Origin of the sequence: Candidatus Kosakonia sp. 282A-S69 (assembly GCF_029433855.1) — a bacterium.
GTDB lineage: Bacteria > Pseudomonadota > Gammaproteobacteria > Enterobacterales > Enterobacteriaceae > Kosakonia > Kosakonia cowanii_A.
In genome coordinates this window covers 856,072-913,742 of record NZ_JAROAU010000003.1, presented here as the reverse complement: position 1 = coordinate 913,742, position 57,671 = coordinate 856,072, and the positions used below count along the sequence as shown (strand labels likewise).

Sequence of the window (57,671 nt, the reverse complement as noted above, 5' to 3'; positions counted from 1 at the left end):
AGTTAATATGCACCGCCCCGCCCTGCAATGTGCCCAGCAGGTTATCAATCGTCGAGACCAGCCAGCGCGCCGGGATATCCTGTGACGGGCGCGGTAAGGCGATGGCCTGTGTCGGATGGGAAGCAAAGATGCCCGTCTGCCGAATCGCCTGGTTTGCACCGCAATCAATCAGCTCCGGCGGGCGATCCGCCGTCAACAGCACCAGTTTTTCGCCGGTCAGCCCTGCTTCAATCAGCGCCGGGTAGAGGTTCGCCACGGCGGTACCGGAGGTGACGATCACCGCCACCGGTTCACGGCTCGCTTTCGCCAGCCCGAGCGCAAGATGCCCCAGCCCGCGCTCATCAAAATGTGTGTGATGAATAAATGTGCGGTTTTCAGCGGCAGCGAGCGTTAGCGGCGTCGAACGCGAGCCTGGCGCGATGCAGATATGTCGTACACCGTGGCGCGTCAGGGCTTCCAGAATCACCTCAGCCCAGCGTCGGTTGAATGAGCTTATCGACATGAATTTGTCCGGTATCAATATTGGGACTAAGTATAATTTTTCTGAAATGATGAGTTTTTGATATAGGTCGTCTATGGGTGCGTCTGTAGCAACAATGATCGCAGCCCGGCGGCCTTATTATCGATCTCCTGCCACTCCTGTTCAGCGTCTGAACCGGGCACAATGCCCGCCCCGGCATAGAGGCGCACCGTCTCGCCGCTCACCTTCGCCGAGCGCAGCGCCACGCAAAACTCACTCTGCTTACGCGACAGATAACCTGCCGACCCGGCATACCACTCGCGGGCAAACGGTTCGTGACGCGCGATAAAACGCCGGGCTTCAGGGCGCGGTAAACCCGCCACTGCCGCTGTAGGCTGAAGCAGGTCTAAACAGAGCGCGTCATCCGCCACCCGCAGGTCGCTCCAGATACAGCGGCGTAAATGCTGCACTTTACGCAGCCGCACCACCTGCGGTGGCAGCACATCCAGCGCCCCGGTCTGCTGCTGCAACCGTTGGCAGATATCCTCTACCACCAGCATATTTTCACGCTGGTTTTTATCGTCACTCATCAACCATGCCGCCCGCTGCTGCGCCTGCGCGTCGTCATCATGGTTTGCCACCGTCCCGGCCAGCGCTTCGGTGCGCAGCGCCACGCCGCGTCGCCGCCACAGCCGTTCGGGGGTCGATCCGAGAAAGGCGGTCCGGGCGTCAAAGCGATAGAGAAAGTGGAAGCAGTGAAGGTTAAGGCGACGGCTGGCAGCCATCAGCGCACCGGCATTGACCGACGCGTCGAAGCGGTAGTCGGTGGCGCGGGCGAGCACGACTTTTTCCAGCTCGCCGCGCTGGAGCGTCTCAATTGCCTGGGTTATCAGCACTTCCCACCCCTTACGCGTCGGAAAGTGCTGCTGCTCAACACAGCGTGGTGGCGTTATTGTCAGCGGGGCGGCAGGGGACAGCGCGGTCAGAAAATCGGCCGCGTGTCGGGCATCATCACGTAGCGAGGTTGCGCTATAGAGACAGAGGCGCAGTATCGCTTTGCCCCCTTCGCGCCGCCATTCAAGGCGGGGTAAAAAGAGCGCGCCCTCGCTCGGCTCAAAGGCATTCAGCCCCCAGACGCGCACATCGTCGGGCAAGGTCTGCAACTGCTGTTGCGCTTCAGCAAGTGAAGTGAATGCGCGTAACGCGCCAAGTGCGGCCGCTTCGTCATTACCGCTGCGCTGCTGCCAGTAAAATTGTGGGAAAACAGGCTGAGCCGTAAGCCATGTCAGCGGATCGAATGCATCATTCAGTGGGAAGGGAACATCGAAAAAAGTAAAGCCAGGGGCGTCAGGAAGCGTGTCGGCAAGCCGCTGATGCAGGTAGCCAAGCGCAGAGGACAGAGAAGACATGCGAACCCCTCCCGGAAAAACGGCACGGTTTTAAAAACCACACAGTATACGGGGTACTACGATGAATAGCAGTACCCCCTTCCAGGGAGGGGATATAAAGTTTAGCGACGGGCCAACAGCAGACCGAGCACCAGACCTACAGCGGCACCCGCACCAACGCCCTGCCACGGTTTTTCGTGCACATAGTCATCGGCACGGTAAACCGCTTTTTTCGCACGATAGTAGTAGGTATCAGACGCGCTGCTGACGCGGTTTTTCACATCATGCAGAGCCTGCTCGGCACGTGCTTTCAGCTCAATGTATTTCTGGTCAGCGGGATCGCCCGATGAGCGGAGAACTTCTTCCAGCGTTTCGCTCAGCAGGGTCAGGTCGTCGTCAATGTGTGAATCGAATTGATTAGTCATCTCTTTTCTCCATGTTATGCACCTGTACGCTAACTATAGACAATAGCTGCTGTTTACGCCTGGCCGACCTCGCGCGCCATACCAATATGAGGAATGCCATCTTCGTCATAGATATCGGTGACAGGCTGGAAACCGAACTGCTGATAAAAAGGTTGCAGATGCGCCTGCGCACTCAGGTAGAGGGCGTGCTGCGGCCAGTGTTGCTGGCAGGAGGCCACCGCGCGTGACATCAGTTGATGGCCCACTTTTTCCCCGCGTACGCTGGCGCAGACAATCACCCTGCCGATAGCAACCGGCGAGAAATCATCGTTACTTTTCAGAATCCTCGCATACGCTACAAGCTCATCCCCCTGCCAGCCGAGCAGATGGCGGTTCTCCCCCACCAGATCGTCGCCATCAATATCGAGGTAGGGGCAGGTCTGTTCGACCACGAACACTTCGCAGCGCAGCTTCAACAGCGCATAAAGCACAGGCACGGTCAGTTCACTGTGGTGCAGGTCTTGCCAGCGGATCATCGTTATCTCCTCAAATTGACTCATGTGGTTATACTAGATTCTTTTCCTTTCAGGCAAAGCATGTGGAACTGATCTTCTTAGGTACTTCAGCAGGCGTCCCGACGCGGGCGCGTAACGTTACCGCCATCCTGCTCAATCTGCAGCACCCGACGAGCGCCGGGCTGTGGCTTTTCGACTGTGGTGAAGGTACACAGCATCAACTGCTGCACACCGCGTTTAACCCGGGCAAGCTGGACAAAATTTTCATCACCCATCTGCATGGCGATCATATTTTTGGCCTGCCGGGCCTGCTCTGCAGCCGGTCAATGGCGGGCAATACGCAGCCGCTGCAGATTTACGGCCCGCATGGCATCAGGGAGTTTGTTGAGACCGCGCTGCGCCTGAGCGGCTCATGGACCGACTATCCGCTGACCATTGAAGAGGTCAAGCCGGGGCTGGTGGTGGATGATGGGCTGCGCAAAGTGACGGCCTTTCCGCTGACGCATCCGCTGGAGTGCTACGGCTATCGCGTGGAGGAGCACGATAAACCCGGCGCGCTCAATGCCGCTGCGCTTGTCGCCGCGGGCGTTCCCGCCGGGCCGCTGTTCCAGACATTAAAGGCGGGTGGCACGGTGACGCTGGATGATGGGCGCGTTATTGATGGCGCAGATTACCTGGCACCGGCCGAGCCGGGCAAACGGGTCGCGATCTTTGGCGATACCTCTCCCTGCCCCCCCGCGCTGGAGCTGGCGAAAAATGTCGATGTTGTGGTGCATGAGGCGACACTTGAAAACGCCATGGAGGAGAAGGCGAACAGCCGCGGGCACAGCTCAGCACGGCAGGCTGCGCAGCTGGCTCAGCAAGCGGGCGCAGCCCGGCTGGTCATTACGCATATCAGTTCGCGTTATGACGCTGAAGGTAGCCAGGCACTGCTGAAAGAGTGTCGTGAAATCTTCCCGCAGACGACGTTAGCAGCAGATTTTGACGTAGTTCGCATTTGATTTTAATTTAAGCACTCTATTTTTTCGCCATCATGCCGATAATAAGTTATACGCAGGCATTTCTTCTTTGAGGGCATGATGGATAATTTCCAGAAAGACATCGATGACAGGGCGAATCTTACTCTGTCGAACCGGTTTGAGCTGTTGCTGTTTCGCCTTGGCACATCATTAGATGCGACGAAATCTGAGCTGTTTGGCATCAATGTGTTTAAGCTACGCGAAATCGTGCCGATGCCCACATTCACACGTCCTGCGGGAATGAAGCCGCCGTTGATGGGGATGGTGAATATCCGCGATCAGGTGATCCCGGTGATTGATCTCTCCGCGGTTGCTGGTTGCAAACCGGAGACCGGGCTTAACATTCTGCTGATCACTGAGTATGCCCGTAGCGTGCAGGCTTTTGCCGTCGAGTCCGTTGAGAACATCACGCGCCTGGACTGGAAACAGGTGCACACGGCGGAAAAAGCGATCAATGGCCGCTATATCACCAGTATTGCCTGCCTCGATGATGATAAGGACACCAACAACCTGGCGATGGTGCTGGACGTTGAACAGATCCTTTATGACATCGTTCCGGCGGATCATGACGTTCACGGCGATCACGTGCCGGATAAGAAATTCAACCTTAAACCGGGTTCTATCGCGATTGTGGCTGAAGACTCCAAAGTGGCGCGCGCCATGCTGGAAAAAGGCCTGAACGCCATGGAGATCCCGAGCATGATGCACATTACCGGCAAAGATGCGTGGGAGAAGATCCAGCTTATCGCCCAGCAGGCGGAGAAAGAGGGTGTGCCGGTGAGCGATAAGATCTCCATGGTTCTGACCGATCTGGAGATGCCGGAGATGGATGGCTTCACCCTGACCCGCCTGATCAAAACCGATCCGCGCCTGAAGAATATTCCGGTGGTGATCCACTCTTCCCTCTCGGGCAGCGCCAACGAAGATCACGTACGCAAAGTGCAGGCTGATGGCTATGTTGCGAAGTTTGAAATTAACGAACTTTCAGCAGTGATTCAGGAAGTGCTCGATCGCGCAGCGAACAATATTCGCGGCCCGCTGATCAGCCACCGCCAGATGGCCCCCACCCCGCTGCTGGCGAAGTAACGCTGGTAGAACGATTAAAGGCGCTACCGCTGGTCAAACGGTAGCGCCTTAGGTACGTTTCCGGTCATTACAAGAACGACAAGATCAGCTGTAAGACAGCAATGATGATCGTGATTACGCGTTTCGCGAATTCACGCTTATGCATCATCCGTTTTCCTCAACAGAGGAAGGAGCCGCCCGGACTGGCTCTCAAACTCCCCCAAATCAGGGCGAGCAGATGTTGAGTATTGCCTACGCCCCTTCCAGGCCTGAACCCTGCCACCACCACGTGTTACAGCGGGGGAAATCCTTTACCCGGCCCGGAAATAAGGTGCAGCAACCCCAACGAATGTGATTTTACACTTCGGCTAAGCAACTGAAACATAATTAAAAAATGTCAGGAAAAACGACCTGTTTTCAAGCGTTTTTCTTAAAGATGAAATAGCCCGCCTGTTTGCGCTTGAAATAAATCAACTTATATCGGAAGCTTCAACGCGTTGAGTATTGCATACGCTCTTCCCCCCTGACGGGCCGGAAAAGTAAGAAACGGCGTGGCGCATCCCTCACCAGGTTGCGCTATACCGTTAAAACCCCAGCCTCCCCGCTGGGGTTTTTTATGCGCAAAAAAAACCGCCAGGCTACAAACCCGGCGGTTTTTTCGTCTGCGCGAAGCGCGATTACATCATCGGCAGCGCCAGCTGAACGATGCTGATCAGCGGCTGCGGATAGATACCGAGCACCAGCACCAGCAGAGCGGAGATCAGTACCACAATACCGCCCGCGCTGTAGGCCCAGTTGGATGGGGCATCGCGGTTCAGCTGCTGCGGCGCGTTGAGATAGAGGCTCACCGCCACACGCAGGTAGTAGTAGAGACCAATTGCGGAACCCACGACCACAGCGGCAGTCAGCCACCACAGGTTCGCCTGCACACCGACAGCCAGAATGTAGAACTTACCGATAAAGCCCAGCGTCATCGGGATACCTGCCAGCGACAGCATCATCACCGTCATGACCGCCGACAGGATCGGACGGTGCCAGAAGAGGCCGCGATAGGAGTAGAGCGACTCGGCGTCCGGACCGCGATAGGGGCTGGACATCAGGCTTACCACGCCAAAGGCACCCAGGCTACTGAAGAGATAGCCCGCCAGGTAAACACCAACACTCTCCATCGACATCTGGCCGCCGTGCAGGGCAATCAGCGCCACCATCAGATACCCGAGGTGAGCGATAGAGGAGTAACCGAGCAGACGTTTAATGTTGGTCTGGCTCAGCGCCATCAGGTTACCGAAAATGATGGAGACAAAGGCGATAACGCCCAGCACCACGCGTACGGCTTCGCTGTTACCCACCGGCGCATAGAGGAACAGACGCATCAGCACACCAAAGATGGCGATTTTGCTGGCGGTCGCCAGGAAGGTGGAGACCGGCGCAGGCGCGCCCTGGTAAACGTCCGGCGTCCAGAGATGGAATGGCACCAGCGACAGTTTAAAGCCGAGGCCAACAATCATCAGACCAAGGCCCGCCAGCAGCAGCGGCTCATGCAGCACGCCTTCACCGAGGTGTTTACCAATCGCGACAAACGACAGATCGCCGCTCTGGGCATAGACCAGCGCAATCCCGAACAGCAGGAATGAGGAGGCCGCTGCCGACAGAATGGTGTACTTGATGCTGGCTTCCAGCGAGCGTTTCTGGCGGAAGGCGTAGCCCACCAGCCCGAACAGCGGCAGAGAGATCAGCTCAATACCGAGGAACAGCGACGCCATATGATTGGCGTTCGCCAGCAGAATCCCACCCAGCGCGGCAATCAGCACCAGCAGGTAGAACTCTTCCTTATTGTCGCTATAGCCTTCCAGCCACGGATAGGCGAAGGTGCAGGTGGCGAGGCTCGCCAGCAGCACCAGCCCGGTGTAGAGCATGGCGTAGCCGTCGACGCGCATCAGCGGCGTTACATCCATTGCCCCGGCGTGGCCAACGAACCACAGCGAGAGCAGTGCAACGTTCAGACCAACGACTGACAGCGTGGCATTAAAGAAATGGTTGCGTCGCCACGCAATGGAGAGCATCACAACCACCACCGTCAATCCGACGATTAGCAGCGGCAGCAGCGCAATCAGGTGTTGTGGAGTTATTGTCATGGCGAATTACGGCCTTGTAGTAATGGAGTTAACAAACCACTGCTGGATATTGCCCATCGCAGCGTGCGAGGTATCCAGAATCGGCTGCGGATAGAAGCCGAGCAGTACCAGAAGCACGACCAGGATAAGGATCATAAACAGCTCGCGCAGTGACAGACCCGGCAGCGTCTGGTTAGCAATTTCGCTTTTCGCTTTACCGAAGTAAGCGCGATGCAGCATCGCCAGCGAGTAAACCGAGGCGAAGACCAGACCGAAGGTGGAGATGACGGTGATCATCGGTACTACCTGATAGCTACCGAACAGGATCATAAATTCACCGACGAAGTTACCGGTACCCGGCATCCCCAGCGTCGCCACGGCGAAGAACATCGACAGCGCCGGCAGCCACTTAATTTTGCTCCACAGACCGCCCATCATACGCATATCGCGGGTATGCAGACGTTCGTAAAGCTGACCGCAGAGGATAAACAGACCCGCCGCCGAAAGACCGTGGGCAATCATCTGAATGACCGCGCCCTGGTAGGCCAGCTGGCTGCCGGTATAGATGGCAATCAGTACGAAGCCCATGTGGGAAACGGAGGTATAAGCGATAAGACGTTTGATATCGGTCTGTGTGAAGGCCATCCACGCGCCGTAGAAGATACCAATCACCCCCAGCCACATAGCAATCGGCGCGAACTCCGCCGAAGCGTTCGGGAAGAGCGGCAGCGAGAAGCGCAGCAGGCCGTAGGCAGCGGTTTTCAGCAGGATCCCCGCGAGGTCAACGGAACCGGCAGTCGGTGCCTGCGAGTGCGCATCCGGCAGCCAGCCATGCAGCGGCACCACCGGCATTTTTACCGCAAATGCGATAAAGAAGCCGAGCATCAGCAGGTATTCAACGTTGTGGGACATCGGCGTTTTCAGCAGCTCTTCATAGTTGAAGGTCCACACGCCGGTCGCGTTGTAGTGCACAAACACCAGGCCGAGGATGGCAATCAACATCACCAGGCCGCTTGCCTGGGTATAGATGAAGAACTTCGTCGCCGCGGTGATACGCGTCTTCCCGTCGGAGGCTTTATGGCCCCACAGCGCAATCAGGAAGTACATCGGCACCAGCATCATTTCCCAGAAGAAGAAGAACAGGAACATGTCGATGGCAAGGAACACGCCGATAACGCCGCCGAGGATCCACATCAGATTCAGGTGGAAGAAGCCCTGATATTTCTCGATTTCACGCCAGGAGCAGAGAACCGCCAGCACGCCAAGAAAGCCGGTCAGCACAACCATCAGCAGTGACAGACCATCCATCGCCAGATGGATAGTGATACCGAAGCGCGGGATCCAGTCGTGTTTAAAACTCTCCTGCCACTTCGGGAAATCAGCAGCCTGCGATAAAGAGTAGCCACCCTGCAACCAGAGTTGCAGAGAGAGCGCCAGCGTCAGTCCCATGGTGATCAGGGCGATCCAGCGCGGCACCTTCACGCCGAAGCGCTCGGTTTGCCAACACAGGAAACCACCGATAAAGGGAATCAATATTAGCCAGGGTAATAACATGGCGATTCATATTCCTTGTTTAAGTCCAGCTCAGGCTCTCTGGCTCGTCATCTGACTTCACCGTTACTGCCTGTCCTTTCGGACCTGATTTTCAACGAATTTTCACAAAATTCAGATTCTGCTCGCAGGCCGGAGAACAACTCTGCTCTCCGGCCCAGGAACTCAGCGCAACACCATCAGCAGACCGAGCACCACAACGGCACCGATACTCATGGAAGCAACATACCAGCGCAGATAACCGTTCTCGCTGAACAGCACTCCTTTTCCGGCAAAGCGGGAGAGGATCGCCGGAATGTTCATCAGCGCATTCAGCGGATCGCTCTTCAGCAGCCAGGCAATGCCCAGATACGGTTTAACGAAGATGCGATCGTAGAGCCAGTCGAAGCCCCAGGCATTGAACCACCAGGTGCCGAAGAAGCGGCCCGGCGCGCTGTTGGCAATGGAGGTCACCAGCGTGCGTTTACCCAGCCACAGCCAGGCGGCCAGCAGGATGCCGATCACCGCCACTGCGCCAGAGGCCACTTCCAGCATCACCACGCTGCTATGCGCCAGCTCAGCCGTTTCCGGCAGAACGCCGCGCAGCGGTGGCACAATCATCGCGCCAACGAAGGTGGAGAGGATCAGCAGCACAATCAGCGGCAGATGATGGGTAATCCCCTTCCCTGCATGGGCGTGAATCTGCTCTTTGCCATGGAAGACAATGAAAATCAGACGGAAGGTGTAGAGCGAGGTCATAAATGCCCCGACCAGACCCGCAATCATCAGGTTAACGTGACCATTCGCCACCGCACCTGCCAGGATCTCATCCTTACTGAAGAAGCCCGCGGTAATCAGCGGCAGCGCTGAAAGCGCCGCGCCACCGACCAGGAAGCAGGCATACACCAGCGGAATCGACTTACGCAGGCCGCCCATCTTGAAGATGTTCTGCTCGTGGTGGCAGGCGAGGATCACCGAACCGGAGGAGAGGAACAGCAGCGCTTTAAAGAAGGCGTGCGTCATCAGATGGAAAATCGCCGCGTCCCATGCCTGCACGCCGAGCGCCAGGAACATGTAACCAATCTGACTCATCGTCGAGTAGGCGAGTACGCGTTTGATATCGGTCTGCACCAGCGCGGCGAAACCGGCCATCAGCAGCGTAACCGCACCAACGATACCGACCAGATGCAGCACTTCCGGCGTCATCAGGAACAGACCGTGGGTACGGGCAATCAGGTAAACGCCTGCGGTAACCATCGTTGCGGCGTGGATCAGCGCAGAGACAGGCGTCGGGCCCGCCATCGCGTCTGCAAGCCAGGTCTGCAACGGCAGCTGCGCCGATTTACCGACCGCGCCACCCAGCAGCATCAGTGTCGCCCACATCAGCATGTTATTGCCGTTGGCGAAGTGCTGAGGAGCCAGCTCGACCATTTCGCGGAAGTTCAGCGTGCCCAGCTCGTTGTAGAGAATGAAGAGCGCAAACGCGAGGAAGACGTCACCGACGCGGGTGACGACAAACGCTTTCATCGCCGCTGCGCCATTCTTCGGATCGGTGTAGTAGAAACCAATCAGCAGATAGGAGCAGAGACCCACACCTTCCCAGCCGAGGTACATCAGCAGCAGGTTATCGCCCAGCACCAGAATCACCATACTGGCGATAAAGAGGTTGGTGTAGGCGAAGAAGCGGGAGTAACCCTCTTCCCCGCGCATATACCAGGAGGCGAACATGTGGATCAGGAAACCAACGCCGGTCACTACCGAGAGCATGGTCAGCGACAGGCCGTCCAGCACAAGGTTGAAACCGATATTGAAATCACCGACCGCCATCCACGTCCACAGCGGCTGGACAAAGGCCTGCTGACCGTTGTTGAAGAATTCAACGCCAACCAGCGCCGTCACCAGCGCCGAGAGACCAATCGAACCCATGCCAACGGCGGCAGAGAGGTTCTCCGACCAGCGACCGCGGGAGAAAGCCAGTAACACAAAGCCAATAAGAGGAAAAAGAATGGTTAAGGCGAGCATGTTCATCCACGCATCTCACTTACTGAATCGATATTCAGACTCTGGCGGCGACGATGAAGTTGCAGCAGCAGTGCCAGCCCAATGCTTGCTTCCGCAGCAGCAAGGGTAATGGCGAGAATATACATTACCTGACCGTCGGTCTGGCCCCAGTAGCTGCCGGCGACCACAAAGGCCAGCGCGGCAGCATTGATCATGATCTCAAGCCCGATCAGCATAAACAGCAGATTGCGGCGGATAACCAGACCAGTCAGACCCAGCACAAACAAAATCGCCGCGAGGATCAATCCATGTTGTAACGGGATCATGCACGCTCCTCCGTTTTTCTTTTCGCGCGGTCATCCGTGCGATTGCTCAGCACTTCGCCAGGGCGCTCTTCACGTCCGAGATGGAACGCGACAACCAGACCCGCCAGTAGCAGCATCGAAGCCAGCTCAACCGCCAGTACATACTCTTTAAACAGCGATTTACCGACCTCTTTCGCGCTGATGACCGTGCCATCGATGCCCTGATCGTTGAGGCCCAAAATGGCATAGACAATCACGCCAAGCAGCACCGCAGAGAGCAGTGCGGGACCGATCCAGATTTGCGGCGTGAGCCAGTTACGCTCCTGTTCAACCACCGAGTTGCCCATGTTCAGCATCATCACTACGAAAACGAACAGCACCATGATGGCCCCGGCGTAGACGATGATCTCCAGCGCCCCGGCGAAGTGCGCGCCGAGGGAGAAGAAGACCCCGGCAATCGCCAGCAGGGAGACAATTAAGTACAGCAGCGCATGCACCGGATTGGTATGCGTAATCACGCGTACCGTCGTCAGGATGGCGATCAGGCCACAGATATAAAAAGCGAACTCCATTGCCCCTCTCCTTACGGTAACAGGCCTTTGACGTCGATAGGCTTGGCTTCGTTTTCCGCTTCGCCCTTATCTTTGCCGTCGATTGCCATACCTGCCATCCGGTAGAAGTTATATTCCGGGTATTTGCCCGGACCGGAGATCAGCAGATCCTCTTTTTCATACACCAGATCCTGGCGCTTGAACTCACCGAGTTCGAAGTCCGGCGTCAGCTGAATCGCTGTTGTCGGGCACGCCTCTTCGCACATGCCGCAGAAGATGCAGCGCGAGAAGTTGATACGGAAAAACTCCGGATACCAGCGGCCATCAACGGTTTCCGCTTTCTGCAGCGAGATACAGCCAACAGGACAGGCCACCGCGCAGAGGTTACAGGCTACGCAGCGCTCTGCGCCGTCCGGATCGCGCGTTAGCACGATACGGCCGCGGTAGCGCGGGGCCAGGTAAACCGGCTCTTCCGGGTACATACGCGTTTCGCGTTTGGCGAACGCATGCAGGCCAATCATCCAGATACTGCGAACCTGGGTGCCAAAGCCCACGAATAACTCTTTTAACGTCATGGTCTCATCACCCCTTATTGCTGCCACAGAATGACTGCCGCAGTACCCAGCAGGTTAAGCAGTGTCAGCGGCAGACAAATTTTCCAGCCGAAAGACATCACCTGATCGTAGCGAGGACGCGGCAGTGCGGCGCGAATCAAAATGAACATCATCATAAAGAACGCGGTTTTCAGCGCGAACCAGATGAATGGCGGTAACAGCGGACCCTGCCAGCCACCAAAGAAAAGGGTAACCATCAGCGCAGAGATGGTGACGATACCGATATACTCGCCGACGAAGAAGAGACCGAACTTCATGCCGGAGTATTCAATATGGTAACCATCCGCCAGCTCCTGCTCTGCTTCCGGCTGGTCAAACGGGTGACGGTGACACACCGCGACGCCAGCGATAGCGAAGGTAACGAAGCCGAAGAACTGCGGGATCACGTTCCACAAACCCGCCTGGTTGTTGACGATGTCGGTCATGTTGAATGAACCGGCCTGCGCCACCACGCCCATCAGCGAAAGCCCGAGGAACACTTCGTAGCTGAGGGTTTGCGCAGAGGCACGCATCGCGCCGAGCAGCGAATATTTGTTGTTACTGGACCAACCGGCGAACAGCACCGCGTAGACCGCCAGACCCGCCATCATCAGGAAGAAGAGGATCCCGATATTGAGGTCAGCCACCACCCAGGTGGGGCTGACCGGCACAATGGCGAAGGCTAACAGCAGCGAGGTGAATGCGATCACCGGCGCGAGGGTGAAGATCACGCGATCCGAGAAGCGCGGGATCCAGTCCTCTTTAAAGAACATTTTGATCATATCCGCGACCAGCTGGAGTGAACCACCCCAGCCCACACGGTTCGGCCCGTAACGGTTCTGGAACAGGCCGAGCAGACGACGTTCGCCAAAGCTCATGAAGGCACCGCAGGTGACGACCACCAGCAGGATAACTACCGCTTTCAGAATGCTTAACAGAATGTCGATAACATCCGGTGTTAACCAGCTCATGCTTGCGCCTCCCGCAGATTTTCAAGACGTGCTCCGGCCAGTACCGGCGCAATACCCGGCATGCCCATCGGCAAACCGACCTGCCCAGCCGTCAGACCTTCCGAGACCTGCAGCGGCAGGCTGAGAGTCTGCCCTTCGTAGGTGAAGGAGACGTGTGCGCCCGCGTTTACGCCAAGCTTCGCGGCATCGGCCGGGTTAAGCGTGATGTAAGGCTGCGGCATACGGCTCTGGAACACCGGCGAACGCTGCGAAAGCTCATCGCTGCCAAACAGGTGATAGTAAGGCGCGATACGCCACTCGCCATCCTGTGCGCTGAAGGCGCCCGGTACGACGGTGAAGTAATCCAGCCCGGTTTCCGTCGCCTCAATCAGGCGGACGCCCGGATCGCCGTGACGCAGGTGACCGCCCACTTCATCCTGGAATTTGTTCCAGGCCTGCGGGGAGTTCCAGCCCGGTGCCCAGGCAAACGGAATTTGCGAGCGCGGCGCTGAAGGCTGGTTGTTCCCTTCCATTGAGAAGGCGAACATGGTGTCTTTATCCTGCGGCTGACGCGGTTCGTGGACGCTGATATTGGCGCGCATTGCGGTACGACCGCTGTAGCGGTGCGGCTCACGCGCCAGTTTCTGCCCGCGAATGCGGAAGCTGGCATCCGGTGCGGCATTTTTGATGCCCGACAGCTGCGGCAGCGCGGCGACGGCGGCATCGATCACATGATCGAGCTGCGTCCAGTCCACTTCGCGGTTCAGCACGGTGCTGTGCAGCGAGTGCAGCCAGCGCCAGCTTTCCAGCATCAGCGCTTTATTGTCGTAGTAGCTCGGGTCATAAACCTGGAAGAAGCGCTGAGCGCGACCTTCGTTGTTAATTACCGTGCCGTCGCTCTCTGCGAAGCTTGCCGCAGAGAGGACCAGATGGGCGCTCTCCATAATTGCCGTGCGCTGGTGATCAACCACCAGCACCAGCGGCGCTTTCGCCAGCGCGGCATCAACGCGCGCAGCAGAAGCGTGACGGTGCAGATCGTTCTCCAGCACCACGACCGCGTCGGCGCTGCCGCTCTCCAGTTCGGAGAGGGCATCATCGAGGCTACCGCCGCCGATAAGGCCAAGGCCCATGCTGTTAACGGAGCGGGCAATCATGGTGATGCCGACATCGGCACCGCGCCCTTTCAGCGCTTTCGCCACGTTCGCCGCCGCGTGGATGACGTCTGTGCTACCGGCGTTGGTACCGGAGATAATCAGCGGTTTCTTCGCCCCGGCCAGCGCCTGGACAATGACATCCACCTTGCCCTGCAGATCGCTGCTCAGGCCGTCAACCGCCGGTGCGGAGTTATCCAGCGCATGCGCGATGGCAAAACCTAAACGCGCCTGATCTTCCACCGGCGCGCGGTAGGTCCACGCGGCGATATCGTCCAGGCGGGTGCTGTCGACGTTAGTGACAAACAGCGGATGTTTAGCGCGCTGACCGATATTCATGATCGCCGCAATTTGCCAGTCGGCCACTTTCTGCGCCGCCGCCATTTCGCGGGCTTTGCCCTTCACCGCCTGACGTACCGCCAGCGCAACGCGTGCGCCGGTCTGGGTGACGTCTTCGCCGAGGATGAGCACCGCATCGTAAGATTCGATCTCACGCAGCGCCGGCGTGCGGATGCCGCCTTCGCGCAGCACTTTCAGCGCCAGCGTCAGACGCTCCTGCTCACCTTTGGCGATGCCGGTGTAGAAGTTATCCGCACCGACCAGTTCGCGCAGCGCGAAGTTGCTCTCTACGCTCGCGCGCGGAGAACCGATGCCAATCACTTTCTTCGACTGGCGCAGAATATCCGCCGCGCCCTGCATCGCCTGTTCAGCGTTGAGGGTGATGAGATCGTCGCCGCGACGCTGTACCGGCTGGCGCGGACGATCTTTCAGATTGACGTAGCCATAGCCGAAACGACCGCGGTCGCAGAGGAAGTAGTGGTTCACCGTGCCGTTGTAGCGGTTTTCGATACGACGCAGTTCGCCGTAACGCTCGCCCGGGCTGGTGTTACAGCCGATGGAGCACTGCTGGCAGATGCTCGGCGCGAACTGCATATCCCATTTACGGTTATAGCGCTCGGAGTGGGTTTTATCGGTGAAAACGCCGGTCGGGCAGATTTCAACCAGGTTGCCGGAGAACTCGCTCTCCAGCGTCCCCTCTTCCGGGCGGCCGAAATAGACGTTGTCATGGGCGCCATAGACGCCCAGATCGGTACCGTCGGCATAATCTTTGTAGTAGCGCACACAGCGGTAGCAGGCGATACAGCGGTTCATCTCGTGAGAGATGAACGGACCGAGATCCTGGTTACGGTGCGTACGTTTGGTGAAACGGTAGCGACGGAAGCTGTGACCGGTCATCACGGTCATATCCTGCAGGTGGCAGTTACCGCCCTCTTCGCAGACCGGACAGTCGTGCGGGTGGTTGGTCATCAGCCACTCCACCACGCTCTCACGGAACTCTTTCGCTTCGTGATCGTCAATAGAGATAAAAGTGCCGTCGGATGCCGGTGTCATACAGGACATAACCAGGCGGCCACGCGTGTCTTCCGCGTTTTGATATTGCTTCACCGCACACTGGCGGCACGCACCCACGCTCCCCAGCGCCGGATGCCAGCAAAAATAAGGAATATCAAGGCCCAACGAGAGACAAGCCTCTAACAGGTTGTCTGCGCCGTTTACCTCGTATTCTTTGCCGTCTACGTGAATAGTAGCCATTAGCATGCTTCCAGTTGTCTCAGCCGGAGCTGAGAATTAATCAAAATTCGTTCCGCGTCCCCCCACCTGCTCATGGTGAGGGGGAACCATTACCAGCGCGCTTTCAGCAGGTTTGGCTGGATACCGCCAATCGCATGGGTATTGCTGAATTGCTGCTTGATCCCCGCTTCGAACTCTTCGCGGAAATACTTAATTGCGCTCTGTAACGGTTCAACCGCACCCGGCGCGTGTGCGCAGAAGGTTTTACCCGGCCCCAGCTGGCGGCAGAGTTGCTCCAGGGTTTCGATATCGCCAGGCTGACCTTCGCCACGCTCCAGCGCGCGCAGGATTTTGACACTCCACGGCAGCCCGTCGCGGCACGGTGTACACCAGCCGCAGGACTCGCGGGCGAAGAACTCTTCCAGGTTACGCACCAGCGGCACCATGCCAATTTCATGGTCAACGGCCATCGCCAGCGCGGTACCTAAACGGCTGCCCGCTTTACCGATGCTTTCGAACTCCATTGGCAGATCGAGGTGCGCTTCGGTGAGGAAGTCGGTTCCCGCCCCGCCCGGCTGCCAGGCTTTAAATTTCAGCCCGTCGCGCATGCCGCCCGCGTACTCTTCGAGAATTTCGCGCGCGGTGGTGCCAAACGGCAGCTCCCAGACGCCCGGGTTTTTCACGCGCCCGGAGAAGCCCATCAGCTTGGTGCCGGCATCTTTGCTGGTTGACAGGCTCTGATACCACTCCACGCCGTTAGCGAGAATTGCCGGGACGTTGCACAGGGTTTCGACATTGTTAACACAGGTCGGTTTGCCCCATACGCCGGAGCTTGCCGGGAAAGGCGGTTTGGAGCGCGGGTTCGCGCGTCGCCCCTCCAGCGAGTTGATCAGCGCCGTCTCTTCGCCGCAGATATAGCGACCCGCGCCGGTATGGACGATAAGTTCGAAATCGAACCCGCTGCCGAGAATATTTTTGCCGAGGAAGCCTGCTTCGGTGGCTTCCGCAATGGCGCGGCGCAGGTGCACCGCCGCTTCGATGTATTCCCCGCGCAGGAAGATGTAGCCGCGATAGGCTTTCAGCGCAAAGGCGGAGATCAGCATGCCTTCCACCAGCAGGTGCGGCAGCTGCTCCATCAGCAGGCGGTCTTTATAGGTGCCCGGCTCCATCTCATCGGCGTTACACAGCAGGTAACGGATGTTCATCGATTCGTCTTTCGGCATCAGGCTCCACTTAAGACCGGTGGAGAAGCCCGCGCCGCCGCGCCCTTTCAGGCCGGCGTCTTTTACCTGGTTGACGATCTCGTCCGGTGCCAGCCCGGTCAGGGCTTTACGCGCACCGGCATAGCCGTTTTTGCTCTGATACTCTTCAAGCCAGACCGGCTGTTTGTCATCGCGCAGACGCCAGGTTAGCGGATGGGTTTCGGGAGTACGGATAATGGTCTTCATTATTTATACCGCTCCAGCAAGTCAGGGATCGTTTCCGGCGTCAGAGAACTGTGGGTGTCCTCATCGATCATCATGGTTGGCCCTTTGTCGCAGTTACCCAGACAGCAGGTTGGCAGCAGCGTAAAGCGGCCATCAAAAGTGGTCTGGCCCGGCTTGATCTTCAGGTGGCTCTCAATCGCCGACTGGATCCCCTGATAGCCCGTGATGTGACACACCACGCTGTCGCAGTAGCGGATCACATGGCGGCCGACCGGCTGGCGGAAGATCTGGCTATAGAACGTTGCCACGCCTTCGACATCGCTCGCCGGAATGCCCAGCACGTCGGCGATTGCGTAAATTGCGCCGTCCGGCACCCAGCCACGCTGTTTCTGAACGATCTTCAGCGCTTCAATGGACGCCGCACGCGGGTCTTCGTAGTGGTGCTTCTCGTGCTCAATTGCCTCACGCTCTGCCGCACTCAGCTCAAAAGCCCCGGTTTCTGGTTGTTGATTCTCGTGCATAATTAGCGGTCCACATCTGACATAACAAAATCGATACTACCCAGGTAGACAATCAGGTCTGAGACCAGGCTGCCGCGGATTGCCGCCGGAATTTGCTGCAGATGCGGGAAACTCGGCGTACGGATACGGGTACGGTAGCTCATGGTGCTGCCGTCGCTGGTGAGGTAGTAACTGTTGATACCCTTGGTTGCTTCAATCATCTGGAAGGATTCGTTAGCCGGCATGACCGGACCCCACGACACCTGCAGGAAGTGAGTAATCAGGGTTTCGATATGTTGCAGCGTGCGCTCTTTCGGCGGCGGCGTAGTCAGCGGGTGATCCGCTTTGAACGGCCCTTCCGGCATATTGTTGAGGCACTGCTCAAGGATGCGCAGGCTCTGGCGCAGCTCTTCTACTTTCAGCATCACGCGGGTGTAGCAGTCGCTGACGCCACCGCCAACCGGGATTTCAAAGTCGAAGTTCTGATAGCCGGAGTAAGGGCGCGCTTTACGCACGTCAAAGTTGATGCCGGTAGCGCGCAGACCCGCGCCGGTGGTGCCCCACTCCAGCGCCTCTTTGGCACCGTAAGCGGCAACGCCCTGAGCGCGGCCTTTCAGAATGGAGTTACGCAGCGCCGCTTTCTCATAGGAAGCGAGACGTTTCGGCATCCAGTCGAGGAACTCACGTAGCAGGCGATCCCAACCGCGTGGCAGATCGTGCGCGACGCCGCCGATGCGGAACCAGGCCGGGTGCATACGGAAACCGGTGATCGCTTCCACCAGATCGTAGATTTTTTGACGATCGGTAAAGGCGAAGAAGACCGGCGTCATCGCGCCGACGTCCTGAATAAAGGTGGAGATGTAGAGCAGGTGGCTGTTGATACGGAAAAGCTCAGAGAGCATGACGCGGATCACTTCTACGCGTTCCGGCACGGTAATGCCCGCCAGTTTCTCTACCGCCAGTACGTATGGCATCTCATTGACGCAGCCGCCGAGGTACTCAACGCGGTCGGTATAAGGAATGTAGCTGTGCCATGACTGGCGTTCGCCCATCTTCTCCGCGCCGCGGTGGTGATAACCGATATCCGGCACGCAGTCGACGATCTCTTCGCCATCAAGTTGCAGAATGATGCGGAACGCACCGTGCGCAGAGGGGTGGTTCGGACCGAGGTTGAGGAACATAAAGTCCTCGTTGTCGGTGCCGCGCTTCATGCCCCAATCTTCCGGCTTAAAGGTCAGCGCTTCCATCTCCAGATCCTGCTTGGCTTTGGTCAGCTCAAACGGATCGAATTCGGTGGCGCGCGCCGGGTAGTCTTTACGCAACGGGTGGCCGGTCCAGGTCTGCGGCATCATGATGCGCGTCAGATGCGGGTGGCCGTCAAAGGTGATACCAAACATCTCCCAGGTTTCACGCTCGTACCAGTTGGCGTTCGGGAAGAGTTTAGTGACAGTCGGCACATGCAAATCGTTTTCTGCGAGAGCCACTTTCAGCATGATGTCGCTGTTACGATCGATCGACAGGAAGTGGTAGAAAACGGAAAAATCCGCGGCGGGCAGACCGGCGCGGTGTGTGCGTAGACGCTCGTCCATGCCGTGGAGATCGAACAGCATGACGTAAGGCTTTGGCAATTTCTTTAAGAAATCGACCACTTCCAGTAACTGCTCACGCTTCACCCAAACAACGGGTACCCCGGTGCGGGTCGCCTGAACGGAAAAGGCATCCGGCCCAAAACGGTTGCGCAATTCGCCAATGACCGGATCATCCAGATGATCCCGGGTCTGCCATGGGGCTTCTTGCGCAGTTAAATCGGTCATATTTTTCACCATTGCAAAGGGTCCGTGGTGACTGTGGGGCAGCGCGTCGCGTTATTGGATTATTGAAATGCGACGCTTTTTACCCTTGCCCACAGGCGCAAATTAAATCTCGTCCGGTGAACGCAGGTTGGTGACGGCAATACGTTCACCGCGTTTACGTTCACGCTCTGACTGCATGTTGGCGCGGTAAACGCCCTGATCGCCAACCACCCAGGAGAGCGGACGACGCTCCTTGCCAATCGACTCCTGCAGCAGCATCAGCGCCTGCATATAGGCTTCAGGACGCGGCGGGCAGCCAGGGATGTAAACATCCACCGGGATAAATTTGTCGACGCCCTGCACGACGGAGTAGATGTCGTACATACCGCCAGAGTTTGCGCAGGCCCCCATGGAGATGACCCATTTCGGCTCCAGCATCTGGTCATAGAGGCGTTGGATAACCGGCGCCATCTTGGTGAACGGCGTACCGGCAACGACCATCAGGTCAGCCTGACGAGGCGAAGCACGCAGCACTTCTGCGCCAAAACGCGCCACGTCGTGCACGGCGGTAAACGACGTCACCATCTCAACGTAGCAGCAGGAAAGGCCGAAGTTATACGGCCAAATTGAGTTCTTACGACCCCAGTTCACCATATCGTGCAGGACATTTTCGAGCTTGCCCATGTAGACGCTACGGTTGATCTCTTGTTCCAGGGGGTCAGTTACGATCTCCTGTTTTTGCAGGGGGTAACGGTCGTTCTCACCGTTAGGATCTATGCGGGTGAGCGTATAATCCATCTTATTGCCTCGCGGTTAGCGTTGACTGTCAGTGTAGCTGTTGGTCTCAGGGTTGACCTGCGCACGGCGCGAACGCACCGGCGTCCAATCGAGTGCGCCAATACGCACCAGATAAACCAGACCAGCCAGCAGCACTAAGATAAAAATTGCGGCTTCGGCAAATCCCACCCAGCCACTCTCACGAATGGACGTAGACCATGCGTAGAGATAGAGCGCTTCGACATCGAAGATGACGAAGAACATGGCAACCAGATAGAACTTGGCAGAGAGACGTAAGCGAGCGGAACCGACGGAGTCGATACCTGATTCGAAAGGAACGTTTTTGTGCCTTGCGCGCGCGCGTCCGCCCAAAAACCGACCGCCGACCAGCATGAGGCAACAGAGGCCGATGGCGACAATAAGAAAGACAGCGAATGCCCAGTGATGAGCGATGATTTCAGTGGATGTTGACATACGCATTGCTTAACTCAAAAGGTAGCGTTAAAACCTCTGCTCTTGCTGGCAGATGACGCCACATCGATTCACGGGGAGGAATAAAAAACCACATACTTACTGTGCAAAAGCTGAAAAACAGCTAAATGATGTGGGTTTTTACTCCTTTCTATAACCTTTTGTCAACTTTAACAAAAGTTTCCTCACATTAGTTTACATCGGCAGCAATCCATTAACATTTAGTGCCGTTTTATTGACCAGCAACGACTTTTCCTGCGGCAAAATCCGGTGTTGAATCGAGTCCGTTGTAGAGGATTACAAAAATTACCCTCCTATTTTGACAGGATTTACCCAGGATTCCTCCCCCTCTCCGGAGGTATTTTTTTGATCTGAGACACGCTTTTGTTAATTCATACGTTAAATCGGCAACAATCTTGCTTGATTTTTAACATGAGCAGAGGGCATGAAAGACTATAGATGATAAAGGGAGATTGTGCTGTGAGATGGGTTAACAGATTGAAAGAAATAATGATTTAGGGCATGAATAATTCAGTTGCTTATTATTTATACAAAAAATGACCCGCTATCATTAATTCTCTCTTCAGCGGGTCATTTTTACACTTACAAAGTGTTACCAGTTTTGCGGTCAAATGTTAATTAGAAATCCCCATCAACCAGCAGCTGTTCATCTCCCCCTTCCGGAGTCGATCCTTTGTAGTGCCAGGGATCGCGATAGTGCTCCATGGCATCGAAGATTACCTGCGCCAGCTCATTCCCGCTGTTCGGGTTACGCGAGAGCAGGTATTCCGTTTCCGGCAAAATCGGGAAGCCTTCAGCGTTACCCAATACGCGCAGATCGGGGCTCATCATCTCCACCGGCCGCGCCGTTACGCCAAGCCCCGCTTTCACCGCGGCTTTTACGGCTGAGAGCGTTGAGGCCACGTAGGCCATGCGCCAGGGAATATCGGCTTGATTGAGCGCCGTGAGCACCATATCGCGGAACGGGCTTGGCTCATCCAGCAGTACCAACGGCACCGCTTCGCCTTTTTGCAGCACATACTCCGCTGCGCAATACCAGAGCGTTGGTGATGTCCGCAGCGTCAGATAGTCATATGACTGAACACGATGCGTGGTCACGACCAGATCAACCTCATCTTCCTGAAGCTGATCGCTGCTCATGGGATTGCGTTTCACCCGCACATCTAACGCCAGTTTTGGATAGACCGAGCTAATACGATTAAGCAGGAACGGCAAAATTGTATCTGCAGATTCATCTGACGCACCGATGGTCAAGACGCCCTGCAAGTTGCTGAACATCAAGGAGGTACAGGCTTCGTCATTGAAACGCAGGATCTTTCTCGCATAGCCCAGTAGCTGAATGCCATGCTCGGTCAGTAATTTATTGCGGCCATGACGGGCGAACAGCTCTTTTCCCACCAGCTGTTCAAGGCGCTGCATTTGCTGACTTACCGCGGATTGCGTACGGCAAACTGCCGCTGCGGCCGCTGCAAAAGTGTTGAGATCCGCGACCGCAACAAACGTTCTCAGCAGATCGAGGTCGAGATTCAGTATCGGACGATTTGCATTTATCATCATTTTTCACTTACGGGTTGCGCGCGCTGCGTGCCCCGGGTTTATGCTGTGTTCATAAGATTAAGTAAATCCATTTAAAAAGTGCATCCTGCACTGCCATTGCCGATGAAGCCAGGCAACGTGCGTGATGTTTTAGTTCGCTATCTGATGCAAGCAGAACTCAACCTCTTTATTTGGCCAACATCCCGCTCGGGGATATATAAAACGGCCAAATAGTGTTGATGCATTTAAAACGCGTCTTTCGCAGCGAATAGCGATTTAACATCGAGCGCCGCAGATAAAGGTGAACCCAACAGAGGTTCTGAAGTAATAAAGAGTAATAGCAATTAAGTAAAATTAAGAATTCAACCTTACCGAACTCAGGGCTTTGCCCTTAAGTGCCCTTTCAGGCTCTCTGAGTTTACCCCAAAACCTTTTTATTTATAAGCATTAATACGAATTATCTTAAATCTCTAAAATGTCAGAACGAAAAGATGAGACATATAAATATTAGTGATGGTCATAGTTACTATTCTCAATATTAAATAGCGAACGGTTCTGGAAATGGATCTCTTTAATAGAAATTAACATTATTTTCACAGTAACCAGGTGAGCTGTTTACTGCAACTTTATGCTTTCTCTTTATACACTCCCTCTTCGTCTCTGGCACCCTGCCAAAAATAAATCCCCACTGCTGGAGTGGGGTTACGCGGTTAAAAATTTCAATTATTGAACATTAAATAATATTAATTACCATCTATTTGCCTATGGTCAGCATGGAAAAGAGAGAAAAAGCGCATTTAATAGTTAAAAGATCGTTAAAGGCGACGGATGAGCGAGGCAAAATCTTCTCCTGTTAACCCTTCAAAATAAGCGGGCGTGGGAGTACATTGTTCCGTGTTCACTTCCACGGCAGGGAGTGGCGATTCCAGTAAAAAGGCAAAGGTTCATGTCCTCCATCGAAAAATCCAGCAAGTTAGATAACGTCTGTTATGACATCCGTGGCCCGGTTCTTAAAGAAGCAAAGCGTCTGGAAGAAGAAGGCAACAAAGTTCTCAAACTCAACATCGGCAACCCTGCCCCGTTCGGCTTCGAAGCCCCGGATGAAATTCTGGTCGATGTGATCCGCAACCTCCCTGGTGCCCAGGGCTACTGTGATTCAAAAGGGCTCTACTCCGCCCGTAAAGCGATCATGCAGCACTATCAGGCACGCGGCATGCGTGAAGTTACCGTTGAAGATATCTATATCGGCAACGGCGTCTCTGAGCTGATCGTGCAGTCGATGCAGGCGCTGCTGAACAGCGGCGATGAGATGCTGGTACCGGCACCGGATTACCCGCTGTGGACCGCGGCGGTGTCGCTCTCCGGTGGCAAAGCGGTGCACTATCTTTGCGATGAATCCGCCGGCTGGTTCCCGGATCTGGACGACATCCGCGCCAAAATCACCCCGCGCACGCGCGGTATTGTAATCATCAACCCGAATAACCCGACCGGCGCGGTCTATTCAAAAGAGCTGCTGCTGGAGATTGTCGAACTGGCGCGTCAGCACAACCTGATTATTTTCGCCGATGAGATCTACGACAAGATCCTCTACGATGAAGCGCAGCACCACTCTATCGCCGCGCTGGCGCCGGATCTCTTCACCATCACCTTTAACGGTCTGTCAAAAACCTACCGCGTCGCCGGGTTCCGCCAGGGCTGGATGGTGCTGAGCGGGCCGAAAAAGCACGCCAAAGGCTATATCGAAGGGCTGGAGATGCTTGCATCAATGCGCCTGTGCGCCAACGTACCGGCGCAGCACGCGATCCAGACTGCTCTCGGCGGCTATCAGAGCATCAGCGAATTTATCGTGCCCGGCGGGCGTCTCTATGAGCAGCGCAACCGCGCGTGGGAGCTGATTAACGAGATCCCCGGCGTCTCCTGCGTAAAACCGAACGGCGCGCTCTATATGTTCCCGAAAATTGACGCGAAACGTTTCAATATTCTTGACGACCAGAAGATGGTGCTCGACTTCCTGCTGCAGGAGAAGGTGCTGCTGGTGCAAGGCTCCGCCTTCAACTGGCCGTGGCCGGATCACGTCCGCATCGTTACGCTGCCGCGCGAGGACGATCTGGAGATGGCGATCACCCGCTTCGGGCGTTTCCTCTCCGGCTATCATCAGTAATTGCTCCCGGGGAGGATTTGCATCTTCCCCGACTCTCTGCGCACAATGGCCCAGGTCGTATTCAAGACAAGGTTAACTATGAGTCAGAGTCACTTCTTCGCCCACCTCTCCCGCCTGAAACTGATCAACCGCTGGCCGCTGATGCGCAATGTGCGCACCGAGAATGTCTCCGAGCATAGCCTGCAAGTGGCGATGGTCGCTCACGCGCTGGCGGCGATCAAAAACCGCAAATTCGGCGGCGCGCTTAATGCAGAGCGCATTGCGCTGCTGGCAATTTATCATGATGCCTCTGAAGTGATCACCGGCGATCTCCCGACGCCGGTGAAGTACTTCAACTCGCAGATTGCCCAGGAGTACAAAGCGATTGAGAAGATCGCCCAGCAGAAGCTGGTGGAAATGGTGCCCGAAGAGTTGCAGGATATTTTCGCCCCGCTGATTGATGAGCATCACTACAGCGTGGAGGAGCGTTCGATTGTTAAACAGGCCGATGCGCTCTGCGCCTACCTGAAGTGCCTGGAGGAGCTTTCCGCCGGTAATAATGAGTTTCTGCTGGCCAAATCGCGGCTGGAGAAAACCCTCGATGCCCGTCGCAGCCCGGAGATGGACTACTTTATGCAGGTATTCGTGCCGAGCTTCCAGCTCTCTCTTGATGAGATCAGCCAGGACTCGCCCTTGTAACAAGGGCGAACGTGTCTGGTTAAAAGGGAAAGAGCACTGGAATCATTACTACGCATACCATCATAACCAGCAGCGTAAAGGGCACGCCGAGTTTGATAAAGTCGCTGAACCGGTAGTTGCCCGGCCCTAATACCAGCGTATTCACCGGTGACGACACCGGCGTCATAAAGGCGGCAGAGGCAGCCATCGCTACCATCATGGCGAAGGGATAAGGCGAGACGCCCATCGACTTCGCCGCCGCCAGCGCAATGGGTGCCATTAAGACGGCCGTGGCGGTATTAGAGATAAATAACCCTATCGCCGCGCACATCACAAACAGACAAATCAGCATCAGGTGCGGGCCGTAGCCGCCGCCCAGCTCCATCAGCCCTTTCACTACCAAATCGACACCGCCGGTTTTTTGCAGCGCCAGCGCAAAAGGCATCATGCCGACAATCAGGATGATGCTCGGCCAGTGAATCGCTTTATAGGCGCTCTCGGCGTCAATACAGCGAAATTTCCCCATTAGCATGCAGGCGATAATGGCGGCAATCGGATTGGGAATATCGTCGGTCAGCATCAGCGCGACCATCAATACCAGACAGAAAATCGCATGCGGCGCCTGACTATGCGCCGGCGAGGCCGCGCTCTCTTCAACGGGCAGGTTCAGCACCACAAAGTCGCGGGCGTGTCCGGCAAGCTGGCTGATTAACTTCCAGTTGCCGACCACGAGGAAGATATCCCCCAGCTGTAGGGGCTCGTCAGTGACCGCCCCTTCCAGCGCCACACCGTTGCGCTTCAGCCCCACCACGTTCAGACCGTAGCGGGTACGAAAACCGATTTCGCGCACCGTTTTGCCCAGCAGTTCCGAGTCAGGAATCAGGGAGACTTCCGCCATACCAACATCGAGCGCCTGGTCAGAGAAGTACTCCCCGCGCAGGATCATCGGCTCCAGCTGCTGCTCGACGCAGAACTGGCGCAGGTCGACATCCGCCGAGGACATATCAATCAGCAGCACGTCACGGGCGCGAAACTCCGAAACGCCATTGACGTTCACAATCACGCGGCGAAAACGCCGCCAGCGCTCAACGCCGATCACGTTGGCACCATATCGCTCACGCAGCTGCAGATCGTCGAGGCGCTGACCAATCATCGGCGAACCGGGGCGAATAGCTAATCGCCGCGCGCGACCCGCCAGGTGATACTCACGGATCAGATCGCGAAACGAGCGCCGCTTCCAGCTCTCACGCTGAGCGTCACTCCCCTCCGCGTTTAGCGTAAAGCGCATCAACAGCATATAGACGATGCCGAGCAGAAGGATAACCAGGCCAAGCGGCGTGACGCTGAAAAAGCCAAACCCCTCTAACCCTTCGCGCAGCAGTTCACTGTTCAACACCAGGTTTGGCGGCGTCGCCACCAGCGTCATCATGCCGCTAATCAGCCCGGCGAAACTGAGCGGCATCATTAACCGCGAGGGGGAGACCTGCATCCGCAGCGAGACGCTCAGCACCACAGGAATAAAAATCGCCACCACGCCGGTCGAACTCATAAAGGCGCCCAGCCCGGCGACGGTTATCATCAGCAGAATCAGCATCTTCGTTTCGCTGCTGCCTGCCATCGTCACCAGCCACGCGCCCATATTGGTCGCCACGCCGGTGCGCACCAGCCCGTCGCCGATAATAAAGAGTGCGGCAATCAAAATAACGTTCGGATCGCTAAAACCGGAGAGCGCTTCAGGGAGCGTCAGCGTACCGCTCAGCACAAAGGCAACAATGATAAACAGCGCCACCGCGTCCATGCGCACTTTTCCTGTCGCAAAGAGCACCACGGCAATGCCCAGCAGAGAGAGAACCCAAATTAATTCACCGTTCACAACCTGTCCTTGTCAGTTGAGCGTGGTAAAAGCGTGCCATAAAAAACCCCACCGCGGTGGGGTTACATCATCTAATCAGGCTTTCAGATTGACGCTGACGATGCCGTCATGCTGTTTTGTGACGCTTATCGCCTCCAGGCTGGTCAGCGAGAAGTCGACCCTCTCAAGGCCGGGCGAACCGGGCGGGACATTGACGGCAATCACATGACAGCCCGCGGCGAGACCGGAGAGCACGCCTGCAGCCGCGTCTTCCACCACCACGCAGGTTTCAGGTGCCAGCCCTAACAGCCCGGCACCGAGCAGATAGGCGTCCGGTTCAGGTTTGCCCTGCTTCACCTGCTCGGCGGTGACGAAGACTTTTGGCATCGGCAGCCCGGTTGCGCGATGGCGCGCATGGGCGACGGGCACCGAGCCGGAGGTAACAATAGCCCACGGAATAGCCGATTCATCCAGATGCTGAAGCAGTTCAACCGCGCCGGGCAGTGGCGTAATGCCGTCCGTGTCTGAGGCTTCAATCCCCTCAAGGCGGGTAAATTCAGCGGCAATTTCCGCCTCTGAGGCACCCGCCATAAAGTGGCGCAGCGAGGTGATGGCCTGTTTGCCGTGGATAAAATTCAGCACCTCGTCATGGCTAATGCCAAAGCGATCGGCCCAGCTGCACCAGGCCCGCTCGACGGCGGGGAGTGAATTGACCAGAGTTCCATCCAGATCAAACAGAAAGCCTTTACACTGCACATTCACCTCCTCAGGCGTTGAGAATTTGATTAATTTCGTTGCTGCTTAAGTGGTACTGGCGCGGGCAGGCATGCCAGACGCTGAGCATGCGCTGGTATTTATCCCACATCGGCGTTTGGGCGTTAAAGCCATGGGTACCGGCATCAAAATGGGTATAACGCCCTTCGATATTGACCATAAAGCGGACGTAACCGAGGTAGCGCGCTTCGGTCGCGGCGTCGAAGCCGAGGAAAGTGACGCGGCGCTCGTCAATAGTGGCGTTATCTTTCAGGTTGGTCCAGGAGACATGGAGTGCGTGATACATCTCCATGATATCGATGATGTTGCGGCACGTTTCCTCTTTCAGCTCGCCAAATTCGCGATCCAGCTCGCGCATCTGCAAACCATATCCCCGTTCAACAATGGTTTGTAAACGGCGATAGCGCTCCGCATTGGCCGGGTCCATCATGGTCATCATCTTGTATTGATTGGATAAGATCAGACGTTGGGCATTGGTCATTTCCATCTTCGACTCCTGTGGCACTTCGGCGCAGTAAAAAAGTTGGCCTCAGTGTACCTGTGAGTAAAAGCCGCTTTCTTGATTTGCCGGGGGTGTTGCGCGGATCTACCAAAAAAAGAAAGCATCTGACGATGCTCTCCTCTTATCAATCACGTGCAACTTTTACAGCTCATCGAGAAAGGTTTTATCCAGCTGCTTAAAGGCGCGCTTGAGGGTATCCGCCAGCGCCTGATAATCGGGCTTACCTTCAACCGGTGCCAGCGCCTGGCCCGCATCCTGCAACTTACCGCGCACTTCATAGAACCAGTTCAAAATGGAGGGCGGCAGCGGCGTGACCGAGCGCCTGCCCAGCCACCATAACCCCTGCATTGGCAGGCTTAGCGCAAACAGCGCGGTGGCGACAGCGGGGCCAAGCTGCCCGCCGAGGGCGATTTGCCAGCAGAGGGTGAAGACCGCCACGGGCGGCATAAAGCGAATCGCGTAGCGTGTCGCGCGAATGGTACGGTTTTCTACAAACACGGGAGCGAGGCGTTTTTCCATAGGCCAGGTCTTCGCATAGTGCTGACCCCGGCGAAATAAACTGAAGAAACTGACGGGTCGAATCTCAGGATTTGACATGGCTTTACCTCAACTTCACATATAAAAATTAAAAAATTTGTGCAAAACAACAACTGTGAATGACAACGTTAAAATTTTTTGTCAATCCCACCTGCTATCGGGTATTCTGTGGCGGCCTTTACCAGGCCTTAGACGAATAGGTTTGAGTCGTCAAATAAGAAGCTCATTATGCCACTGTCTGAAAATTGCGCAAAATAGCTTAAAATCTTAACTATTCTTTCATCGTGTCAGAAAGTTCTCTCGACATGATGTTAATCATAAATGTCAGCGTCAACCTGCGCTACGCTGTGCGACTCACTGACCTTTTTTAGCCACGTATCATAAATAGGTACTTCCATGTCGAGTAAGTTAGTACTGGTTCTGAACTGCGGTAGCTCCTCACTGAAATTCGCAATTATCGATGCTGTAAACGGTGAAGAGTACCTCTCTGGTTTAGCCGAATGTTTCCACCTTCCTGAAGCACGCATCAAGTGGAAAATGGATGGCGGTAAACAAGAAGCGGCTTTAGGTGCAGGTGCCGCTCACAGTGAAGCGCTTAACTTTATCGTTAACACTATTCTGGCACAAAAACCAGAACTGTCTGCTCAGCTGACCGCAATCGGTCACCGTATCGTTCACGGTGGTGAAAAATACACCCGTTCCGTGGTGATCGATGAGTCTGTGATCCAGGGTATTAAAGACGCGGCCTCTTTCGCCCCGCTGCACAACCCGGCTCACCTGATCGGTATCGCCGAAGCGCTGAAATCCTTCCCGAGCCTGAAAGAGAAGAACGTTGCCGTGTTCGACACCGCGTTCCACACCACCATGCCGGAAGAGTCCTACCTCTATGCCCTGCCGTACAAACTGTACAAAGAGCACGGCGTTCGTCGCTACGGCGCGCACGGCACCAGCCACTTCTATGTAACTCAGGAAGCGGCAAAAGTGCTGAACAAGCCGGTTTCTGAACTGAACATCATCACCTGCCACCTCGGCAACGGCGGTTCTGTTTCCGCTATCCGTAACGGCGAGTGCGTAGATACCTCCATGGGTCTGACCCCGCTGGAAGGCCTGGTTATGGGCACCCGTTCTGGTGATATCGACCCGGCGATCATTTTCCATCTGCATGACACCCTGGGCATGAGCGTTGAAGCTATCAACAAAATGCTGACCAAAGAGTCCGGCCTGCTGGGCCTGACCGAAGTCACCAGCGACTGCCGTTATGTAGAAGATAACTACGAAACCAAAGAAGACGCGAAGCGTGCAATGGACGTTTACTGCCATCGCCTGGCTAAATACATCGGCTCTTACACTGCGCTGATGGACGGTCGTCTGGACGCGGTAATCTTCACCGGTGGTATCGGTGAAAACGCGGCGATGGTACGCGAGCTCTCCCTGGGCAAACTGGGCGTGCTCGGCTTCGAAGTTGACCACGAACGCAACCTGGCTGCCCGTTTCGGCAAGTCTGGTTTTATCAATAAAGAAGGCACCCGCCCGGCGATCGTTATCCCGACTAACGAAGAGCTGGTGATTGCGCAAGACGCAAGCCGCCTGACTGCCTGATAGTTTACCCACACCGCCAGCCAACGCTGGCGGTGCTGTTTTGTAACCCGTCCGCTTCGACGGTAACGAAAGAGGATTAACCGTGTCCCGTATTATTATGCTGATCCCTACCGGAACCAGCGTCGGCCTGACCAGCGTCAGCCTTGGCGTCATCCGTGCTATGGAACGCAAAGGCGTTCGTCTGAGCGTCTTTAAACCGATCGCTCAGCCACGTGCGGGCGGCGATGCGCCTGACCAGACTACCACCATCGTGCGCGCTAACTCCGGGCTGCCGGCGGCTGAACCGCTGAAAATGAGCTACGTCGAGTCGCTGCTCTCCAGCAATCAGAAAGATGTGCTGATGGAAGAGATCATTGCCCGCTACCACGAAAGCAGCAAAGAGGCTGAAGTGGTGCTGGTTGAAGGTCTGGTCCCGACCCGTAAACACCAGTTCGCCCAGTCCCTGAACTTCGAAATCGCGAAAACGCTGAACGCGGAAATCGTCTTCGTGATGTCTCAGGGCACCGACACGCAGGAGCAGCTGAAAGAGCGCATCGAGCTGACGCGCAATAGCTTCGGCGGCGTGAAAAACAGCAACATCACCGGCGTTATCGTCAACAAACTGAACGCCCCGGTTGATGAGCAGGGCCGTACGCGCCCGGATCTCTCTGAGATCTTTGATGACTCCTCAAAAGCAAAAGTGGTGAACATCGATCCGGCGCAGCTGCAAGAGACCAGCTCTCTGCCCGTGCTGGGCGCGGTGCCGTGGAGCTTCGATCTGATCGCCACCCGAGCGATCGATATGGCGCGCCACCTTAATGCGACCATCATCAACGAAGGCGATATCAAAACCCGCCGCGTGAAGTCCGTAACTTTCTGTGCGCGCAGCATTCCGCACATGCTGGAACACTTCCGTCCGGGCTCACTGCTGGTCACCTCTGCCGATCGTCCTGATGTGCTGGTTGCTGCCTGCCTCGCGGCGATGAACGGCGTTGAGATTGGTGCCGTGCTGCTGACCGGTGGCTATGAGATGGACGAGAGCGTGCGCAAACTGTGCGAACGCGCGTTCGCCACCGGCCTGCCGGTATTTATGGTGAATACCAACACCTGGCAGACCTCCCTGAGCCTGCAGAGCTTCAACCTCGAAGTGCCGGTTGACGATAACGAGCGTATTGAAAACGTGCAGGAGTATGTGGCCCGTTATATCAATGCGCAGTGGATCGACTCCCTGACCGCCACCTCCGAGCGCAGCCGTCGCCTCTCGCCGCCAGCCTTCCGTTACCAGCTGACCGAACTGGCGCGTAAAGCGGGCAAACGCGTCGTACTGCCGGAAGGCGACGAGCCGCGTACCGTGAAGGCAGCCGCTATCTGTGCTGAACGTGGTATTGCGACCTGTATCCTGCTGGGTAACCCGGATGAGATCAATCGCGTCGCCGCCGCACAGGGTGTTGAGCTGGGCGCCGGTATCGAAATCGTCGATCCGGACGTGGTGCGTGAAAGCTATGTCGCTCGCCTGGTTGAGCTGCGTAAGAGCAAAGGCATGACCGAAGCCGTGGCACGCGAACAGCTGGAAGATAACGTGGTGCTCGGCACGCTGATGCTGGAGCAGGATGAAGTTGACGGTCTGGTCTCCGGTGCGGTTCACACCACGGCGAACACCATTCGTCCGCCGCTGCAGCTGATTAAAACCGCACCGGGCAGCTCGCTGGTCTCCTCCGTGTTCTTTATGCTGCTGCCGGAACAGGTTTATGTTTACGGTGACTGCGCAATTAACCCGGATCCGACCGCTGAGCAGCTGGCCGAGATCGCGATTCAGTCCGCTGACTCCGCGACCGCTTTCGGCATTGAGCCGCGCGTTGCGATGCTCTCCTACTCTACCGGTAACTCCGGCGCGGGTAGCGACGTTGAGAAAGTGCGTGAAGCGACGCGCCTGGCGCAGGAAAAACGTCCTGACCTGGTTATCGACGGTCCGCTGCAGTATGACGCTGCGGTCATGGCGGATGTAGCGAAATCGAAAGCGCCGAACTCGCCGGTTGCCGGTCGCGCTACCGTGTTCATCTTCCCGGATCTGAACACCGGTAACACCACCTACAAAGCGGTACAGCGCTCTGCCGATCTGATCTCCATCGGGCCGATGCTGCAGGGTATGCGCAAGCCGGTGAACGACCTCTCTCGTGGCGCGCTGGTAGACGATATCGTCTACACCATCGCGCTGACCGCGATTCAGGCGTCCCAGCAGCAGTAATGTCTCTTCTGGCGGCTGCGCCAGTGCACAAAAAAAGCGACCTTCGGGTCGCTTTTTTATTGAGCGATTGCAGGCCGGATAAGCGAAGCGCCATCCGACGATAGAATCCCTCTGCGCAGCCGGTCATCCGGCAATAAAAAAGCGACCCTGAGGATCGCTTTTTCCGCAACGCGCAGAAGCTTACTCGGCCTTCTGCTCGCTCTTTTCCACATCGTTGCTGGCGTTACGGCTCATCCACAGCGCCAGCGCTTTCAGCGAATCGTCGGTAAACTCATCGCAGCGGGCGGTGATCTCTTCCGGCGTCATCCAGAAGACTTCACTCACCTCCTCTTCCTGCAGGGCAAACGGCCCGTGGGAGACGCAGCTAAACAGCCCGCCCCACACCCGACAATGCTCATCTTCAAAGTAGAACTGACCATGCTCGGCAAACGGGACACCCGCAATGCCCAGCTCCTCTTCCGCTTCGCGGCGCGCGGACTCCAGCAGGTTTTCACCGGCCTGCACCACGCCGCCCGCCGTCGCGTCCAGCTTGCCGGGCATAAAGTCTTTTAGCTCGGTACGACGCTGCACCAGAATATTGCCCATCCCATCATGCACCACAATATAGGTTGCGCGATGACGCAGGCACTGCGCGCGCATTTGCTCCCGGCTGGCCTGCGCGATCACCTCATTGTCTTCGTTGACAATATCTACCCATTCCATGCCTGCAAAATGACTCTGTTCCACCATCGGGACATCTTCTCTTTATGGCGCTCTTACGGCGCGTTTCGGTTGACGGGTAAATTACGGATTAATCGCCACCTGCGCAATAACCCGCTGATCATTAAGTGCGATAACACGTAACATATTCTCTTCCAGCATGCCGTAGCTGGCGGCAAACCCACCTTTCGGGATAGAGACCGAACCGGGGTTGAAGTGCACAATCTCATCACGCTTCTCGGCAACGGGAATATGCGTATGCCCGTACACCAGCACATCGCCTGCTTCCAGTGGCGGAATGTGCTGTGCGCCGAAGAGATGACCGTGGGTCAAAAACAGGCGGCACGCGGGTAATAAAACCTGCTGCCAGGGGGCGGTAATGGGAAAGCGCAGCAGCATCTGATCCACTTCGCTGTCGCAATTACCGCGTACCGCGATAATCCGGCTGGCCTGCGTATTGAGCCGTTCTGCCACCTGCGCCGGATTATACCCCTCCGGCAGCGCGTTGCGCGGGCCATGATTGAGCACATCGCCAAGCAGAACCAGCCAGCGGGCGCCGCTTTGCGCGAACCGTTCCAGTATGCGTTCCGTCGCGGGCAACGACCCGTGAATATCCGATGCAAACATCAGTTTCATCACTGCACCTCTATGAAAAAAAACGCCCTAATGATACCGGAACGCGAACCGCTTATCAGCCCGTGCGCTTAGCGGAAAGTGCAACATAGCGCTGAACCGAGGAGCGCTGCCACTGGAAAGTGGCGTACTCCGCTAAGCGCTCCGGCACGGGGTCGCCATGCATCACCAGGCGGTTAAGCATCAGGGCAAGATCGACATCGGCAATGCACCACTCGCCAAACAGGTTCGGCTTGCCGTGCGCCAGCAACGCGCCGGCGATGGCGAAGAGCTTATCGGCGCTCGCCTGGCCTGCTTCGCTGAGCGGCGCTTTTTTCGCCCCGGCAAACACCACGTCCGTTGAGCGCGCTTCACGGATCGGCAGCAGATCGCTGCGCAGCCATGCCTGCACCTGCCGCGCGCGGGCGCGGTTCTCCCGATCGTGTGGATAGAGACGCTCCCACTCCGGAGGCGCAAAACGCTCGTCCAGATATTCGGCAATCGCCGAGGATTCGCTCAGCACGAAGTCATCAATCTCTAAGGAGGGAACACGCTGCGTCAGACGAAAGCCGGGCCACCCCGCGCCCTGCTGTGCGCCGCTCGCCAGATCGACGGTTTTCAGGGTGAAGGGCAGCGCCTTTTCCTGCAGGGCAACGTACGCCGACAGCACATACGGGGAGAAGTACTCTTTGTCAGACCACAACGTGATTGCCGGTTCGCTCATAACATCCTCGTTTAGCGGATAAGTTTCGTCCAAAATATAACCTCTTCTGCCTTCTGTCACTTGCGGAAAACTCTGTCATTACGGGGAACACCTATACTTAACAGGCGACGCCCATTCCGCTCACAGGAGTTTCGATGATAGACCTCTATTTCGCCCCGACACCGAACGGCCACAAGATCACACTGTTTCTCGAAGAGACCGGGTTGCCGTATCGTCTGATCCGCGTAGATATTAGTAAAGGCGAGCAGTTTCGCCCGGAATTTTTAGATATCTCGCCGAACAATAAGATCCCGGCGATTGTCGATCATGACCCCGCCGACAGCGGTGCGCCGCTTAGCCTGTTCGAGTCGGGCGAGATCCTGCTCTATCTGGCAGAGAAGTCCGGCCAGCTCCTGAGCGGTGAGCTGCGCGAGCGTCATGTCACTTTGCAGTGGCTATTCTGGCAGGTGGCGGGGCTGGGGCCGATGCTTGGGCAGAACCACCACTTCAACCACTTCGCGCCGCAGCCGGTGCCCTATGCCATTGAGCGCTACCAGGTGGAAACGCAGCGGCTCTACCAGGTGATGAATAAACGTCTTGAGCAGGTGCCGTGGCTGGCAGGTCAGCACTACAGCATTGCGGATATCGCCGCCTGGCCGTGGATTAATTCCCACGCGCGACAGCGTATTACGCTTGAGGATTATCCGGCGGTCTTTAACTGGTTTGAGCGCATCCGCACGCGCCCGGCTACCGAGAGTGCATTGCAGAAAGCGCAGCTGCTTTAAGCTGCGCGTTTTAAGGATAACCACGCTTCGGAGGGAAGCATGAAGATACTCTTTACTGGCGGTACCGGCCTGATTGGCCACCATTTGATCCCCCGTTTACTGGAGCTGCACCACAGCGTAACGGTAGTCACCCGAAATCCTGCCAAAGCGCAGCAAAAGCTTGATGCCCGCGTCAGCCTGCTGAAGGGGCTTAATGATCTTACCGATCTCAACAACTTTGATGCGGTGATCAATCTGGCGGGCGAACCGATTGCCGATAAGCGCTGGACGGAGGAGCAGAAGCAGCGCTTATGCAACAGCCGCTGGCAGATTACGCAGCGGCTGGCGGATTTGATCAAAGCCAGCGACAACCCGCCGCAGGTGCTGATCTCCGGTTCTGCCTGCGGCTATTACGGCGATCTCGGCGAAGTGGTGGTGACAGAGGAGGAGCCGCCACATAACGAGTTTACCCATAAGCTGTGCGGGCGCTGGGAGCAGATCGCCTGCGAAGCGCAGAGCGACCAAACTCGTGTCTGCCTGCTGCGCACTGGCGTAGTGTTAACGCCAAAAGGCGGTATTCTCGGCAAACTGCTGCCGCTGTTCCGCCTTGGTCTTGGCGGGCCGATTGGCACGGGCAGGCAATATATGGCGTGGATCCATATTGACGATATGGTCAATGCCATTCTCTGGCTGCTCGATAACGATCTGCGCGGGCCGTTCAATATGGTCGCGCCCTACCCGGTGCGTAACGAGCAGTTCGCTCACGCCCTCGGTCATGCCCTGCACCGCCCGGCGTTTATGCGCGCCCCCGCAACGGCCGTGCGCCTGATGATGGGGGAATCCTCGGTGCTGGTGCTCGGCGGGCAGCGTGCGCTGCCTAAACGCCTGGAAGAGGCCGGGTTTGCGTTTCGCTGGCACGATCTTGAAGAGGCGTTGACGGATGTGGTGAACGCGTAAAGTTTGTCGCGTTGGGTCTGGGATGATGGTGGTAAGCTACCCGTTTTGACAGCAAAGGGGTTGCCATTGACCAGGTCGCAAAAAATTCGCCTCTGCGCACTCGCTCTGCTGCTGCTGGCATGGGCGCTGTGGATATGGGAGAGCAACCGGCTGGGCGTGACGGTCTTTATGCGTGACGATGCGCCCGATACGCCAGTGATGGTGGCGATTGCTCTGCTGACTGGCCTCTGGTGTGGCTGGCGCAGGGCCGTTCGCGGCCAGGCGAGCGCGTTTAAGGCGTTAGCCCCGTGGCAGCTTTTCCTCTGCGTCGCGGCCTTTGCTGGCGTCACGCTGCTCAATCTCCCGGAAGGCTGGGTGCGCCTGACATCGGGCGAAACGGTACAAAGCGACGTCACCTTTCGCCTCACCTATCCCGGCCCTTCGCTTGGGCGCAAAAGCCACTGCGAAGCGGGTCTGCGTATTGATGATGCGTGGCTCGGACGGTTAGTCACCCTCTGCACCCACACCGATAACGTGCCGCGCGACGCCAGCTCGGTGCAGGTTGAAAAACGTATCGCCGCCCGCGGTGCCTGGTTTACCCGCTACCGCTTTATGAGCGATAACGGCAAAGCCTATGCCTGGCAGCCCACGACCCCCTAATATTTGTGGCAGCCGCGCGCGCATTTCCGGTGCTAAGCTGCCTGGTTTGGTTCTCACAAGGACGCGTAATGACGTTGCAAACCCCCCGTTTTACCCTGACGCCGTTTCAGGCGTCTGACTGGCCCTTCTTTTTGCAGATCCGTCAGGATAAAAGCGTGATGCGCTATATGGCGGAAATCGCCTCTGAAAGCCAGATCCGAACTCTGTTTGAAGACCGGCTTAACGATCCGAATGCCTTTGTGATCCGCGATGAACAAGGCCGTGCGATCGGTGATGTTGGCCTGCGCCCGAGTCAGCATCTTTTGCAGGAAGCAGATCTTGGCTACTCGATCCTGCCTGCAGCGCAGGGCCAGGGCGTGGCGTCAGAAGTTGTAGCCGCCCTGTGCGATTTCGCCTTTACCCAGCGCGATATTCACGCTCTTAATGCCTGGGTGCTGTCGGACAACCTCGGTTCGATACGGGTACTGGAGAAGAGCGGTTTCACCCGCGTACAGGTGCTGGAGCAGGCCTATTTGCTGCGCGGGAAATATTATGATGACTGGATCTATCGCCGTGAAAAACATTAAACGGGGATTGCGTTCGGGAAGAGTGCAACTCGCCTTATGCGTGCTCTTTTTCTTTCTGTGGTTGATATGGCTGCTGTACGCCATCGGTCTTAGCAACCGGGTCTATCTGCAAGCGGGCGCACCGGATACCTGGGTAGTCTTAATCGTTGCCGTGGTGTTAAGTCTGTTGATTATCTGGCGTATCCCGTTTATCACCAGGCTGCGCAGTAAGCTGATTGGCTTTGTGGCGCTCTTTTTGTATTGCATTGCAACACTATGGAACGCGCCGGAAGCGTGGGTAAAGTTTACCGCAAGCGAAATAGTACAGAGCGAGGTGACGTTTACCCTTGGCCACCCCGGCCCGCCTATCAGCCGCGCTAACCGCTGTCCGGCGGGGCTGCGCTTTTATGATGCGTGGTTAAAGCGCCCGGTTGAAATTTGCACCCGCGACGCGCTTGTCCCGCCGGGCGCGCAAACGGTTCAGCTTGAGAAGCGTGTCTCCGCGCGTGGCGCGATATTCACCCATTACCGTTTTGTTTCCGCCGCGGGCATGCCACAAGGCTGGTGGCCGGTTAACCGCCCGGATAAGTGATATTGCAGCAGTGCAGTGCCGGATGGCGGCGTTCGCCTTATCCGGCCTGCAACAGCACTCCCCGCAAGCCTGATAAGCGCAGCGCCATCGGGCTACCCTTGCTTACTTCAGCGATCCTTTGAGGAACTGCTGCAAGCGCAGGCTTTTCGGGTTGCCGAACAGCTCATCCGGCGTGCCCTCCTCTTCAATTTTGCCCTGATGGAGGAAGATCACGTGGCTCGAAACATCACGGGCAAAGCCCATTTCGTGGGTGACCACCACCATGGTTTTCCCCTCTTCTGCCAGCTGCTGCATGATGCGCAACACTTCGCCCACCAGTTCCGGATCGAGGGCTGAGGTCGGTTCATCAAACAGCAGTACTTCTGGCTCCATCGCCAGCGCGCGGGCAATCGACACACGCTGCTGCTGGCCGCCGGAAAGATGCACCGGGTACTTTATCTGCTGCATGGCATCAATGCCCACTTTGGCCAGATATTTTACCGCCCGCTCGCGCGCTTCCTGCTTGCTCAATCCCAGCACCTGAATCGGCGCCTCCATCACGTTCTCCAGCACCGTCATGTGGCTCCACAAGTTGAAGTGCTGGAACACCATCGTCAGGCGCGTACGTAACAGGCGCAGCTGATGCTTGTCAGCGACTTTCAGCTGGCCATCTTTGTCACGCACCAGATTGATATTCTGCCCGCTCACCACAATGGAGCCTTCACTCGGTTTCTCAAGGAAGTTTATGCAGCGCAGGAAGGTGCTTTTACCGGAGCCGGAGGAGCCGATGATGCTAATCACATCTCCGGCGTTAGCCTGCAACGACACGCCCTTCAGAACTTCATGCTCACCGTAGCGCTTATGCAAATCGGTAACGTTTAATTTATTCTCAGACATCGTGCTCTCAGTGCGTCGAAGAGGGCTTCATATGCTGTAAGAAGCGCTTTTCCGCCCGGCGGAAGAGGCTAATCAGGACATACGAAATAATGAGATAGAGCACCGCCGCAATACCGAAAGCCGTAAAGGGCTGGTAGGTGGCGGAGTTAATATCACGGGCGATTTTCAGCAGATCCGGCACCGTCGCGGTAAAGGCCAGCGCCGTGGAGTGCAGCATCAGGATCACCTCGTTGCTATAGGCCGGCAGCGCGATACGCAGCGCCGAAGGCAAAATAATACAGCGGTACATTTTAAAGGATGAAAAGCCATACGCCCGCGCTGCTTCAATCTCGCCATGGGGCACCGAGCGGATCGCCCCGGCGAAAATCTCGGTGGTGTAGGCGCAGGTGTTAAGCGTCAGCGCCAGCACCGTACAGTTGAGGCCGCTGCGGAAAAAGGCGTTTAGCAACTCGGTGCCTTTGACAATCTCCAGTGTGTACATGCCGGAGTAGAAGACCAGTAGCTGCACATAGAGCGGCGTGCCGCGAAAGATGTAGGTGAATAACCAGATCGGAAAACAGATAAATTTGTTGCTCGAGACGCGGCCGATGGCAAGAAACAGCGCCAGAATGCCGCCCATCACCACTGAGGAGATCAGTAGCCAGAGGGTGATGGCCACGCCGGTAATACGGTAGCCGTCGCTCCAGAGCAGGGATTGCCAGTACTCCTGAATAATCTCAATCACAGGTCGGCCCTCTTCACACCCACCGAGTAGCGGCGCTCAAGCAGCAGCAGGACGCCATTGGAGGCCGTGGTAAAAATGAGATAGATCGCGCCGCAGACAATGGCGAAGTAGAACGGCTCCCAGGTGCTTTTACCGGCGAGCTGGGTCGCTTTGACCACATCTTCCAGCCCCAGTAATGAGACCAGCGCCGTCGCTTTCAGGATCACCTGCCAGTTGTTGCCGATCCCCGGCAGAGCAAAGCGCATCATCGCCGGAAAGAGAATACGGCGGAACACCTGGCGGCCGGTAAAGCCAAACGCGGTCGCCGCCTCAATCTGCCCTCTCGGCACCGCCATAAAAGCACCGCGAAAGGTTTCGGTGAAGTAGGCACCGTAAATAAAGCCGAGGGTGATAATACCGGCCACCATCGGATCGATATCCAGCTGCGCCATGCCGAGCGCGTCGGTAATGGCGTTGAGGGCAATTTGCAGACCGTAGAAGATAAGCAGCATCAGCACCAGATCGGGCACGCCGCGAATAAGCGTGGTGTAGCCTTCAAAAATCAGCGCCAGCGCGCGGCTTTTCGACAGCTTTGCGCCCGCGCCTGCAAGGCCAATCAGCACCGCCAGCACCACGGAACTGAGCGCCAGCTCGAGGGTCACCAGCGCGCCCTGAAATATCACTTGAGAAAACCCGTGCAGCATGCAGCCTGTCCTGTCGTGTGTGGTGTTTGCCGTGTCTCTTCCCCTCCTTTGCAGGAGGGGCCGCACGTTAATGTGGTGTGGGATTAATCACCGTAAACATTAAAATCGAAATACTTTTTCGCCAGCTTGTCGTAAGTACCGTCAGCGCGCATCTCGGCAAAGGCTTTATTCAGCGCGTCACGCAGTTCGCTATCGCCTTTGCGTACGCCCATGCCGGTGCCGACGCCAAACAGCTTCTCATCTTTGATTGACGGCCCGCCGAATTTATAGGCTTTGCCCATCGCGGTTTTCAGGAAACCTTCGCTGGCGGCGACTTCATCCTGGAACGCGGCGTCAATACGCCCTGCGGTCAGGTCGGCATAGATATTGTCCTGCCCCTGATAGGAGACGATTTCGACCCCCTTCGGTGCCCAGTGGACGTTGCCATAGGTCTCCTGGGTGGTGCCCTGCAGCACGCCGATGCGTTTGCCTTTCAGCTTATCCAGCTCAGGCTGGATATCAGAATCTTTTGCTACCACCAGACGGGAATCCGCTGCGTAGAGCTTGTCGGTGAAATCAATCTCCTGCTGTCGCTTTTCAGTGATCGACAGAGAGGACATGATCGCGTCGATTTTCTTCGCTTTTAATGAAGGGATCAGCGCGTCCAGCGGGTTCTCAACGAACACACACTGCGTATTAATGCGCTTACAGAGCTCTTTTGCCAGATCGATATCGAAACCGACCAACTCACCCTGCGCATTTTTTGACTCAAATGGGGCGTAAGTGGGATCGGTACCGATACGTAATTTTTGCGGAATGGCAGCAAATACAGTAGAGACGCTGGAAACAGCGAGCACCAGAGAAAGGGAGAGCACCAATTTTTTCATCATTATCCTCAACAGACTGTCTTTCCTAAGGGAATTCTCACAACTTAACGGTGCGTTATCGTGCCATCATCTCCCCCGGCAAGGCAAAAGATAAACGCTGCAGGGTAACTTTTTTTGCAATCTGAATGCGTAACTATGCAGCCCTGCACTATTGTGATGCAGCCACTGCACCACGCTGGAACAGACACCGCTTGCTGCACCATGCCACGAAAGGCGCATGGCGCACCGTTTTCCCTCACGGCCCGCGGGCGCGGGCCGTACAGCCTTACTCGCCGTAGACGTTAAAGTCGAAATACTTTTTGGCGAGCTTGTCGTAGGTTCCATCTTTACGCAGCTCGGTAAAGGCTTTATCGAACGCCGCTTTCAGCTCGGTATCATCTTTACGCAGACCAATCCCGGTGCCGTCGCCAAAGTACTTTTTGTCTTTTACCGACGGGCCTGCAAAGGCAAACTCTTTGCCCGCAGGCTGTTTCAGGAAGCCTTCGCTGGCGGCCACTTCATCCTGGAACGCCGCGTCAAGGCGACCAGCAGCCAGGTCAGAGTAGATCTGATCCTGGTTCTGATAGGCCACCACGTCGATGCCTTTACTGCGCCAGTTATCGTTAGCGTAACCTTCCTGCGTCGAGCCTTGCAGCACGCCAACGTGCTTACCTTTCAGTGACTCCAGCGTGGGTTTGATAGGCGAACCTTTGGCTGCAATCAGGCGTGAATCTGCCGCGTAGAGCTTCTCAGAGAAGGCAATCTCCTGTTGGCGTTTTTCGGTAATGGAGAGCGACGAGATAATAGCGTCAATCTTCTTCGCTTTCAGAGAGGGGATCAGGGCATCAAAATCGCTGCCGACCCAGGTGCACTTCACCTGCATGCGTTTGCACATCTCATTACCAAGATCGATATCAAAGCCCACAAATTCCCCTTTCGCATCCTTCGAGGAGAAAGGTGCATAGGTGGCATCGGTGCCGATACGGACTGTCTGGGGAAGCGCTGCATAAACGCTGGCGGTGGCGGAGAGCCCCAGCAGTAAAGAGAGAGCGAGGACCGTCTTCTTCATACATTACCCTCAAGTGTGCTGTTTTTATTGTGTGGTGCGTTGTGTTGTGTGTTGCAGCCAGTAGCCTTGCATGTCTTATGCCACTTTCCCGACCGTGCAGTAACGCCGTGCGGGATTTGTTAATAAAACGTTGCAGATTGACCGTAGTGATGAAAGATAGCAGGTCTGCGGAACGAACCGCAGCAGTAAGCGGGGGAAAAGAGGATTAAATGTTGAGGATATGATCGCGCTTACAAAATTGCCCTAAAAAAGCGCATCCGGCGATACGTTGCACTATTTTGCAGCATCGCTGCCCTGCCAGCGGGCGAAAAGATCTTCCGGCAGTTCGATATCAAACTGATCCACAACGCGATTGACGGTCTGATCGACAATATCCATCACGCTTTGTGGCCGATGATAAAAAGCCGGAACCGGCGGCATGATCACCGCACCGAGTTCCGCCGCCTGCGTCATCAGGCGCAAATGGCCAAGATGCAGCGGTGTTTCACGCACGCAGAGCACCAGCGGGCGACGCTCTTTCAGCACCACGTCTGCGGCGCGGGTCAGCAGCCCATCGGTGTAGCTGTGGACAATGCCGGAGAGGGTTTTGATGGAACAGGGCAGAATCACCATGCCTGCGGTCTTAAACGAGCCAGAGGAGATGTTGGCAGCGATATCGCGGGCGTCATGCACCACGTTTGCCAGCGCCTGCACATCGCGCAGGGAGTAGTCGGTCTCAAGGGAGAGCGTTTGCCGGGCGGCCTGGCTCATCACCAGATGGGTCTCGACTTCAGCGACGTCGCGCAGCACCTGTAGCAGGCGAACGCCATAAATTGCGCCGCTGGCGCCGGAAATGCCCACAATCAGTCGTTTCATCTGCTTATCCACCCGCTAACATAAGCGCAAACTTTGCCTGATTATAGAGGGTGTTGCAACAAGTTGCGCCCCTCATGCGAGGGGCGCGGCGGGATTAACCTTCGTTGTGCATCTCTAAGCTTTCAACTTCGTTCTGCAGCTGTACCGCTTTGGCATCGTCATTACGCAGGGAGTCGAGGTAATCGAGGTACTGCTGATCGACATCCCTGGTGACATAAATACCGTTAAACACCGAGCACTCAAACTGCTGAATATCCGGGTTTTCTGCGCGTACGGCATCAATAAGATCGTTGAGATCCTGGAAAATCAGCCCGTCGGCACCGATGATCTGGCGGATTTCATCCACTTCACGACCGTGTGCAATCAGCTCATTGGCGGTCGGCATATCAATGCCGTAGACGTTCGGGAAGCGAATTTCCGGTGCTGCGGAAGCGAGATAAACCTTCTTCGCCCCGGCTTCGCGCGCCATCTCGATAATCTGCTCTGAAGTGGTACCGCGCACGATGGAGTCATCCACCAGCAGCACGTTCTTGTCGCGGAACTCGGCGCGGTTGGCGTTCAGCTTGCGGCGCACTGATTTACGGCGCAGCTGCTGGCCCGGCATGATAAAAGTGCGGCCAACGTAGCGGTTTTTCACAAAACCCTGACGGTAAGGCTTATCCAGAATTCGGGCGATCTCCAGCGCGATATCGCAGGAGGTTTCAGGGATCGGGATCACCACGTCGATATCGAGATCTTCCCACTCGCGGGCGATCTTCTCGCCGAGCTTCATGCCCATATTGACGCGGGCGCTGTAGACGGAGATTTTGTCGATAAAGGAGTCCGGGCGCGCAAAGTAGACGTACTCGAACAGGCAGGGGTTGCTGACCGGGTTTTCCGCGCACTGCCGGCTGTAGAGCTGCCCTTTCTCGGTGATATAGACCGCTTCGCCCGGCGCGACATCGCGCAGGAACTCAAAGCCCAGCGTATCAAGCGCCACGCTCTCGGAGGCCACCATATATTCGGTGCGGCCATCGCCCAGCTCGCGCTTGCCCAGCACCAGCGGGCGAATGCCGTTCGGGTCGCGGAAGGCAACCATGCCGTGACCGATAATCATCGCCACGCAGGCGTAGGCACCGCGGATCTGGCGGTTGGTCGCAGCAATCGCAGCGAAAACGTTATCCGCTTCGAGCGGATAGTGACGGAAGTTATCCAGCTCGCTGGCGAAAATATTGAGCAGGATTTCAGAATCTGACGTGGTGTTAATGTGGCGACGCTTCTCTTCGAACAGCTTTTTCCGCAGTTCGTGCGCGTTGGTCAGGTTGCCATTGTGCGCAAGCGTGATGCCGTACGGGGAGTTAACGTAAAAGGGTTGCGCCTCTGAAGCGCTGGAGCTGCCCGCGGTGGGGTAACGAACGTGGCCAATCCCCATATTGCCCTGCAGACGCTGCATATGGCGGGCTTCGAAAACATCATTCACCATGCCGTTCGCTTTACGTAGACGGAAGCAGTTATTGGCATCAATGGTGATGATGCCCGCTGCATCCTGCCCACGGTGCTGCAGCACCGACAACGCGTCATAAATCGACTGGTTTACCGGCATGAAACCGGCGATACCGACAATACCGCACATACGTCTTTTCCTCGTTAAGAGCTTGGTTTACCAGGCGTCATCGTCAAAAAGAATTTGAACAGCGACAGTGCGCAACAACCGAAGCGTACAACTGGCACGCGAGGATTATCAGCACTGGCCCGGTTCAAAATGCCGAGAAAACAGCCTGTTAAACCAAACTCTAAGCCACATCTCAGGGCTTAAGCCCTGGGCAAGAAACTCGACGAGCTTTGCAGATAGTCAAAGAACCACCTGATGATGAAGCTGAATTGCGGGATAAGCTGCGACTTTTGCCAGTCTTCGCTTTTCGACAGACCTGTAAAGGTATCCAGAAAGAACAGAATGGCGGCGACGATCAGCACGCCGCGAAGCGCACCAAAACAGATCCCCAACACCCTGTCTGTACCCGACAGGCCGGTTTTCTCCACCAGCGTACCGATAACGTAGTTAACGATAGCGCCCACAATTAACGTCGCGATAAACAGCACCGCGATGGCAATTCCATTACGTACCAGTTCCTCTTCAAAGCCCGTGAACCAGACTGACAGGTAAGTGTAGTAATGGCTGGCGACAAAGAAAGCACAACCCCATGTCACCAGCGATAACGCTTCACGAACAAAGCCGCGGATCAGGCTTACCAGACAGGAAAAACCAATCACCGCGATGATGGCATAATCAATCCAGACCATATATGTCCCACGATTTTACGCCCTGTCATCCAGTTCGGGGCGCATTCTAACAGAAAAAGAAAACGTTTGCGTAGGGATTTCCTTCCCGCGCGGAAATAAAAATGGCGCTGAAAAAATATTCAACGCCAGCAGAACATTGGCCTTCACGACCGCACTTTTATCAGGCTCCCCTGCCCCGTTTTACGGGCCGTTGCCAGCAAAGCAGCGCAGGGTTGCGCGGTTAATTGGCGCTGTAATTCATCACCACGCCATTGAGGCCTGACAGCTGGTTGAGTTCGCCAAGCGACGCTTTGAGCTTATCGCGCGAGGCGTCGGGCCCAACAAGAATGCGGGTGATTTTACCCTGAACCGGCGTCGTCGGCGATGTATAAGCGCGATACCCCGCAGCGCGCAGTTTACTTACCACTTCATTCACTTTATCGGCGTTCTTCAGCGCGCCCAGCTGGACGACATAGGCTTTGCCAGTCGGGGCTGGCTTCTCCTCCTGCGCTTTAGCCGGTGCCTCGTTCGCCGCGGTCTGCTGCTCGCGCGCAGGCTGCGGCTGCGGCTGCGGTTTAGGCTGCGGCTTTTCAACAGGTTTCGGCTTTGGCGTCACCGGCGTGGAGGTCACTTCCGGTTCGGGATTACTGTTCGCCGCAAGCCTTGAGGCATTAAGTGACGGTGTGGCGGCGTCGCCAGCCCGCACCTCCTCCGCAGCGCCTTCCGGCGGTTGCGCAGGCAGCGCCTGAGTGGCGGCCGGCATCATATCCGGCTCGTCGCGATCGCCCGGCTTCGGCACCAGCGGGATCGCCGCGAACTCATCCTGATAATGCTTTTTCTGCCCGTCGAGCAGGCCGGGGAGAATAATCACCCCAAGCGCGACCAGTATAACGGTGCCCATTAAACGGTTCTGAAACTTACTTGCCACCGGTTCTCCCCGCTTCCATCGCTTCCATGACATGCGCTACGGTGTGGAACGAGCCACACACCAGCACGGTATCGCAGGCACCGGCCTCCGCCATTGCCGCCTGCCAGGCCTGGGTCACGTCCGGGAATGCTTGCCCCGACGTCAGGTTCGCCAGCAGCTGCTCCGCCGTCGCGCCGCGCGGACCCTCCAGAGGGGCACAATACCAGCTATCGACCACCGGCTCCAGACAGGCAAGCGTTCCGCTAATGTCTTTATCATGCAGCATGCCGACCACTGCCAGTACGCGACCGCTTTTCGGCAGCGCCGCCAGCCGCCCGGCAAGGTAGCTTGCGGCATGAGGATTATGCGCGACATCGAGGATCAGGCGCGGTGAGTCACTCACAATCTGAAAACGACCCGGCAATATCGCCCGCTCAATGCCGTCGCGGATCGCCTGCTCGCTTACCGCCAGGTTACTGGCACGCAGCGCAGCCAGCGCAGTGGCAGCATTCGGCTGCGGCACCTGCGGCAGCGGCAACTCACTCAGTTCGCCCTGCTCGTCGCGAAAACGCCAGCCCTGAGCGCTAACCTCGTAGTGCCACGCCACATCACGCTGCAACAGCTGCGCGCCCTTCTCCTGCGCCACTTCAGCGATGGTGTGCGGCATATCCGGCTCGCCAACCACCGCGGGTTTACCGGCGCGAAAGATGCCTGCTTTTTCTCGGCCAATACTTTCGCGATCCGGCCCGAGCCAGTCGGTGTGATCGAGCGCAATGCTGGTGACCACCGCGACATCGGCGTCAACCATATTAGTGGCGTCCAGGCGGCCGCCAAGACCCACTTCGAGGATCACCACGTCCAGCTGCGCCTGTTTAAACAGCCACAGCGCCGACAGGGTGCCAAATTCAAAATAGCTTAGCGTGATATCGCCACGCACGGCTTCGATTTCCGCGAAGGAAGCGGTGTGCGCGCTTTCTGCCAGTTCCCCGCCCTGCACGCGTACGCGTTCGGTGTAACGCACCAGATGCGGCGAGCTGTAAACCCCGACGCGATAGCCGGCCGCCAGCAGGATCGACTCCAGCGTGCGGCAAGTGGTGCCTTTGCCGTTAGTACCGGCGACGGTAAAGACAAAGGGTGCAGGACGCAGCACATCCAGCCGCGCCGCCACCTGGCTTACGCGATCGAGCCCTAAATCGATAGGTTTACTGTGCAGCTGTTCCAGATAGGAGAGCCATGCGGCCAGGGGCGACGTGGCTTGCGGAGTAGAGAGAGTATCCATGATGCCCGTTGATAGTGTGCGGTTTGAAAAGCAAAAGGGCAGTGCCTTTTGGCCCTGCCCTCATGAGTATACACATGCTCGTTTTCGCTGCTGGCGCGTGGTCACAGAGCCATCCCGCGCTCATGGTGTGGAGGAGGAGCGGGCTAAGCAAGGCGCATCAACGCACCTGCAGCAGAAAGCGTGACGTGTATTATCAGGCTTCGCCTTCCTGATTCGGCTCTGGCGTCTCCACCGTGCCGATATGCGTATCGTCCGCATCCGGCGCCGGCAGATTCATCATCTTCGCCAGAATACGCGCCAGCTTAAAGCGCAGCTCCGGACGACGAATGATCATATCGATCGCGCCTTTTTCAATCAGGAACTCACTGCGCTGGAAACCGGCAGGTAGTTTCTCGCGCACGGTCTGCTCGATAACGCGCGGGCCGGCAAAGCCGATCAGCGCCTTCGGCTCAGCGATGTTGAGATCGCCCAGCATCGCGAAGCTTGCAGAAACACCGCCCATGGTCGGGTCAGTCAGCACGGAGATGTACGGCAGACCGCGCTCCTGCATTTTCGCCAGCGCCGCAGAGGTTTTCGCCATCTGCATCAGCGACATTAGCGCTTCCTGCATGCGCGCCCCGCCGGAAGCGGAGAAGCAGACCAGCGGGCAGTTATCTTCCAGCGCCTGCTCAACCGCACGCACAAAGCGCGCGCCCACTACGGAGCCCATCGAACCGCCCATGAACGCAAACTCAAAGGCCGCTGCGACAACCGGCATGCCGTGCAGCGTGCCCTTCATCACCACCAGCGCGTCTTTCTCGCCGGTCTCTTTCTGGGCTGTCGCCAGACGGTCTTTGTACTTTTTCGAGTCGCGGAACTTCAGCACATCTTTCGGCTCAAGTTCGCTGCCCAGTTCAACCAGCGATCCTTCATCCAGCAGGCTATGCAGGCGATTACGCGCTGACATCCGCATGTGGTGATCACATTTTGGGCAGACTTCAAGGTTACGCTCCAGTTCGGCGCGGTAAAGCACCTGACCACAGCTATCGCATTTTGTCCACACGCCCTCAGGGATGCTCGCCTTACGGGTGGGGGTGATGTTGCTTTTAATTCTTTCAATCCAGCTCATTGATAACCTTTCTACATGAACCTGGTAGCCCTTGACTGGGGCACATTAAAACATAACGGTTCGCAACTTGGGATAAAAAAGTGGTCGAACCGCCAACAGGTGATTATTTTGTCTGCCGGGACGCGGCGCGGCGATGGCGGATAATCTCAAAGACCCCGGGAAGTATAGACACTACGATAATTCCGACAATCATCAGCTTGAGATTCTCCTGAATCATCGGGATGGTGCCAAAGAAGTACCCGGCGTAGGTGAAAAGTAACACCCACAGCAGCGCGCCCACGACATTATAGAGGGCGAAATGGCGGTAAGACATATGGCCCATGCCAGCGACGAAAGGTGCAAAAGTGCGCACAATCGGTACAAAACGCGCGAGAATAATCGTTTTTCCGCCATGTTTTTCATAAAACTGATGCGTTTTATCAAGATGGCTGCGACGGAAGATCCTGGAGTTGGGGTTACTGAATAACCGCTCACCGAACAGCCGCCCGATAGTGTAATTCACCGCATCGCCCGCGATGGCAGCCACCAGCATCAGCAGCACCATCATATGCACATTGAGATCGTTGGTCTCAAGCGACGCCAGCGCACCGGCGACAAACAGCAGCGAATCCCCCGGCAGGAACGGCGTCACCACCAGACCCGTTTCGCAAAAGAGAATAATAAACAGGATCGCATAGACCCAGACGCCATACTGCGCCACCAGCTCAGCGAGGTGAACGTCAATATGAAGAATGAAGTCAATCAGGAAGCGTATTAAGTCCATCTACTTATGCCTTATTAATGTGCGACTAGTCCGCCAGGAACAGCGGGCCCATTGGCGCAGCGGGCAGCGCAAAGTGTGATGGATAATCCACCGACACCAGATAAAGACCTTCCGCTTTTGCCGTTGCTGCCGCCAGCGTTCTGTCCTTTGCCGCCAGCAGCTCTGCTATCCAGCTCTCCGGCTGGTTGTGGGCGCCTACTTCCATCAGGCTGCCGACAATATTCCTGACCATATGATGTACAAAGGCATTGGCTTTGATATCGACCACAATATAGGTGCCGTAGCGGCTGACGTTAATGTGCATCAGATTACGCCAGGGCGTACGCGACTGGCACTGCACGGCGCGAAACGAGGTAAAGTCGTTTTCGCCAATCAGGCACTGTGCCGCACGATGCATGCGTTCAGCATCCAGCGGTTGATGATAGTGCGTCACACCGTGACCAAGCACCGCCGGACGCAAGTGATGATTGTAGATGACGTAGCGGTAACGGCGAGCCGTCGCGCTAAACCGCGCATGAAAATCATCGGGCACATCTTTCACCCAACGCACCGCGATGTCTTTAGGCAAATTCGCATTTACGCCCAGTGTCCAGGCTGCATCTTTACGCAGAGAATGGGTCTCAAAATGGACCACCTGCCCTGTCGCATGCACCCCGGCATCGGTGCGCCCGGCGCAGAAGACCGAGATCGGCTCATTGGCCACCTGCGAGAGCGCCTTCTCCAGCTTCTCCTGCACGCTGCGCACTTCCTGCTGACGCTGCCAGCCATAGTAGTGGCTGCCGTCATACTCAATTCCCAGCGCGATTTTGTAGCGCGGCGCGGTGGTTTCTTCCTGCATCAGTACAGATACTCCTGCACCAGTTTCTCCGCCGTTTTCACCGCCATCAGCGCGCCGCCAAAGCGGACGTTATCGGCTACCGACCAGAACTGGATCTGCTCCGGCATACCGTAGTCGTTGCGAATGCAGCCGACGGAGAGATGCGCCTGGCCGGAAGCATCTGCCACCTGGGTCGGGAATTCGTTCACTTCAGAGAGCGCAATATCCTCAAAGCGGGCAAACGCATCGCGCGCCTCTTCGGCCGCCAGCGGGCGTAACGCTTCGAAACTGACCATCTGCGCGTGGCCGTAAAAGACCGGCGACTGTACGCAGTTAGCGGAGATCATCAGCCCCTCATCCTGCAGGATTTTGCGCATCTGATCGATAATGATGCGCTCTTCGCGCACGCTGCCTTCACTGTCCGGCAGCAGCGGCAGCATATTGAATGCCAGCTGGCGACCGAAGTAGTCATCATCGTCAATCGGAATTCCGTTCAGCAGCTTAGCGCTCTGCCCTGCCAGCGCATCAACCGCCCGTTTACCGCTGCGCGAGACTGAGAGCAGACTGGTCACGGCGATCCGCGACAGACCGCCTTCGTCGATCAGCGGCTTCAGGCCTGCCAGCAGCTGGCTGGTGAGACTGTCCGGGATAGCAATAACGTTGCGGTTGCGGTAGTCAGCCAGCACGAACGGATTCACATCCGGCATCACCAGCGGCACATCCGGCTCGAGGGCAAACAGACCGCTGGTGTCGATGACCAGACAACCGGCATTGGTCGCTTCTTCAATATAGGTAGCGGTAGCTTGCGCACCGGCCACAAAGAACGCCAACTGCGCCTGCGTCCAGTCGAATGCAGCGGCATCTTCCACACGCACGGTTTTACCGCCAAAACGCAGGTTTTCCCCGGCGCTTTCGCTCTTAGCCAGAGCATAGAGTTCGCCAACCGGGAACTGGCGCTCCGCCAGCGTTTCGAGCAAGGCTTCTCCGACCGCGCCGGTGGCGCCGAGAACGGCAATATTCCAGCCTTCAGACATGGTGATTCACTCCAGAAAAAGCGTCCCCGTCGGCGACGGGGAGCATAAAAATGAATTAACGTACCGGGTGATAAACGGCGTCGAAGCCCAGTTTTTGCAACAACGCCGATGCGTCAGCGTCGTCGCACTCAACGGTGAGTGATGACCATTCACGGCGTTCAAGATAGTGCTTACGCAGCTTATCAAACTCACCCGGTGTGCCCGCTGCTTTTCGCAGCAGGGCATCGTCGCGGCGCACATCATACACCAAATGCACCAACCTTTTTAACATTGCCTGTCCAACCGGCCCATGAAGGGAGATGCGGCTGCACTCCGGCGCAGGAAGCAGCGTATTCAGCGCCACCTGCTGCGGCTGGCCGAGGAATTGACTGTAGGCTTCAAACACCTGCGTGGTGCCGCGCGCTTTCCCCTCCAGCGTGTAGCCCGCGATATGCGCCGTGCCAATATCCACCTTCGCCAGCAGCTCAACGTTGAGATCCGGCTCCGGCTCCCAGACATCGAGCACCACGCTGAGATCCTGCCCGTCCTGCAAGTGCTGCAACAGCGCGGCGTTATCCACTACCGGCCCGCGACAGGCGTTGATCAGTATGGTGCCGGGTTTCAGGCGGCCGAGCAGCGCGTCATCGACCAGGTGCAACGTTTTATAAGGACCCTCTTTGAACAGCGGGGTATGGAAGGTGAGGATATCCGCTTCGCGTACCACCTCATCCAGCGAGCGGAAATCGCCCGCATCACCGCGATGGGCGCGCGGCGGATCGCACAACAGCGTGCGGATGCCGAGGGCGTCAAGTCGCGCCTGCAAGCGGCCACCGACATTGCCGACGCCGACGATCCCTACAGTGCGATCGGTGAGCGCAAAACCGTCGCGCTCCGCCAGCATCAGTAAAGAGGAGAAGACATACTCCACCACGGCGATAGCATTACATCCTGGTGCAGCGGAGAACGTGATACCCGCCTGTTTCAGAAAAGCTTCATCAACATGATCGGTTCCCGCCGTAGCGGTGCCGACAAATTTGATCCCGGTCCCTTGCAGTAAATCGTTATTCACCTTCGTGACGGATCGCACCATTAATGCTTCTGCATCAGCCAGTTCCGCCAGCGGAATCGGGCGTCCGGGCACGGCCTTAACCTCACCCAGTCGGCTAAAAAGATCGCGGGCGTAAGGCATATTTTCATCAACAAGGATTTTCACACTACAGTACCTGTTTGAGAGCGGGAGTTGAGCGCGCAAGTGTGCCATAATCTCGCCGCCAGGCATACCCGCAATGCCGGTCACCGCCATGCGAGAGTAAGAGGAAACCCATGATTCAACCCATTCAGGGCGCACCCGCGCGTCCTCCCGGGCAAGAGCCACCGCAAGCCACTAATTCTGTCGGCGAGCAGCCACTATCCACCCAGCAGCGTACCGTGCTGGAGCGGCTGGTGACGCGTTTGATCGCCCTGACCCAACAGCAGAGCGCTGAAGTGTGGGCAGGCGTAAAGCATGACCTCGGGCTGAAAAACGATGCGCCGCTGCTCTCGCGCCACTTCCCTGCCGCTGAGCAGAATCTGACTCAGCGCATGGAGACGGCCACGCAGAACCATACCACCCGTCAGATGGTAACCCAGCTGACCGAGCTTCTCAGCAAGGGGAACAATCGCCAGGCGGTGAGCAATTTTATTCGTCAGGAGTTTGGCCAGACGGCGCTCAGCCAGCTTACGCCGCAGCAGTTAAAGACTGTGCTGACGATGTTGCAGAACAACCAGATTGCAATTCCGCAGCCGCAGCAGCGCCCGGCAACCGAGCGGCCTCTGGTGGCGGCGGAGCACAACTCCCTCAACCAGGCAGTGACGAAACTGGCGGCGGCAACCGGCGAGTCGAACAAGCTTATCTGGCAATCAATGCTTGAGCTCTCCGGCGTGAAGAGCGGCGAGCTGATCCCGGCGAAACATTTTACGCCGCTGATGACCTGGCTGCAGGCGCGCCAGACGCTGGCGACACATACGGCACCGACATTGCAAACGGTGCAGGCCGCGCTGAAACAGCCGCTGGACAGCGCCGAGTGGCGCAGCCTCAGCGACTATGCACAGCAGACGTTTCAGGTTACGCCGCAGACAGTGCTGACCAATGCCCAGGTGCAGGATATTCTTAACCAGGTCTTTTTACGACGCACCGAGCGCGCATCGGGAATGATCGAGGTACGTGATGTGCAACCGATTTATAGCCCCTTCGTCGCGCCGATAGTCGACACGGTAAAAGCAATGTCGATGCGACCGGGTCTCTTTTTCATTGCCCTGCTGGTGGTGATGCTGCTGCTGTGGCTGGTGATTTGAATTATTGATAAATCCGTAGGCCTGATAAGCGAAGCGCCATCAGGCAGTTAGCCTTAATGACGCGCCATTTGGCCTACGGCTTACCCTCTTACTTGATGTTATCGCCGTTCTGTTTGATCACATCCTGGTACCACCAGAAGGATTTCTTACGGCTGCGCGCCAGCGTGCCGTTACCTTCATTATCCTTATCGACATAGATAAAGCCGTAGCGCTTTTTCATCTCGCCCGTGCCGGCAGAAACCAGATCGATACACCCCCACGGCGTATAACCCATCAGATCAACCCCATCTTCCACCACCGCTTTTTTCATTTCGCGGATGTGGTTGTGCAAGTATTCAATGCGGTACTGGTCGTCGACCACGCCGTCGCTTCCTGGCTGGTCGATGGCACCGAAGCCGTTTTCAACAATAAATAGCGGCAACTGGTAGTGGTCGTAGAAGTAGTTTAGCGAGTAGCGCAGGCCAACCGGGTCAATCTGCCACCCCCAGTCCGACGCCTTCACATAAGGGTTCTTCACCAGGCTTTTCGTTTCGTCATAGTCAAGCTGCGGATTATCTTCCGTCGCTTTGGTGGCAAAAGACATGTAGTAGCTAAAGCCGATGTAGTCGACGCAACCGCGGGTCAGGATCTGTAAATCTTCATCGGTAATATCAAGCTTGAAATCACGGCGGGCAAAGTAGTTAAGCAGGTGCTGCGGGTAGTAGCCGCGCACATGTACATCGGTGAACCAGTAGCGTCGGTGCATTGCTACTACCGACATCATCATGTCGTTCGGATCGCAGGTGAGCGGGTAGATGGGGCACATGGCGATCATGCAGCCGATTTTGAAGTCAGGGTTAATGTTATGCCCCGCTTCCACCGCCAGCGCGCTGGCCACCAGCTCATAGTGCGCGGCCTGGTACATGATCACTTCGCGATCTTCGCCCGGCTGATACTTCACACCTGAGTTGGTAAACGGCGCAAAGTCTTCGTTGTAGTTGGCCTGGTTGTTGATTTCGTTAAAGGTCATCCAGTATTTGACCTTACTGCGATAGCGTCTGAAGACGGCAGTGGCAAAGCGCACAAAGAAGGCGATCACTTCGCGGTTGCGCCAGCCGCCATATTTTGTGACGAGGTGATAAGGCATTTCGAAATGGGAGAGCGTAATTACCGGCTCAATGTTGTACTTCAGGCACTCGTCGAACAGATCGTCGTAAAACTGCAAACCCGCCTCGTTTGGCTCCAGCTCATCCCCGTTGGGGAAGATACGTGTCCAGGCGATCGAGGTGCGAAAACATTTAAAGCCCATCTCGGCAAAGAGTTTGATGTCCTCTTTGTAGCGGTGATAGAAGTCGATGGCATCGTGGTTCGGGTAGTTTTTCCCCGGCAGTACGCCATCGGTTATCTCACGCGGGACGCCGTGCGCGCCTGCGGTCATTACATCCGCGACGCTGACGCCTTTACCGCCCTCCTGCCAGCCGCCTTCCAGTTGATGCGCGGCAACCGCCCCGCCCCACAGAAAATCCGCTTTAAAACCGGACATATCTCTCTCCTTTCGCTCATCAGTACGAAAAGCATAAACGCGACCGCGCAGAGATGACATTGCCGCAGTCGCGTTTTGTGAAACCGGTTGCAAAGAGAGTCTTTACGGCTATTTATTGCGTGGGCGAAACGCGATCAGGGTTACCAAAATGCCGATCACCGCTGAAATCGCCCCGGCAAGAAAGACGGAGGCGTAACCGAGGGAGGTGGCCAGAAAGCCGGTCAGCGGGCCGCTGGCGGCGTACGCAATGTCCTGAAACGCCGCATAGCCGCCCAGCGCCGTCCCGCGTACCTGCGGCGGGACACGTTTAACCACTTCCACCCCTAACGCCGGGAAGATCAGCGAGCAGCCACAGCCGGTTAATGCCGCGCCGAACAGCGCCATCCACGCCCCGCTAGCCTGCCACAGCAGCATCAGCCCGGCGGTCTCCACCAGCAGAGAAACGATCGCCACCCGCACGCCGCCAAAACGGTCCGGCGTCCAGCCAAAGAGAATACGCATCAGAACGAATGCGCCGCCAAACGCAGTGAGCGTAAAGCCCGCCATCGACCAGCCCTGGCTGGCAAAATAGAGGGAGATAAAGGTGCCGATCACCGCAAAGCCGACGCCCTGGAGCGCCAGCCCTAAACCCGGTTGCCAGATGAGACCAACCACGCTCCAGAGCGACGGGCGCTCTCCGGCATGAGCCGGGACTTTACGCACGCTGCCGTTAAACAGGCAGGCGAGCAGCGGTAAAAGTAGGGAGATCGCCGCCAGCGCCGCGAAGCCAAAATGGCTATTGATAAGCAACCCGAGCGGCGCCCCGGCCGCCAGCGCGCCATAAATCGCCATACCGACCCACGACATGACTTTGCCGGAACGCGCCGGGCCGACCAGGCCAACACCCCAGGTGAGCGTGCCGGTCAACAACTGGCTTTCACCAAAACCGAGGATCAAACGGCCAACGATCAACAGCGCGAACCTGGCCCCTATATCAACCGGCAAGAGTGCCGCCAGCAGCAGGGCGACACCCGCCAGCGAGCAGGCAAAGAGGCCCTGCAACGCCGAGCGCTTTGCGCCATATTGATCGGCCAGCCGACCGGCATAGCTGCGTGTTAAGACCGTGGCAAGAAATTGTGCGCCGACGGCAATACCGACCATGGTATTGCCATAGCCCAGTTCATGATGGACAAACAGCGGAATGACCGGCAGCGACAGGCCAACCGTCATATAGGTCAGAAAGACCGCAAAGGCGATGCGAAACAGCGAGAGCGTGGCTGAAGGGGAACGTACAGCGTCTGCTTGAACGGACATGCATTACTCCATAGGGCAGAGCAAGGCGGGAAGAAGATTTTGACCACGCCCCCTCCGCCTGACAGTCAGGATTAGGGTGCGTTGGTTGACGTTAAACGCTTACGCATTATCAAAATGATAATGTTGGGCTGGAGTTTGCCTGTCGCGACAATTGCTTGTCAATACCAAAAAAAGGGAGCCGAGGGCTCCCTTTTTAAATTCAGCTGCTAAATCATTCGTGTCATGCCGTGGCAGTAGATGAATGAAATCGCTAACTTATTTCAGCTTGCGCATCACCAGCGTGGCGTTGGTGCCGCCGAAGCCGAAGCTGTTGGACATCACCGTGTTCAGCGTCTGCTCGGTCGGTTTGGTCACGATATTCATGCCCGCCGCCTGATCGTCCAGATCCTCAATGTTGATGCTCGGCGCGATAAAGCCGTGTTCCAGCATCAGCAGAGAGTAGATCGCTTCCTGCACGCCAGCCGCGCCCAGTGAGTGGCCGGTCATCGCTTTAGTGGCAGAGATGGCTGGCGTGTTATCGCCAAACACTTCACGAATCGCACCCAGCTCTTTCACATCGCCAACCGGCGTGGAGGTACCGTGGGAGTTGAGGTAGTCGATCGGGGTATCAACGCCGTGCATCGCCATCTTCATGCAGCGCACTGCGCCTTCGCCTGACGGTGCAACCATGTCAGCGCCATCGGAAGTTGCGCCGTAGCCGACCACTTCAGCGTAGATGTGCGCACCACGAGCCAGCGCGTGTTCAAGCTCTTCAACCACGACCATGCCGCCGCCGCCAGCGATAACGAAGCCATCACGCTCTTTATCGTAGGTACGGGAAGCTTTGTCCGGCGTCTCGTTGTATTTGGTGGAGAGCGCGCCCATTGCGTCGAACTCACAGGCCATTTCCCAGCACAGCTCTTCACCGCCGCCGGCAAAAACGATGTCCTGTTTGCCCAGTTGAATCTGTTCTACCGCGTTACCGATACAGTGCGCGGAAGTGGCACACGCGGAGCTGATTGAGTAGTTAACGCCGTGAATTTTGAACGGCGTGGCGAGGCAGGCGGAAACCGCAGAGGCCATCGCTTTGGTCACCACGTAGGGACCAACGGCTTTCAGGCCGCGCGGGGTACGCATCGCATCCGCGCCGAAAACCTGTGCTTTAGATGAACCACCGGAACCTGCAATCAGGCCCACGCGCGGATTGTTCTGATAAACCTCCTCTTTCAGGCCAGCATCTTCAATAGCCTGCTGCATGGAGAGGTAGGAATAGATAGAGGCATCGTTCATGAAACGCACCACTTTACGGTCGATCAAACCCGTCGTGTCCAGTTTGACGTTACCCCAGACGTGGCTGCGCATGCCGGAATCTTTGAACTCCTGAG

At 56.7% G+C, this 57,671-nt stretch carries 55 protein-coding genes (2 of these 55 only partly in view); 12 read left to right on the top strand and 43 right to left on the bottom strand.

Features of this window, described 5'->3' with window-relative positions; all coding sequences use genetic code 11:
- The 4 genes from menD to PU683_RS10035 form a co-directional block, all read right to left on the bottom strand.
- Positions 1–502: the start of a 2-succinyl-5-enolpyruvyl-6-hydroxy-3-cyclohexene-1-carboxylic-acid synthase gene (menD, locus tag PU683_RS10050; RefSeq protein WP_277171336.1), read on the bottom strand. The gene continues 1,169 nt to the left of window position 1, outside the view; only the first 502 of its 1,671 coding nucleotides appear in the window; its start codon is at positions 500–502; its stop codon lies off the left edge, out of view.
- 71 nt (positions 503–573) lie between these two features.
- Complete coding sequence (menF, locus tag PU683_RS10045; protein ID WP_277171335.1) at positions 574–1,869, bottom strand: isochorismate synthase MenF; 1,296 nt, start codon at positions 1,867–1,869, stop codon at positions 574–576.
- A gap of 101 nt (positions 1,870–1,970) precedes the next feature.
- On the bottom strand, positions 1,971–2,273 hold the full coding sequence (gene elaB / locus PU683_RS10040) for a stress response protein ElaB (RefSeq protein ID WP_023479917.1): 303 nt from the start codon (positions 2,271–2,273) through the stop codon (positions 1,971–1,973).
- A gap of 53 nt (positions 2,274–2,326) precedes the next feature.
- Entirely contained in the window at positions 2,327–2,788 is a 462-nt protein-coding gene (locus tag PU683_RS10035) for a GNAT family N-acetyltransferase (RefSeq protein WP_277171334.1), read from the bottom strand.
- Between the two features lie 62 nt (positions 2,789–2,850).
- Between PU683_RS10035 and rbn the strand changes: the two genes are divergently transcribed.
- Together rbn and PU683_RS10025 are read left to right on the top strand one after the other, a co-directional pair.
- Positions 2,851–3,768 (top strand): ribonuclease BN, encoded by a 918-nt coding sequence (rbn, locus tag PU683_RS10030; protein ID WP_277171333.1) that lies wholly within the window; start codon positions 2,851–2,853, stop codon positions 3,766–3,768.
- A 78-nt stretch (positions 3,769–3,846) separates the two neighbouring features.
- Positions 3,847–4,872 carry a chemotaxis protein gene (locus PU683_RS10025; protein ID WP_042714281.1) on the top strand — a complete coding sequence of 342 codons (1,026 nt, stop codon included), beginning with the start codon at positions 3,847–3,849 and terminating at the stop codon, positions 4,870–4,872.
- 656 nt (positions 4,873–5,528) lie between these two features.
- Here PU683_RS10025 and nuoN read toward each other — a convergent pair.
- The 14 genes from nuoN to lrhA all read right to left on the bottom strand — a co-directional run bounded on the left by nuoN (position 5,529) and on the right by lrhA (position 22,161).
- Positions 5,529–6,986, bottom strand: a complete 1,458-nt coding sequence (gene nuoN, locus PU683_RS10020) for an NADH-quinone oxidoreductase subunit NuoN (protein WP_277171332.1) — start codon at positions 6,984–6,986, stop codon at positions 5,529–5,531.
- Positions 6,987–6,992: 6 nt separating this feature from the next.
- The gene (gene nuoM, locus PU683_RS10015; RefSeq protein WP_277171331.1) at positions 6,993–8,519 is read right to left on the bottom strand and encodes an NADH-quinone oxidoreductase subunit M; all 1,527 of its coding nucleotides are present in this window, start codon (positions 8,517–8,519) and stop codon (positions 6,993–6,995) included.
- A gap of 162 nt (positions 8,520–8,681) precedes the next feature.
- Entirely contained in the window at positions 8,682–10,523 is a 1,842-nt protein-coding gene (nuoL, locus tag PU683_RS10010) for an NADH-quinone oxidoreductase subunit L (protein WP_277171330.1), read from the bottom strand.
- Positions 10,520–10,822 carry an NADH-quinone oxidoreductase subunit NuoK gene (nuoK, locus tag PU683_RS10005; RefSeq protein ID WP_187799490.1) on the bottom strand — a complete coding sequence of 101 codons (303 nt, stop codon included), beginning with the start codon at positions 10,820–10,822 and terminating at the stop codon, positions 10,520–10,522. Before nuoK ends, nuoL begins: the two co-directional genes overlap by 4 nt.
- Entirely contained in the window at positions 10,819–11,373 is a 555-nt protein-coding gene (gene nuoJ / locus PU683_RS10000) for an NADH-quinone oxidoreductase subunit J (protein ID WP_277171329.1), read from the bottom strand. The genes nuoK and nuoJ overlap by 4 nt, the downstream gene beginning before the upstream one ends.
- A gap of 11 nt (positions 11,374–11,384) precedes the next feature.
- Positions 11,385–11,927, bottom strand: a complete 543-nt coding sequence (gene nuoI, locus PU683_RS09995; RefSeq protein ID WP_023479728.1) for an NADH-quinone oxidoreductase subunit NuoI — start codon at positions 11,925–11,927, stop codon at positions 11,385–11,387.
- A gap of 14 nt (positions 11,928–11,941) precedes the next feature.
- Positions 11,942–12,916: an NADH-quinone oxidoreductase subunit NuoH gene (nuoH, locus tag PU683_RS09990; protein ID WP_023479664.1), complete on the bottom strand. Its 975-nt coding sequence runs from the start codon at positions 12,914–12,916 to the stop codon at positions 11,942–11,944.
- A complete protein-coding gene (gene nuoG / locus PU683_RS09985) occupies positions 12,913–15,639 on the bottom strand; it encodes an NADH-quinone oxidoreductase subunit NuoG (protein WP_277171328.1) in 2,727 nt (908 codons plus the stop codon). Before nuoG ends, nuoH begins: the two co-directional genes overlap by 4 nt.
- Positions 15,640–15,728: 89 nt before the next feature.
- On the bottom strand, positions 15,729–17,066 hold the full coding sequence (gene nuoF, locus PU683_RS09980; protein WP_139567646.1) for an NADH-quinone oxidoreductase subunit NuoF: 1,338 nt from the start codon (positions 17,064–17,066) through the stop codon (positions 15,729–15,731).
- Complete coding sequence (gene nuoE / locus PU683_RS09975) at positions 17,066–17,566, bottom strand: NADH-quinone oxidoreductase subunit NuoE (RefSeq protein WP_023479890.1); 501 nt, start codon at positions 17,564–17,566, stop codon at positions 17,066–17,068. Before nuoE ends, nuoF begins: the two co-directional genes overlap by 1 nt.
- Positions 17,567–17,568: 2 nt before the next feature.
- A complete protein-coding gene (gene nuoC / locus PU683_RS09970; RefSeq protein WP_277171327.1) occupies positions 17,569–19,371 on the bottom strand; it encodes an NADH-quinone oxidoreductase subunit C/D in 1,803 nt (600 codons plus the stop codon).
- 90 nt (positions 19,372–19,461) lie between these two features.
- Positions 19,462–20,136 (bottom strand): NADH-quinone oxidoreductase subunit NuoB, encoded by a 675-nt coding sequence (gene nuoB, locus PU683_RS09965; protein WP_023479723.1) that lies wholly within the window; start codon positions 20,134–20,136, stop codon positions 19,462–19,464.
- A gap of 15 nt (positions 20,137–20,151) precedes the next feature.
- A complete protein-coding gene (gene nuoA / locus PU683_RS09960) occupies positions 20,152–20,595 on the bottom strand; it encodes an NADH-quinone oxidoreductase subunit NuoA (protein WP_034812950.1) in 444 nt (147 codons plus the stop codon).
- 630 nt (positions 20,596–21,225) lie between these two features.
- On the bottom strand, positions 21,226–22,161 hold the full coding sequence (lrhA, locus tag PU683_RS09955; protein ID WP_277174259.1) for a transcriptional regulator LrhA: 936 nt from the start codon (positions 22,159–22,161) through the stop codon (positions 21,226–21,228).
- Positions 22,162–23,089: 928 nt separating this feature from the next.
- Here lrhA and PU683_RS09950 point away from each other — a divergent pair.
- Together PU683_RS09950 and yfbR are read left to right on the top strand one after the other, a co-directional pair.
- Positions 23,090–24,304 (top strand): pyridoxal phosphate-dependent aminotransferase, encoded by a 1,215-nt coding sequence (locus PU683_RS09950; protein WP_277171326.1) that lies wholly within the window; start codon positions 23,090–23,092, stop codon positions 24,302–24,304.
- Between the two features lie 78 nt (positions 24,305–24,382).
- A complete protein-coding gene (gene yfbR / locus PU683_RS09945; protein WP_277171325.1) occupies positions 24,383–24,982 on the top strand; it encodes a 5'-deoxynucleotidase in 600 nt (199 codons plus the stop codon).
- Between the two features lie 19 nt (positions 24,983–25,001).
- On the opposite strand, the gene PU683_RS09940 is transcribed toward yfbR, so the two are convergent.
- From PU683_RS09940 to yfbV, 4 genes are all read right to left on the bottom strand, one after another.
- Positions 25,002–26,834 (bottom strand): SLC13 family permease, encoded by a 1,833-nt coding sequence (locus tag PU683_RS09940; RefSeq protein ID WP_277171324.1) that lies wholly within the window; start codon positions 26,832–26,834, stop codon positions 25,002–25,004.
- A gap of 75 nt (positions 26,835–26,909) precedes the next feature.
- Positions 26,910–27,599 (bottom strand): sugar phosphatase, encoded by a 690-nt coding sequence (locus PU683_RS09935; protein ID WP_277174258.1) that lies wholly within the window; start codon positions 27,597–27,599, stop codon positions 26,910–26,912.
- Positions 27,580–28,074: a YfbU family protein gene (locus tag PU683_RS09930; RefSeq protein WP_277171323.1), complete on the bottom strand. Its 495-nt coding sequence runs from the start codon at positions 28,072–28,074 to the stop codon at positions 27,580–27,582. Before PU683_RS09930 ends, PU683_RS09935 begins: the two co-directional genes overlap by 20 nt.
- 156 nt (positions 28,075–28,230) lie before the next feature.
- Entirely contained in the window at positions 28,231–28,686 is a 456-nt protein-coding gene (gene yfbV, locus PU683_RS09925) for a terminus macrodomain insulation protein YfbV (protein WP_277171322.1), read from the bottom strand.
- Positions 28,687–29,022: 336 nt separating this feature from the next.
- On the opposite strand from yfbV, the gene ackA reads away from it, so the two are divergent.
- Positions 29,023–30,225 carry an acetate kinase gene (gene ackA, locus PU683_RS09920; RefSeq protein ID WP_023479643.1) on the top strand — a complete coding sequence of 401 codons (1,203 nt, stop codon included), beginning with the start codon at positions 29,023–29,025 and terminating at the stop codon, positions 30,223–30,225.
- 82 nt (positions 30,226–30,307) lie between these two features.
- Positions 30,308–32,449, top strand: coding sequence for a phosphate acetyltransferase (gene pta, locus PU683_RS09915; protein ID WP_277171321.1), 2,142 nt, complete (start codon positions 30,308–30,310; stop codon positions 32,447–32,449).
- A gap of 180 nt (positions 32,450–32,629) precedes the next feature.
- On the opposite strand, the gene yfcD is transcribed toward pta, so the two are convergent.
- The 3 genes from yfcD to yfcF are packed head-to-tail and all read right to left on the bottom strand — an operon-like array spanning position 32,630 to position 34,484.
- Positions 32,630–33,178 carry an NUDIX hydrolase YfcD gene (gene yfcD / locus PU683_RS09910; protein WP_277171320.1) on the bottom strand — a complete coding sequence of 183 codons (549 nt, stop codon included), beginning with the start codon at positions 33,176–33,178 and terminating at the stop codon, positions 32,630–32,632.
- A 54-nt stretch (positions 33,179–33,232) separates the two neighbouring features.
- Complete coding sequence (yfcE, locus tag PU683_RS09905) at positions 33,233–33,784, bottom strand: phosphodiesterase (protein ID WP_277171319.1); 552 nt, start codon at positions 33,782–33,784, stop codon at positions 33,233–33,235.
- Between the two features lie 55 nt (positions 33,785–33,839).
- Positions 33,840–34,484 (bottom strand): glutathione transferase, encoded by a 645-nt coding sequence (gene yfcF, locus PU683_RS09900; protein WP_277171318.1) that lies wholly within the window; start codon positions 34,482–34,484, stop codon positions 33,840–33,842.
- A gap of 134 nt (positions 34,485–34,618) precedes the next feature.
- Between yfcF and yfcG the strand changes: the two genes are divergently transcribed.
- The 5 genes from yfcG (at position 34,619) to PU683_RS09875 (ending at position 37,960) form a co-directional block, all read left to right on the top strand.
- Positions 34,619–35,248, top strand: coding sequence for a GSH-dependent disulfide bond oxidoreductase (yfcG, locus tag PU683_RS09895; RefSeq protein ID WP_277171317.1), 630 nt, complete (start codon positions 34,619–34,621; stop codon positions 35,246–35,248).
- Between the two features lie 39 nt (positions 35,249–35,287).
- Positions 35,288–36,184, top strand: coding sequence for a TIGR01777 family oxidoreductase (locus tag PU683_RS09890; protein ID WP_277171316.1), 897 nt, complete (start codon positions 35,288–35,290; stop codon positions 36,182–36,184).
- A 66-nt stretch (positions 36,185–36,250) separates the two neighbouring features.
- Entirely contained in the window at positions 36,251–36,823 is a 573-nt protein-coding gene (locus PU683_RS09885; protein ID WP_277171315.1) for a hypothetical protein, read from the top strand.
- Positions 36,824–36,891: 68 nt separating this feature from the next.
- A complete protein-coding gene (locus PU683_RS09880; RefSeq protein WP_277171314.1) occupies positions 36,892–37,389 on the top strand; it encodes a GNAT family N-acetyltransferase in 498 nt (165 codons plus the stop codon).
- Entirely contained in the window at positions 37,355–37,960 is a 606-nt protein-coding gene (locus PU683_RS09875) for a hypothetical protein (protein ID WP_277171313.1), read from the top strand. Before PU683_RS09880 ends, PU683_RS09875 begins: the two co-directional genes overlap by 35 nt.
- A 102-nt stretch (positions 37,961–38,062) precedes the next feature.
- Here the strand turns inward: PU683_RS09875 and hisP are convergent, their stop codons facing one another.
- The 15 genes from hisP to pdxB form a co-directional block, all read right to left on the bottom strand.
- Positions 38,063–38,836, bottom strand: coding sequence for a histidine ABC transporter ATP-binding protein HisP (gene hisP / locus PU683_RS09870; protein ID WP_277171312.1), 774 nt, complete (start codon positions 38,834–38,836; stop codon positions 38,063–38,065).
- Positions 38,837–38,843: 7 nt separating this feature from the next.
- Entirely contained in the window at positions 38,844–39,560 is a 717-nt protein-coding gene (hisM, locus tag PU683_RS09865) for a histidine ABC transporter permease HisM (protein ID WP_277171311.1), read from the bottom strand.
- Complete coding sequence (locus PU683_RS09860; RefSeq protein WP_277171310.1) at positions 39,557–40,243, bottom strand: histidine ABC transporter permease HisQ; 687 nt, start codon at positions 40,241–40,243, stop codon at positions 39,557–39,559. Before PU683_RS09860 ends, hisM begins: the two co-directional genes overlap by 4 nt.
- 83 nt (positions 40,244–40,326) lie before the next feature.
- Complete coding sequence (hisJ, locus tag PU683_RS09855; protein ID WP_277174257.1) at positions 40,327–41,109, bottom strand: histidine ABC transporter substrate-binding protein HisJ; 783 nt, start codon at positions 41,107–41,109, stop codon at positions 40,327–40,329.
- 265 nt (positions 41,110–41,374) lie between these two features.
- Positions 41,375–42,157 (bottom strand): lysine/arginine/ornithine ABC transporter substrate-binding protein ArgT, encoded by a 783-nt coding sequence (gene argT / locus PU683_RS09850; RefSeq protein ID WP_023479789.1) that lies wholly within the window; start codon positions 42,155–42,157, stop codon positions 41,375–41,377.
- A 273-nt stretch (positions 42,158–42,430) separates the two neighbouring features.
- Positions 42,431–43,012: a UbiX family flavin prenyltransferase gene (locus PU683_RS09845; RefSeq protein WP_277171309.1), complete on the bottom strand. Its 582-nt coding sequence runs from the start codon at positions 43,010–43,012 to the stop codon at positions 42,431–42,433.
- Between the two features lie 94 nt (positions 43,013–43,106).
- Entirely contained in the window at positions 43,107–44,624 is a 1,518-nt protein-coding gene (gene purF, locus PU683_RS09840; protein ID WP_277171308.1) for an amidophosphoribosyltransferase, read from the bottom strand.
- 179 nt (positions 44,625–44,803) lie between these two features.
- Complete coding sequence (cvpA, locus tag PU683_RS09835; RefSeq protein WP_042716765.1) at positions 44,804–45,292, bottom strand: colicin V production protein; 489 nt, start codon at positions 45,290–45,292, stop codon at positions 44,804–44,806.
- A 220-nt stretch (positions 45,293–45,512) separates the two neighbouring features.
- Entirely contained in the window at positions 45,513–46,199 is a 687-nt protein-coding gene (gene dedD / locus PU683_RS09830; RefSeq protein ID WP_277171307.1) for a cell division protein DedD, read from the bottom strand.
- Complete coding sequence (gene folC / locus PU683_RS09825; protein ID WP_277171306.1) at positions 46,189–47,457, bottom strand: bifunctional tetrahydrofolate synthase/dihydrofolate synthase; 1,269 nt, start codon at positions 47,455–47,457, stop codon at positions 46,189–46,191. The genes dedD and folC overlap by 11 nt, the downstream gene beginning before the upstream one ends.
- Positions 47,458–47,650: 193 nt before the next feature.
- Entirely contained in the window at positions 47,651–48,565 is a 915-nt protein-coding gene (gene accD, locus PU683_RS09820) for an acetyl-CoA carboxylase, carboxyltransferase subunit beta (RefSeq protein ID WP_277171305.1), read from the bottom strand.
- 103 nt (positions 48,566–48,668) lie between these two features.
- Positions 48,669–49,328, bottom strand: coding sequence for a DedA family protein (locus PU683_RS09815; RefSeq protein ID WP_277171304.1), 660 nt, complete (start codon positions 49,326–49,328; stop codon positions 48,669–48,671).
- A 25-nt stretch (positions 49,329–49,353) separates the two neighbouring features.
- On the bottom strand, positions 49,354–50,166 hold the full coding sequence (truA, locus tag PU683_RS09810; protein WP_277171303.1) for a tRNA pseudouridine(38-40) synthase TruA: 813 nt from the start codon (positions 50,164–50,166) through the stop codon (positions 49,354–49,356).
- Positions 50,166–51,179, bottom strand: a complete 1,014-nt coding sequence (locus tag PU683_RS09805; RefSeq protein ID WP_277171302.1) for an aspartate-semialdehyde dehydrogenase — start codon at positions 51,177–51,179, stop codon at positions 50,166–50,168. The genes truA and PU683_RS09805 overlap by 1 nt, the downstream gene beginning before the upstream one ends.
- 55 nt (positions 51,180–51,234) lie before the next feature.
- Positions 51,235–52,371 (bottom strand): 4-phosphoerythronate dehydrogenase PdxB, encoded by a 1,137-nt coding sequence (pdxB, locus tag PU683_RS09800; protein WP_277171301.1) that lies wholly within the window; start codon positions 52,369–52,371, stop codon positions 51,235–51,237.
- Positions 52,372–52,481: 110 nt separating this feature from the next.
- On the opposite strand from pdxB, the gene flk reads away from it, so the two are divergent.
- Positions 52,482–53,492 carry a flagella biosynthesis regulator Flk gene (flk, locus tag PU683_RS09795; protein WP_277171300.1) on the top strand — a complete coding sequence of 337 codons (1,011 nt, stop codon included), beginning with the start codon at positions 52,482–52,484 and terminating at the stop codon, positions 53,490–53,492.
- 88 nt (positions 53,493–53,580) lie between these two features.
- Here the strand turns inward: flk and PU683_RS09790 are convergent, their stop codons facing one another.
- The 3 genes from PU683_RS09790 to fabB all read right to left on the bottom strand — a co-directional run.
- A complete protein-coding gene (locus PU683_RS09790) occupies positions 53,581–55,014 on the bottom strand; it encodes a 6-phospho-beta-glucosidase (RefSeq protein ID WP_277171299.1) in 1,434 nt (477 codons plus the stop codon).
- A gap of 108 nt (positions 55,015–55,122) precedes the next feature.
- A complete protein-coding gene (locus tag PU683_RS09785; RefSeq protein WP_277171298.1) occupies positions 55,123–56,307 on the bottom strand; it encodes an MFS transporter in 1,185 nt (394 codons plus the stop codon).
- 255 nt (positions 56,308–56,562) lie between these two features.
- Positions 56,563–57,671 carry the 3' portion of a beta-ketoacyl-ACP synthase I gene (fabB, locus tag PU683_RS09780; RefSeq protein ID WP_277171297.1) on the bottom strand. The gene runs 106 nt beyond the window's last position, so only the last 1,109 of its 1,215 coding nucleotides appear in the window; its start codon lies off the right edge, out of view — the gene reads right to left on this strand; the stop codon is at positions 56,563–56,565.

What these genes read in the sequence shown, in the direction of transcription:
- menF (WP_277171335.1), bottom strand. Translation starts at nt 1,869, where the DNA reads ATGTCTTCTCTGTCCTCTGCGCTTGGCTACCTGCATCAGCGGCTTGCC.
- elaB (WP_023479917.1), bottom strand. Translation starts at nt 2,273, where the DNA reads ATGACTAATCAATTCGATTCACACATTGACGACGACCTGACCCTGCTG.
- PU683_RS10035 (WP_277171334.1), bottom strand. Translation starts at nt 2,788, where the DNA reads ATGATCCGCTGGCAAGACCTGCACCACAGTGAACTGACCGTGCCTGTG.
- PU683_RS10025 (WP_042714281.1), top strand. Translation starts at nt 3,847, where the DNA reads ATGGATAATTTCCAGAAAGACATCGATGACAGGGCGAATCTTACTCTG.
- nuoN (WP_277171332.1), bottom strand. Translation starts at nt 6,986, where the DNA reads ATGACAATAACTCCACAACACCTGATTGCGCTGCTGCCGCTGCTAATC.
- nuoM (WP_277171331.1), bottom strand. Translation starts at nt 8,519, where the DNA reads ATGTTATTACCCTGGCTAATATTGATTCCCTTTATCGGTGGTTTCCTG.
- nuoL (WP_277171330.1), bottom strand. Translation starts at nt 10,523, where the DNA reads ATGAACATGCTCGCCTTAACCATTCTTTTTCCTCTTATTGGCTTTGTG.
- nuoK (WP_187799490.1), bottom strand. Translation starts at nt 10,822, where the DNA reads ATGATCCCGTTACAACATGGATTGATCCTCGCGGCGATTTTGTTTGTG.
- nuoJ (WP_277171329.1), bottom strand. Translation starts at nt 11,373, where the DNA reads ATGGAGTTCGCTTTTTATATCTGTGGCCTGATCGCCATCCTGACGACG.
- nuoI (WP_023479728.1), bottom strand. Translation starts at nt 11,927, where the DNA reads ATGACGTTAAAAGAGTTATTCGTGGGCTTTGGCACCCAGGTTCGCAGT.
- nuoH (WP_023479664.1), bottom strand. Translation starts at nt 12,916, where the DNA reads ATGAGCTGGTTAACACCGGATGTTATCGACATTCTGTTAAGCATTCTG.
- nuoG (WP_277171328.1), bottom strand. Translation starts at nt 15,639, where the DNA reads ATGGCTACTATTCACGTAGACGGCAAAGAATACGAGGTAAACGGCGCA.
- nuoF (WP_139567646.1), bottom strand. Translation starts at nt 17,066, where the DNA reads ATGAAGACCATTATCCGTACTCCCGAAACCCATCCGCTAACCTGGCGT.
- nuoE (WP_023479890.1), bottom strand. Translation starts at nt 17,566, where the DNA reads ATGCACGAGAATCAACAACCAGAAACCGGGGCTTTTGAGCTGAGTGCG.
- nuoC (WP_277171327.1), bottom strand. Translation starts at nt 19,371, where the DNA reads ATGGTGAAAAATATGACCGATTTAACTGCGCAAGAAGCCCCATGGCAG.
- nuoB (WP_023479723.1), bottom strand. Translation starts at nt 20,136, where the DNA reads ATGGATTATACGCTCACCCGCATAGATCCTAACGGTGAGAACGACCGT.
- nuoA (WP_034812950.1), bottom strand. Translation starts at nt 20,595, where the DNA reads ATGCGTATGTCAACATCCACTGAAATCATCGCTCATCACTGGGCATTC.
- lrhA (WP_277174259.1), bottom strand. Translation starts at nt 22,161, where the DNA reads ATGATAAATGCAAATCGTCCGATACTGAATCTCGACCTCGATCTGCTG.
- PU683_RS09950 (WP_277171326.1), top strand. Translation starts at nt 23,090, where the DNA reads ATGTCCTCCATCGAAAAATCCAGCAAGTTAGATAACGTCTGTTATGAC.
- yfbR (WP_277171325.1), top strand. Translation starts at nt 24,383, where the DNA reads ATGAGTCAGAGTCACTTCTTCGCCCACCTCTCCCGCCTGAAACTGATC.
- PU683_RS09930 (WP_277171323.1), bottom strand. Translation starts at nt 28,074, where the DNA reads ATGGAAATGACCAATGCCCAACGTCTGATCTTATCCAATCAATACAAG.
- yfbV (WP_277171322.1), bottom strand. Translation starts at nt 28,686, where the DNA reads ATGTCAAATCCTGAGATTCGACCCGTCAGTTTCTTCAGTTTATTTCGC.
- ackA (WP_023479643.1), top strand. Translation starts at nt 29,023, where the DNA reads ATGTCGAGTAAGTTAGTACTGGTTCTGAACTGCGGTAGCTCCTCACTG.
- yfcD (WP_277171320.1), bottom strand. Translation starts at nt 33,178, where the DNA reads ATGGTGGAACAGAGTCATTTTGCAGGCATGGAATGGGTAGATATTGTC.
- yfcE (WP_277171319.1), bottom strand. Translation starts at nt 33,784, where the DNA reads ATGAAACTGATGTTTGCATCGGATATTCACGGGTCGTTGCCCGCGACG.
- yfcF (WP_277171318.1), bottom strand. Translation starts at nt 34,484, where the DNA reads ATGAGCGAACCGGCAATCACGTTGTGGTCTGACAAAGAGTACTTCTCC.
- yfcG (WP_277171317.1), top strand. Translation starts at nt 34,619, where the DNA reads ATGATAGACCTCTATTTCGCCCCGACACCGAACGGCCACAAGATCACA.
- PU683_RS09890 (WP_277171316.1), top strand. Translation starts at nt 35,288, where the DNA reads ATGAAGATACTCTTTACTGGCGGTACCGGCCTGATTGGCCACCATTTG.
- PU683_RS09880 (WP_277171314.1), top strand. Translation starts at nt 36,892, where the DNA reads ATGACGTTGCAAACCCCCCGTTTTACCCTGACGCCGTTTCAGGCGTCT.
- PU683_RS09875 (WP_277171313.1), top strand. Translation starts at nt 37,355, where the DNA reads ATGATGACTGGATCTATCGCCGTGAAAAACATTAAACGGGGATTGCGT.
- hisP (WP_277171312.1), bottom strand. Translation starts at nt 38,836, where the DNA reads ATGTCTGAGAATAAATTAAACGTTACCGATTTGCATAAGCGCTACGGT.
- PU683_RS09860 (WP_277171310.1), bottom strand. Translation starts at nt 40,243, where the DNA reads ATGCTGCACGGGTTTTCTCAAGTGATATTTCAGGGCGCGCTGGTGACC.
- hisJ (WP_277174257.1), bottom strand. Translation starts at nt 41,109, where the DNA reads ATGAAAAAATTGGTGCTCTCCCTTTCTCTGGTGCTCGCTGTTTCCAGC.
- argT (WP_023479789.1), bottom strand. Translation starts at nt 42,157, where the DNA reads ATGAAGAAGACGGTCCTCGCTCTCTCTTTACTGCTGGGGCTCTCCGCC.
- PU683_RS09845 (WP_277171309.1), bottom strand. Translation starts at nt 43,012, where the DNA reads ATGAAACGACTGATTGTGGGCATTTCCGGCGCCAGCGGCGCAATTTAT.
- purF (WP_277171308.1), bottom strand. Translation starts at nt 44,624, where the DNA reads ATGTGCGGTATTGTCGGTATCGCCGGTTTCATGCCGGTAAACCAGTCG.
- cvpA (WP_042716765.1), bottom strand. Translation starts at nt 45,292, where the DNA reads ATGGTCTGGATTGATTATGCCATCATCGCGGTGATTGGTTTTTCCTGT.
- folC (WP_277171306.1), bottom strand. Translation starts at nt 47,457, where the DNA reads ATGGATACTCTCTCTACTCCGCAAGCCACGTCGCCCCTGGCCGCATGG.
- accD (WP_277171305.1), bottom strand. Translation starts at nt 48,565, where the DNA reads ATGAGCTGGATTGAAAGAATTAAAAGCAACATCACCCCCACCCGTAAG.
- PU683_RS09815 (WP_277171304.1), bottom strand. Translation starts at nt 49,328, where the DNA reads ATGGACTTAATACGCTTCCTGATTGACTTCATTCTTCATATTGACGTT.
- truA (WP_277171303.1), bottom strand. Translation starts at nt 50,166, where the DNA reads ATGCAGGAAGAAACCACCGCGCCGCGCTACAAAATCGCGCTGGGAATT.
- PU683_RS09805 (WP_277171302.1), bottom strand. Translation starts at nt 51,179, where the DNA reads ATGTCTGAAGGCTGGAATATTGCCGTTCTCGGCGCCACCGGCGCGGTC.
- flk (WP_277171300.1), top strand. Translation starts at nt 52,482, where the DNA reads ATGATTCAACCCATTCAGGGCGCACCCGCGCGTCCTCCCGGGCAAGAG.
- PU683_RS09790 (WP_277171299.1), bottom strand. Translation starts at nt 55,014, where the DNA reads ATGTCCGGTTTTAAAGCGGATTTTCTGTGGGGCGGGGCGGTTGCCGCG.
- PU683_RS09785 (WP_277171298.1), bottom strand. Translation starts at nt 56,307, where the DNA reads ATGTCCGTTCAAGCAGACGCTGTACGTTCCCCTTCAGCCACGCTCTCG.